Raw genomic sequence first — 57,671 nt, 5'->3', positions numbered from 1 at the left:
CTGCTTGTTGCTGTTTTGCAGCCAAATCGGCAAGATTCATCACGCAATAAAGCGACTCTACACGAGCGATAACCTCAGTTGGAAAATCTCGATAAAAATACTTGGTTCTAAAATCGTATCGTTCCGGTCGGTACACCATTCCCAGCAGTTCAACTAAGGGCTGAAGCGTGTAGCTGTGGTAGTTGGATATTGCTGATACCAAATATCCGCGATTTATCTCTTTTTTTACAATAACTTGGAAAAAAGCAAAGGTCTTTCTTAAAGTTGCCAATCGTTCTTGCATTTTTGAGAAATGTTCACTTCGATTTAAAGAAGGCTGCACTAAAAGATTGGCTTTATCAAATCCAATTACTAATTCTCCATGTCGCTCCACCTCTACAAAATGGTTAGGATGACTTTGCTGCAAAACAACAAAATCAATAAACAAAAAGGGACTTGCTTCTTCCAACTGATAAAAGCATTGAGAATGACCATGCCATGTAGGTTCAGGAACTCTCCACTTCAATCGAATCTTAGAGATTGTATTGAGAGATTCTTCAAGGATGTCGAAGGTCTCTTCAACGCGATCGTCTTCAACAATTACCTGAATGTCGATATCCGACCACTCATCGGTAGACCCGTGTGCTGCTGAACCTCCTTGCCATAAAGCTAAAACAAAATCTTTTGGCTCTAAGGTAGCAAGGATTGCTTCTATAATTTTTTGCCTCATTGTTGGGCTATCCACTCTTAAAGTTCAATGACTAAATCCACAATATGGTAAATAAATCAACTCAAAAAATACAAAATGCTGAAGTCTCTAGTTCCCCCCTTTTTAACCGGAGCGATCGGAGCCGAAGGTGACGATGAGGAGGGTTAGGGGGGATCGAGCCAAGACAGTTTTAGATTTAATTAGGTTGACCTACTTGGATGCGATCGCTCTACGATATCTTGTGAAACTTTACCTGTAACCCAGAACGTGGGTGCAGTGTCGGTATCGGGCTAAGAGTCAAATTCTGTCCTGGCAGTAACTCCCAGGTGTAATGACGCAGCAGATGCGCCGCAAAAATCTTCATTTCCATCTGGGCAAACGCAATTCCCAAACAAATGCGAGGGCCACCGCCAAACCCCACTAAGCTAAACTCTTGTTTTTTATGTTCCGCTCGTTCCGGACTAAAACGGTCTGGGTCAAATCGCTCTGGCTCGGTGTAGACTCGGCTATCTTTATGAGTGCTGTTAATCCGGTAGAGAGCCTGCCATCCCTTCGGCACATAGTAGCCATTAAATTCAAACTCCTGCACCACGCCGCGAAATCCACCAGCAATAGGAGGATACAGGCGCTCTACTTCCCGCAGCACCTGTTCTAGATAAGTCATTTGTTTCAACTGTTCTAAACTCAAGCCACCATTTGCCGCCAGTGCTTGCTGTTCGGCACGAGCACGCGCTAACACATTGGGGTGTTGCGCCAAAGCCATGCACATTAAGGTGAGCATGGATGTGGTCGTTTCATGACCTGCAAACAACATGAGTAGTGCTTGGACTTTAATTTCTTCCAAGCTCAAACCATTGCCTTCTTCGTCGCGACTCTGCACCAGCAATCCTAAGGCATCCTGTGCGGGTTCTTGCTGGCGTCTAATAATCGCTTGTTCAATGTGAGCCAAGAGTTGGTCTCGCGCTTTAAGTGCCTTACCGTAGGTAGTCCAACTCCAACGTAGCGGCACAGAAAATAAACCCGTCGTTAGTTCCGTAAACCATTGCGATAAACGCGCCGTGAGCGGCCCCGGTTCACTACCCATCAGCAAAGTGCTGGCAATATCAAACGTCATTTGTTTGAGTTCATCAAACCAGGTAAATGTACCCAGACTCTCCCATTTCTCCAGATAGTTTTGGACAATGCCTTCCATTGAAGTGAGGTAATTTGCTAAGGCTGGGCCGTGAAAAGCTGGCATCAACAGCTTGCGATTCCTGCGATGTTCCTCACCTTCTTGCAGAAACAACGACTCACCCAGCAGTTCTTTGAACGTATTAGGCCAACCTTCGCGCCAAGAAAACCGATGCATATCGCTGGATAAAATAAAGCGATTCGCTTCTGAACCGACCATAACGACAGTGGGACGCCCCAAAATCTGGGTCTTGAAAATCGGCCCATATTTTTGATGCCGCTTGTCAGCGAATTCTGGGTCGGATAGAAAGCTCAAGGTTTCGCCAATGAAGGGTAGACCGAAGCTACCTGGAGGCAAAGGACGGGAGGCAATAGCATCATTAGTAGCCATGAAACACAACTAAGCAATTACAGAAACGAATAACTACTTCTATCATTGTCAGAAACGCGGTTTTTCAGGGGAACTGAATTTTTCGATGTAAAGGCAATTCTTCTGAGAGAGGTGTGCGATAACCCTTATGGGATGCTGACGCTCTTAATGTGAATGTCACTGAAATAAGCCCTGAACTAAAGTACTCCTGCGGAGAACGCTGCGCGAACGGCGTCAGAGCTAAAACCCGTTAAAACGGGTTGAAAAGCTTATTCAGTAAGCTTTAGCTTACTTGAGCTTTGAGCCTGAAATTTATTTCAAGGCTCTTAACGTCAGTGCCATTTCTCTTAATATGGCGATCGCTATGCATCACGCTAACGCCTAAGAGGTACACTTGACCAAAAATAATGGGATTCAAGCTGCGTAACTATTGCTCCGCTGTCCTTCCAGGACGGCTTTTCTTCATGATATGATGTTGCCGTAGAAGTTGTTCTACGTCAAATGATTGTCCTAGAGTTCAAGGCTAAGGGAAAAACAACTCAATACAATGCGATAGATGAGGCGATAAGAACGGCTCAATTTGTCCGCAACAAGTGCATTCGTTTCTGGATGGACAACACAGGTGTAGGGCAGAAAGAGTTGTATCGCTACAACACGCTACTGAGAGCTGATTTTCCATTTGTAAACGCATTGAACTCCCATGCTTGCCAAGTTGCTGTTGAGTGGGCGTATACCTCAATTGCTCGGTTCTACGAGAATTGCAGGAAGTCCGTTCCCGGAAAGAAAGGGTACCCAAGATTCAAGAAGAATTGTAGAACAGTCGAGTACAAAACTTCTGGCTGGAAGCTTTCTGAGGATAGACGCTCAATCAATTTCATTGACAAGAAAGGTATTGGCAAGCTCAAACTAAAAGGGACATGGGACTTACACTTCTACCCATTAGACCAGATAAAACGGGTTAGGTTAGTACGTCGTGCTGATGGCTACTATGTTCAGTTTCTGGTGAGGATCGAAATTGAAAAAGTGGACATTGAGCCGACAGGTAGGATTGTTGGACTGGATGTAGGGTTGAAAGAGTTCTACACAGACTCCAATGGTCATACTGAACCTAACCCCAAGTTTTATCGAACTGGGGAGAAGCGGTTGAAGTTTCGACAACGCCGTGTTTCTCGTAAAAATATTGGCTCTGCCAACCGAAAAAAAGCCATTAACAGACTAGGGCGAGTACACCTCAAAATAAGTAGGCAACGTGAAGAACATGCCAAGAGAGTGGCACGTTGCGTAATCCAGTCTAACGATTTGGTAGCCTATGAAGATTTGAGGATTAAGAACTTAGTTAAAAATCACTGTCTTGCCAAGTCTATTAATGATGCTTCTTGGTATCAATTCAGAAAATGGCTAGAGTATTTCGGAGTTAAGCTCGGCAAGATAACTGTTGCAGTTAATCCTGCCTACACATCCCAAGAATGCTCTAACTGTGGCAGCGTAGTTAAAAAGTCTCTGTCCATGAGAACTCATGTTTGCCAATGTGGGTTCGTGCTAGATAGAGATTGGAATGCTGCTATTAATATCCTGAAATTAGCCTTGAGTACCACAGGGCATGTGGGAACTTGGGTCAAAGACCCGAACGCTTCGGGAGATTCGACCTCTACTCTGGCTGGAGCAATCCTGTTAGAGCAAGTTGGGTCTATGAACGAAGAATCCCCGCCCTTCTAGGGCGAGGAGTGTCAACCAGAGATTCTCATCGGTTGTGAGTGCTAGTGACAGACGAAGAACTGCTCGACGTTATTGAAAAAGCAGCCAAGGATAGGGTAACCTCCCTTAACCTGTCAGACAAGAAACTGACGACGCTGCCAAAAGAAATCGGTATTCTCACCCATCTAACAGCGCTAGACCTCTACAACAACCAATTGACGACACTGCCAACACAAATCGGTAATCTGACCCATCTGACCCAACTCTACCTTGGCAGTAATCAGCTGACGACCCTGCCAGCAGAAATCGGGAATCTCACCCATTTGACCCAACTCTACCTCGATAACAATCATCAATTAACAGCGCTGCCTAAGGAAATTCTTCAACTCACCCATCTGACACTGCTATCTCTCAGCAATCATCAATTAACAGCGCTGCCTAAGGAAATTCTTCAGCTTACCAATCTGACTGTGCTGTTTCTCAACAACAACCAACTCACGCTGCTGCCGCCCGAAATTGGGAATCTCGTCAATCTGAGAGTACTCAATCTCAACAGTAATCAACTGACAGTGCTGCCCAAAGAAATCGGAAATCTCACCCATCTGATACAGCTTTTCCTCAGCGACAATCAGCTAACGGTACTGCCAAAAGAAATCGGAAATTTCCCCCATCTGATACAGCTTCACCTCCGTAATAACCAACTGAAAGCGATCCCCAAAGAAGTCTCTAATCTCACCAACCTGACAGCGCTATCCCTCAGCGATAATCCACTGACTTCGCCACTTAAAGAGATTGTCCAGCAAGGAGCGCAGGCAATTTTGGCCTATCTTCGAGAGCAATTCTAGGATAGTCAACGGCAGTGGAACTCGCACATCAAGAACCCTATTAATCTTATATAATTTTGATCTTGGGGTCGATATGAAGTTTACTTTTTTTCCGGGCGGCTAGCCTTTCCCATCCACTGTAACCATAGCTGGCTTCTAGTTTTTCCTTGACCATATCTAAGGTAAAAAGAAATTTTTCCGCCTGCTCTTGACAATATTCAGCTTCATAGACGCGAATTCCATGAATTAATTTATTCCGCATCTTGGCTAAAGTACAAATTTGTTGCCATTCCTGATTGCCAATGACTTCAACCAGTGTTCTCTGATGGGGTTCATAAATTAACCATTGTTCTTTCAGCGCCGTCAATCCTCTCGCTAAACTCATTAATTGTTCAGCTGACTTACTGGTAAAACCAGCAGAGACAATGATTTGTCGTAGGGTACGCCTCAACATTTTTTCCGCAGTAAATACGGCTGTAACCAAGGCTTCAGAACAATATCCATCTCGGATTAATGATTTTATTCGTTTCTTGGCTTCGTCATACCCTAGAGTTACTGGATACATTTTGCTCGCTGGATAAACAGGTAGTTACATTGTTACCTGAACCCCTAAAAAAAGACCCCAGAAGGGTACACTGGGGTTCAGCAAGCTTATGCTTTTTCTCTGCCTATGAGCTATCTTGATCAAAATACCAGCATCCACACTCAACTCTTATCTCCTCAGAGATGGGCATTTGTGTGAAGGCAGATTGTATACACAAACACCATTTGTCCTTTTCGACCTCGCCCCGTTAAGGATAAACTTGCCAAATTTTGATGGATTGGTCAAGACTGCCACTGATGAGGGTCTTCCCATCGGGACTGAAGCTGAGAGAATCAACTACACTCAGGTGAGCCTGTAGAGTCCGCAGGAGTTTTCCCGTTTCTAGATTCCAAATCTTAATGGTTCCTGCCTTGGAATCCCAACTGCTACTGGCAAAGGTTTTCCCATCGGGACTGATTGCCACTTTATCAACCGGATTCGGTGGATTAAACGTATGTATCAGTTTTCCGGTATGCACATTCCAAGTGGCGATCGCTCCCTGTTCCCCCCTTGTGATACCACTCACCACCGTTTGACCATCGGGACTAATGCTAATGGAATCTAAAGCACCAATTTGTCCCTCTAAAGTGCGGATCAAGTCTCCAGTACGCCGATTCCATAGGGTGATACTTCCGTCAAACCCAGTACTAGCAAGCGTCTGTCCATCTTGACTAAAAACAAGAGCATCAACACCCGATGCTTGTGTATCCAGAGTACGTATCAGTTTTCCAGTTTGCAAGTCCCAAAGCTTGATGCTTTCATTCGCACTACTGGCGAGGGTTTGTCCATCGGGACTGATTGCCACAAACTTTCCATCCTCTGCGGATTTCGGGATGGTGCGGAGCAGTTTGCCGGTGCCCAGGTCCCAAAGCTGAATACTGCCTTGCTCTCCAGAGCTGCGCGATTGATCGGTACTATGATTAGTTGTGCTCGCAATCAGAATCTGGCTATCGGGACTGAGGGCAACTGACCAAACGGGGTACTGAGTATCCAAGGTGTAGCGCCGTTTTCCGGTCGGCAGATCCCAGACTGTAATTTTACTTTGCTGGTGGTCTTTGACCGCACGAGATGTTCCCGGTTCAGCCGAGGGAGAAACCTCCCACCAATCACTATCACTACCACTGACCAGGGTTTGACCATCTGGACTGATCGCTAGGGAAAGTACCGAGCCTGACTTAGAGATAGTATAGATGGGTTGAGCCATTTCTAAAAAGTCAGACCTGGGTGGCTCAGTGCCTGATAGGGTGTAGAGTGAATCTCCAGGAGAGAGCGTCGCCTCAGTCCAATGATTAGCTGCCAATCGAACCAAACTACTGGTTGCGAAAATCATCAACGTGACAAATCCCACTCTCAAAGCTGCTGCTTGCCGCAGGTTTCTCGGCGTCGTCGTAACCCATGAATCATGCTGATGAGCGACAGGCTGAATCGGAGCCTCTGATGCCACGTCAAACGGAAAAACGCACCGGGTTTGATCACAATAGTCCTCGAAAATGTCTGCATCCAACCAGGCTGGGGTTTGTAGGGGTGATGCCTTGGAAGCGTGAACCGCTTGCTCTGGAGTGGATTGAGGTTTCGAGGGGAAATGGGTTCTAGGAACACAAAAGGTTTGTTTGGCGCTTGGAGTCGGCACAAAGGTTAAGTCCTTGACGACTTCAGCGACTGATTGATAGCGTCGCTTGGTTGCACTTCGCAGTAATTTGTCCAAAACCCTCGCTAAAGGAGGACTCACCGGACTGAGCAAGAAATCTCGCCAAACCCAGGTATCCTCACTGCTATCAAATAAATCAAAGGGCGGAATCTGGGTGAGCAGATGAATGCAAGTGACGCCTAAGCTGTAGAGATCGCTAGCAAAAACCGCTTTACCTCTAATTTGTTCGGGAGCGGTATACTCCGCACTACCAATGGAAGTCCCTGTCTTCAATAAGGCGGTTCCTGTTGCGAATTTGGCGGCACCAAAATCGACCAGAACCAGTTGACTTTTTCGGCGATGAGTGAGTGTTACTCCCCGTTGGGTTCCCAGAGTTGGGGAAATGCGGCGAATGATATTGGCGGGTTTAATGTCTCGGTGGATGACCTGATGCTCATGGACAAATTTGAGGATGGGTAGCAAACTGGTGAGCAATTCCCGAATCTGGCTTTCGTTGAAAGCGCCTTCCTCTGCGAGTTCTTGAGCCAGATTTTGCCCCTCGATACATTCTTGTACTAAGTATTGCTGTCCTTTTTGTTCAAAATAAGCTAGCAGTGTGGGAATTTGGGGATGTTTGCCGAGTTCCTTTAATCGCTTAGCTTCCTGGCGAAATAATTCTGCGGCTTTCTGGGCATGATCCGTACCGGGTTGTTGGGGGAAAAACTGCTTAATCACACAGCGTGGTTTAGAGGGTTTACCTCCATCCACGGCCAGAAAGGTTCTGCCAAAGCCACCTTGACCAATCAGCTTTAGGGCTTGATAGCGCTTTTGGAGCAACAAGGTTGACCCGCAATTTCGGCATAACTGGATGCCATTGGGATTTTGGGGCTTCGAGCAGCTTGGATTCAGGCAATAGCTCATAACTGGCAAGCGATTAGCAGAATGAATCTATGGTAAGTCTTCCCCATAATTCCTCGGTTATGGGGCAGGATCAGCCTTGCGGCATAATTTATTAATTGCTTTTCTGCGATGAAAATACTTAGCGCCTGAAGTTTATATCAAATTCTGGGGCAAATCCAATAAGTCAAGCGATTCAATGGCTTCAAGATGAGGATGCTATTTCTTGATCAACGACGTGAGCCTCTCCACTGCCTTAGCATACTGAGGATCAGCCATTGTACCTGCTGAACGCGATCGAATCATGGCTTGTTGTTGAGCTGGTGTCAGATTAACCACGATATCGGGGGCAATTCCTGATTGGCCAATATCTCGTTCTTTCGGAGTCCGCCACTTCGCAATTGTTACAGCCAAACCTGATCCATCCTCAAGTCCTCGCACCGACTGGATCGAGTTATAGCCAACGGTTTTGGTACCCACTAAAATGGCTCGCTGATTATCCTGCAATGCCCCAGATAAAATTTCACTGCCGCTAGCTGTCCCCTCATTGACAAGAATAATAAGTGGCTTATCGGTGAGGGCGCGTCCGTTTGCTATCTCGCGGTCTAGCTCTCCCTGGCGGTTAAAGGTAGAGACAATAGTACCCTCTTGCAGCCACATCCGGGCTATCTCAATGATGGAGAATAATAATCCACCTGGATTGGTACGCAAATCTAAAATATAGCCACCAACCTTCTGCCCTTCTAAATCTTTAATCGCTGTTCGCATTTCCGCAGCCGCACCGGCACTGAACTGATTGAGACGAATGTAGCCAATTTTGCCCACTTGGGTTGTCTCGCTGCGGTAGCGCACTGGGCGCACTTCAACTTGCTCTCTGGCAATCCTAAACTCCTGCTCTTGTTGACCTCGCCGTACTGTTAGGGCGACGGTTGTTCCCGGTTTCCCCCTAAGGCGGTTGTAAGCGTCAACCGTACTCATTCCTTGAGTACTTGCACCATTAATTTTGACCAGTACATCCCCCGGTAAAATCCCCGCTTTGAAGGTTGAAGATTCTTCAATGGGAGTGATAACCACCAGTTTCTTGGTTGTTTGATCTTGAATCAACGGAAGTCCTACCCCGGCTGAACCGCTGGTGGTGTCAACTTGCAGCGCTTTGAACTCCTGAGGATCGTAGAACCGAGTAAAGGTGTCGCCTAACTGAGCGAGCATCTCCCGAATCGCTTTATAGGCTTCCTCTTTAGAGGCATAGGAACGATTTAGATACTGCTGGCGCACAGCTTTCCAGTCCTTGCCGTTGAAGGTAGTATCGATATACTGCCGCTCAACGATTTGCCAGACTTCATCCACCAGCTCTTTTGAACTCTCCGCTGCTCCCATAGCTGGACTTGGTTGGGACTGTGCCCAGCTTGGAGTTAGATAAGTGTCAAAGCCTGCGATCGCCACTGCTGTTAATGCGATCGCAGTTGTCCCCACTAAAAACTTGCGTTTCATCGCAGTTTTAGCCATTTGCTCTCTTGCCCCAGTCATCTTTCTTATATACTTATCACCCTTCTTTTGAACATTTGTGCAAGTTGTAGGATGCGAGCTTCGACAGCGTAACGCATCAAAGTTTTACAGGTTAGTGCGTTACGGCCGGAGCCTAACACACCCTACGTCTGTGATTCAATCGCCTCCTACCCCCCCTCCACCTGACTCCGAATCAACCGTTGCACACTCACTAACGCCCGATTCAACTCATACCCTTTCCGCTCAGAATGATTCAAATACGCCTGTTGTTCCTCCTCAATCATCAACACATCCTGACGCACCAATCCATCCAGTAACTTTTGTGCCGAACCAAACAAACTATCTTTCACAAACCGACGAAACCATACGGGTAACTTGTGCAAACGCCAGAAGGCATTTAACGAAGTAAAGTGAATCAAATAAGCACGAGTTTCTGTCTTACTCACCGGGCAAAATAAACAGTAAATCTTAAAATCCTTTCCTAAGGTAGAAACCCAATGGGGATACACATAACTCACATCCAAAGGTTCCGGATGGAGGCGTCGCAAGGCTGGGAAAAACAACTGAGAAATTGACCAAATTTTGTCTATTCTGTAATAACTTTGTGCCTGATAATGGGCATCCACCCGATTATCTTTTTCTTCGATATCTTCTAACACGGCATCCGTCCAAGCTTGCCAGTCCTGATGCAAATGCCCGTGATACATATCCATCAGGTTCTCAATTAGATAGGAATAGTGGGCTTTACATTCAATCACCGAAACAGTCGCAATGTAGTTGAGATGTTCCCATTCGGGTACACCCATTGGCTCTATGGAAGATGAGTGCAATGTCTCTACGTCGCCCGGAAACAGCCAGATAAAACCATCTTGTTCCTGAACGGGATAAGCGCGAATTTTACAGTTCGGTAGTTTCTGATTGGCGGCTAAATAGGGAACGGCAGCACACTCACCACTTGACTTAAATTGCCATCCGTGGTATTGACATTCTAATCGTTCGCCTATAACTCGACCATGACTGAGTTTAACTTGCCGATGAGGACAGCGGTCTTCTAGGGCATGGACTCCACCCATATCATCTCGATAAAGGACAATCGGCTGATTCCACAGAGTGACAGCGAAAGGCTGGGTGTTAACCTCACTGCTCTTGGCAACAACATACCAATGATTAGGGTTAATTCCCAACTGACGAATATCAAGGCGCTGGTTGGTGAGACAGGGAGATTGCATGATGTTAGCTTGCAGGCAAAATTAGCTGTGGATTCTCGCGGGTTAGAGACTGGAGTCTCTAACCCATCTTTCATGTTGAATCACGAGTTAATAATCATTAATTATAAGGAATGGAGGTCAAACCCCTCAGTAAGCAACCGTTGGAGAGGTTTGAACTCGCTGGAGGTTTAAGGCATTTAGTTATTATGTCTACAATTATGACAAGTATACTTTTTAGCAGATGTACTAAGATACAAGCAGGAAGTAATCCAGCTGATGAATAAACTAAATCTTAATCTAAAAGTTTATGAATAGTGAAAGCTCAAGTTCTAATCAAGATAACCCTTCTAATCTGGCTCCAATCAAAGAGTTGAACGAGAGAAAAATATGGGATATGGAGCAAGACATGGAACTCTTGCAAGAACATGTAAAAAGCTTGAAGCAAGAGTTGGCTGATGCGTATGAGTATACAAATAAATGCCTTCAGGAATTGGAGTTTGCAAAGCAAGAACTGGAATGGATGAATCAGGAAATCTCTAATCTGATTAACTCAAAGAAGCTCCCAATGGATGAGGCTAAGCTTTTGGCAAGCCGTATGCTCAAAGCAAAAAGATTTGTCGGAAGCAGAATTTATAAGTTTAAGGCTGAGTTTAGTAACATTAGGGCTGAGTCTCATCAGATGATCGCTCATTCTATTCAGCTTAGGGCTGAGTCTAAGCAGATTACAGTTCAGTCTTATAAAATTCAAGCTCGAGCTCGTGAGATTAGGGAGCATTCTTATGAAGTTAGGGTACAGTTGTGTAAAAAGCGAGTTTTCCAGGAACTGTTAAAATGCAAAATCGGTTCGCGATTGCCCTAAAGGGCAATCGCGAACAAAAGGAGTTTTAGTTGGCTCCATTGGGTAATGGCTAGTGGGGATAAGTTCCATCTATTCGCCATTAGCAACACAGTAGAAGCTAAATTTTCAAGATACCTTCCGGATTCACTGAAAACAGCGATCGCCTCTTTAACCCCTCTCGCTGCAAAATCTGATTCGCTGCCAGTAACCCACTACTAATCGCCCGTTCCATCAAGCCACAAGGAAACGGCATCTTCACCCAATCCCCGGCAAAAATCAGATTGGAAATATCGGTGGAAGTTTCGGGACGCTGGGCATAACTTCCGGGTGGATAGCCAGAGAAATTCTTCTGATTCACCAGTTCTCGATGTAGCATCGTCGCCTGTTTCAGAAAGGGGACAATTTCATAAAGTTCCTGTTCAAATGTCGTCAGCAAAGCTTGCTGATTCGGGAATTGTTTTTCTTTGTAGCAGTAAGCATGTAACTCCACCACACTGCCCCCCGTTTTCTCGTGCCAAGCGATAAATTGGTCTTGAATTCGGTGATACAGCGTGATGCTATCGGTGAGTTGATAGCCCGATAACGAAGTAAAATTACTGTGTTCCCAGTCAAAGTCGCGGTCAAACCAGAAACGGGCAACGGCAAATGGGTCTGCGATCGCTAATTTCTCCACCTGAGTTTGTACCTGTGGATTCACCTCACCTTCGCACCGCTTAAATAGCTGCTGGACTCCAGGTACATCGGTGGCAAACACATAATAATCAGCCTGAATTGTCTCTCCAGAGGTTTGTAGGGGCAATGCCTGTGTCGCCCCTACCAGTTGCACCTGATCTTCAGTGCGTTGAGTAATTTGGAAACGAGGTAAATCCCGTTGAGCCGGCCCTGCCAAGACTCGCCCCTCCTTGTCATAGAGTGCGCCGTGACAAGGACAAAGAAACTTCCCATCCGCTTGGTGCTGCACGGTACAGCCTTGGTGAGTACAGGTGAGAGAAATGGCTTCATCGCTTCCCGGTACGGCGGCAAAAACGGCATCCCCCGCCCCGTAATAGTCCAGCACTCCTGACTCTTTTTCGGGCGATGCATACGTCGCCCCTACGACTGACTCGGAGTTCCCCACGCTACGCTGAACCCAAAAGGGAACATCATTTTGCACACTTCCCTGCTGATAGCTGAGAGATTCAATTTGATTGCGTTGGCAGTTAATCCGGCTTACGCTTGCTTCTGTGACAATCTTGCCGCCCCGTTGCTGAATCGCTCGACGGATGGGTTGCACTAAACTCGTACCCATATCTTGCCTGGTGCCATTAAAAGCCAGTCCCTCTGGATTGCCAAAAAAGTAGAAGTGGAAAAACTGCATGAGTTCTCCCACACTCAAGACATCTGGGGCGTTCAGGCTAGATTTGGCAAAGGGTAAAAAGTATAAATCATAAAGTCCTTGGGGGAAATCGGGCTGAATCCATTGAGCCACAGATAGGGAATCCAGGCGCTCAAAACTCTCTGGAATCTGAAACCCTCCAATTTCCCGGAACACTTTCCAGTGTTGCAGTTTGGTGAGATTAATCCCCCAGCGTAGCCAATTGGGAGATGCGATCGCTAAATCTACCACATTCCAGGGAAACGCTGAATGGTTGGGTTTAAACACCTCTGGCTGGTATTTCCCATCGCGAAAAACCACCGCATAAGACTCTAACGAGACAAAATTATCACGAATTTTGAGTTCTTCAACCAGGCTGTTGAGGTTGTAATATTGCGGGAAAAAGCCATGAAACCCATGCTCCATCATGAAGGTTTCCTCCCCTACCTGGATCGGCCAACTGGCAATTTTTCCTCCCAATTGAGGCGACTTTTCCAACAGCGTGACACTAAATCCGCGTTGACTCAGTTCATAGGCACAAGCGAGTCCCGCGAGTCCTGCCCCCACCACAACCACTGTTTTGGGTTGGCTCAAATGGCGGGGTAAATCCAGGGTGTCTTGCTGAAAAACTGTAGGCTGAGGCTTCGAGAAACGAGAGTATCCCAGAACACTACCTACAGCACCAACACTGAGTAATTTGAGTGCCGTCCGTCGAGAGACTGAAGGAAAGTTCTGTGCGCTGTCTTCCTCGTGGTTAGGGGGAAGTGACGGGGGTGATGATAGAGGAGAATTGGATGATTGACTCATGCGATCGTAAGCGTATCCTGACAGAATGAAATATTGGCGCGAAACACTGGCGGTAGCCCAGCGAATCTTGATTGAATTGGGGCGACGACGCCGCAGCCTGATTTTTTGGAGTATTTTCCCGATCTCTGTCCTCTTGCTAAACGGGTTCATTTTGGCAGAACGAGCAAAGCTGTCCAGCGCTAAAGCCTTTGAAAGTGCTGCTCCTTCTACCTTAGTGGGTGCTGCTTTGTTTTTCAGTTGCCTGGGTGGCAGTGTCGCAACAGTGGTTGCTGAACGAGAACAGCAAACGCTTAAGCGCTTATTTATCTCCCCCTTGAGTGGAACGTCCTATTTTCTAGGTATTTTTTTCGCCCACAGTTGTATTGGTATCGGTCAAGCCCTGCTGGTGTATACCTTGTCGGCTTTTTGGGGCGCTAAATTTCAAGGTTCTGTGCTGCTGGGGGTCTTGATTATCTTACTCAGTATTATTTCCTATGTGGGTGTAGGATTTATTCTCGGTACACAGTTTGCACGGCGGACGGAGGATGTCAATGCTTTAGTTGCCGCTTTCGGGGTACCCCTGTTGATTTTAGGGGGAGCTTTTCTGCCAGCTTCTTTATTTCCGAAAAAATTGTTGGATATCGCCAAATTTAACCCTATTTATCATATGAATGAAGCTTTGCTAAATGTCTGGGCTAATGGCAAGGATTTAGCAGATATTCAAGAGCATTTTTGGTTTTTGTGTGTGTTTTCCCTGCTGATGATGGCCGGAGGATGGCTTTCTTATCAACGGATGTTGCGGGTTGAGCGCAGGCTTTGAAGGCTCCTGCTCTTAAAACCAACCCGTCTTGAGAGATACTTCTCAAGAGCGAGAAAAACTTCTTAAAAACGGTTATAGTTCACTATGAAGATCAATGATTTTCAGGTATAACAACGTACAAATGATAGCTACTTCAACTATAACTATAAAAAACTTTACTTAAGATGAATCTCGATGAATTGGCTCCAAAAATAGAACATTGGTTCTCTCGTGTGACTGATCTGCTGCAAGAAAGGGATGTAGTAAGCGATACCCCATCTCTACCACCTCACGAGCTGCGACAATTCCTGAGAGAGGCTTGCGAGGAACTTCACATTGCTTTAGAAGAACTGTCGGTTGCCCAAAGCGAGCTACTCCAGCAAAATCAAGAATTGATATTAACTCGTGAGGCTGTGGAAGTTCAACGCCAGCGCTACGTTGAACTGTTTGAGTTGGCTCCTGATGGTTATTTAGTCACGGATGTGAATGGGAAAATTCAGGAAGCCAACTTTGCTGCCGCCTCGATGCTCAACATTGAGCCACGATTTCTGGTGGGCAAACCCCTGAGTGTCTTTATTGCTCAGCCAGAACGGCAGCGTTTTTATGCTCTTTTGATTCAGCTCGCTCAGGTAGACCGAGTACAGGAGTGGGAAGTAACTCTCCAGCCCCGCCAGGATAAAGTGATGAAGGCCGCGTTAACGGTCACGCCTGTGCGCGAACCGGGAGGCAAGGTGAGCGCCCTACGCTGGTTACTCCGGGATATCACCGAGCGCCAGCGGATGGAGGAACAACAAAGGTTACTCATTCGTGAGCAGGCGGCTCGTGAAGCGGCTGAGGCACAAGCTGAACAATCTGCCTTCCTGGCTGAGGCGAGTCGTTTGTTAGCGTCGTGTCTCGACTACTCCACCACCCTGAACCGGATGGCTCAATTAGCCGTGCCTCGTCTGGCAGATTGGTGTTTTATTGATTGCGCTGAAAACAACCCAGCCTTGTTCAATCAGCCGGTTGTGGCGGCAACCGATGCCGAGCAGAAAGCCCGAATTCTGCAACGCCGAGTAAACGAGCGGCTTCCCTTCGAGGCGGATTATGGCATAACCAGGGTGTTAGAAACTGGGGAACCCAAACTGATTAGCGACATTCCCGATGCATTCCTCATCTCCATTGCACAGGATGCGGCACATCTGGAACTGCTGCGTCAGTTTAATGCTAAATCTTACATGATCGTACCCCTGATCGCCCGTGAGCGAACGCTGGGCACGATGGTCTTTGTTTCGTCAAAACCCGAACGCCGCTACAGTCGGGGCGATCTGATGATGGCGGTGGAACTGGCGCAACGGTGCGCGATCGCCATGGACAATGCGCGGCTTTATCAGGAAGCTCTGCAAGCCAATCGCATCAAGGATGAGTTTCTATCGATCGTCTCCCACGAACTCCGCACACCCTTGAACGCCATCCTAGGTTGGGTGACTATCCTGCGGAACCGAACCGTGAACGTCGTGACAACGGCTAGAGCCTTAGAGACGATTGAGCGAAATGCCCAGTCCCAGAAAAAACTGATCGGCGATATTCTCGATATCTCGCGCATCATCCGAGGCAAGATTCGCATCAATACTTATCCAGTTCACCTGGACCATATCATCAGTGCCGTCATTGAGAATGTGCGCCCCACGGCGGATCTCAAGGAGATTCAGATTGAGTCGATGCTTGACCCCTCCGTGCCTTCAGTAATGGGCGATGCGGAACGCTTGCAGCAAATTGTCTGGAATTTGCTTTCCAATGCCATTAAGTTTACGCCTCAGGGAGGGCGGATCGAAGTTCGACTCGAACAGGGTAACAGCGAGTCTTGGGGTTGCCCCTACGCTCAGATCGTCGTCAGGGATACCGGTAAGGGGATTCCGCCTGACTTTCTGCCTTACGTGTTTGAGTACTTTCGCCAAGCTGATGGTACAACCACAAGAACCCATGGCGGACTCGGATTGGGTTTAGCGATCGTGCGTCAATTGGTAGAAATGCACAACGGCGTCGTTTATGCCACGAGTGAGGGGGAAGGCGAGGGAGCAACCTTTATCGTGCAGCTACCAATGATTCATTCCGAGCCAAAGCAGCCACCCCAGAAGTACAGAATCGTTCTGGATAACTTTCCAGCCCTCGATGGCTTGCGGGTGGTGGTGGTGGATAACTGTGCCGATACCCTAGAATTGATCGCTTTTATTCTCGAACAGTGCAAGGCGCAAGTCCGAACAGCGACATCGGTTGAGGAAGCGATTAATGCGATCGCACAATTAAAACCCGATATTCTCATTAGCGACATCGGTATGCCAGAGGAAGATAGCTACTCGCTGATTCGCCAAGTCAGAACCCTGGAAGTCGATCAGGGAAAGCCAATTCTCGCCGTTGCTTTAACCGCATTCGCGAGAGAGGAGGATCGGACTCGTACTCTCGATGCCGGTTTCCACATGCACCTACCTAAGCCCGTTGAACCGGCTGAGTTAGTTGCCGTTGTTGCCAACCTGGCAGAACGTAGCCAATCGATTGACGTTTAAGTCGAGTTATACAGGGTGCACCACCGAGAAGGGAAAGTTTTCATGAATCCTTTAGGACTGCCATAGCCCAATTAAATTGAAATGATATAACAGTTGTGCCCTAGTGTGGACTTGACATCGTGCTGAACATCGATAAATTATGCAAGTCTTACGGAGAGCGACAAGTTCTTCAAGATTTAACGCTGCATATCCAGCCTGGAGAAATTTATGGATTATTAGGGCCAAATGGGGCCGGAAAAACAACCACGATTAATATTATTTGTAATTTGTTGAGTGCCGATAGTGGAATCATTCAAATTCATGGCAAACCCGTATCCAAAACCACAAAACTTTGGGTTGGCGTCGCCCCTCAAGAAAATTTGCTGTATAAAACCCTGAGCTGTGAAGAAAACTTAAATTTTTACGCTCGAATCTACGGTTTAAAAACACCAGAACGTCGGCAACAAGTGGAGAAAAGTCTGGCAGCGGTTAATCTCTTAGATCGGGCAAAAAGTCCGATAGAAACCTTGAGTGGAGGGATGCAGCGACGGATGAATATTGCCGTTGCTTTAGTGCATCAACCCAAGTTGTTAATTTTAGATGAACCGACGACAGGTTTAGATATTGAGGCACGTTATGAGATTTGGGACTTGATTCGGCGTTTGAAAAGCCAGGGCATGACGATTCTGCTCACAACTCACTTATTAGATGAAGCGGAACGTCTTTGTCAGAGAATTGGCATTCTCAAGGGAGGGCGAATTGTAGCGGAGGGGAGTTTGCAGGAGTTACGACAACGGATTCTAGCGCAAGAAATGCTAGTGGTGCAAACCCCTCAGGAGGAACAAGCGATCGCCCGTGCTCAATCCTTTGGCTTCACTCACCGTCGTTATGGCAATGACCTCACTTTCTGGTTACCCGAACAATTGGAACTGAAAGAAATTATCGCCCGCTTTGATGGTATTCCCCTCGACTCCATTTCTCGCCAGCCCGTGCGATTGGAGCATATTTATGTAGAAGTGACTCAACAAAATTAGCGTTTTTTTGGGTAATTGAATGACCTAAGATGCATCTTCAATCCCCATCACCGAGTCTTCTAATGCTCTTTCAACTTCACCTAATTCTTTTTGAGTGGCTGGGTTAAGTTCCGTTGGTTGGTCTGAATTGGCACTAATTTCGTATTCATCAACAACTTCATTCACGGCGTCTTGATAGAGCGTTGATTCACTGGAAGAAGTGAAAATTTCAGGGTCTTGAGGCTTTGATTTATCCGGTTTCATTTTTAACTCCTTTGCTATAAATATTACTCCCAACCATCAGCATGAATATCTATCTAGAGTGCACTGTTGAGTTGAGTGATATATCCTTTTGAGAACGAAGATTGACCGACGAAAGTTTGAGTTGTCAGTGATATGTATCACCCATAAACGTACCGAGGAATTGCTACGTGAGGATGGGGAATAGGGGAGGGGGATTGGAGCTCATACGAGGATGGGGGAGGGGGAGTCGGAGAAACAGCGACAAAAAACTGGTGGGTGATTTCTGCCAGTCTGCACTAGTGAGATATTTATCTAATCTCGCCCTGTGGCAGCGAGAACCGTTGGGATTCTGTGCAAGGTAAACTGTTGAAACCAGCCTGTAACGTCCAGCCTTCTCTAGATTGATTGATATGCCTACGTTTTTATTGGAAGTTGGTACAGAAGAATTACCCGCGGATTTTGTCGATAGTGCGATCGCACAGTGGAAAGAGCGTATTCCTCAGTCTCTCAAGGAGCAATGCCTCACCCACGAGCCAATTGAATTCTACGGAACGCCCCGACGCTTAGGCGTATTGATTCCAGGGCTACTCGAACAGCAACCCGATCGCGAAGAAGAAGTAAAAGGCCCCCCCGCCAAAGCCGCGTTTAAGGATGGCAAACCCACCCAAGCCGCAGAAGGCTTTGCCCGCAAGCAGGGGGTAGAACTGGACGCCCTAGAGGTTAGAGATACCGATAAAGGGGAATTTGTCTTTGTTCTGAAGAAAATACCCGGTCGCGCTGCGACAGAGATTCTCACCGAACTCATTCCCCAGTGGATTTTCGGCTTAGAAGGTAGGCGGTTTATGCGCTGGGGTGATGGGGATTTGAGGTTTCCCCGCCCGATTCGCTGGTTAGTCACGCTGCTGGATGGGGACGTGCTGCCCATTGAACTGGAGAATGGAGCGGAGACGATCAAGAGCGATCGCATCTCCTACGGGCATCGAATTTTACACCCCCAATCCATCACCATTTCCCAAGCAACGGATTATGTTGAGTCTCTCCATTCTGCCTATGTCATGGTGGAACCTGGAAAACGACAGAACCTGATCAAAGAACAAGTGGAGTCAGCCGCGCAAAAACTGAGCGGTTATGCCCCAATCGACGAGGATTTGTGGGAAGAAGTCACCAACTTGGTGGAATGGCCGACAGCCGTCGTCGGAAAAATTGAGCAAGAATTCTTAAGTTTGCCCTCGGAAGTGGTCACGACAGTTATGGTGACTCATCAACGCTATTTCCCTGTTTTTACCGACGAAGAAGAAGGGAAACTACTGCCTTATTTCATTACGATTTCTAACGGAGACTCGAATAAATCTGACATCATTGCCGCCGGAAATGAACGGGTGATCAAAGCCCGGTTAGCCGATGGTCAGTATTTCTATAAAACTGACTTAGCTTCATCCCTTGAAAGCTACTTACCCAAGTTGGAAAAAGTGACGTTTCAAGATGAGTTAGGTTCGGTACGCGGTAAAGTGGAGCGAATTGAAAAAATTGCGGCTCAAATTGCCGACCAACTCGCTGTCTCAGAATCCGAACGTACTGATATTCTCCGGGCAGCGCTGTTGTGTAAAGCTGACCTCGTGACTCAAATGGTCTACGAATTTCCGGAATTACAAGGAGTAATGGGGCAAAAATATGCAACGGCTAGTGGAGAATCAGAAGCCGTAGCAACAGCAATTTTTGAGCATTATCTACCCAAGGGGGCAAGTGATGATTTACCCGATACTCGGACGGGTCAAGTGGTAGCTTTAGCTGACCGCCTTGATACATTAGTGAGTATCTTTGGATTGGGAATGATACCGACGGGTTCAAGCGACCCGTTCGCTCTGCGCCGTGCGGCAAATGCAGTCATTAACATTTCATTGTGGAAAGGTTTAGGCATTAATCTGCATCAATTGTTGCAGGATATATCAGCAGATTTTGTAGCTGCTTATCCAGATAAAAATTCTCCGGTAGAAACGTTACAAGAGTTTTTTATCCAACGTATCCGCACGCTCTTGCAAGAAGGAAACATATATCTCCAGGCATTTACTGCTACTCCTGAGAAGATAGCAAAAACTAGCTCAGGGATGATAGATCATATTGACTATGATTTGGTGAATGCGGTTTTAGGAGAGAATGACCCGGAATATACAGAGCGAGCCTTAAAAGATTTGTTGGATGTCCGCGATCGCGCCTTATTCCTCCAAGAAATCCGTAAGGACGGGAGGTTAGATGACATCTACGAAACGGTTAACCGTTCTTCTCGTCTCGCTACCCAAAAAGGAGATTTGGATACGCAACAACTCGACCCTATGGCTGTAGTAGATACAACATTGTTCCAAAAAAGTTCAGAGCAAGCTTTCTATGAGGCCATTGTTAATTTAGTGCCGCAAACGAAAGCCGCACAAGAACAGCGAAATTACGAACAACTGGTCAATGCTTTGGTAGAAAATGCACCTACGGTAAGCCGATTCTTTGATGGGGAGGATAGTGTGTTGGTGATGGTGGCGGCGAAAGAAAATCCGACAGAAGAGGAGTTAGCTATCCAACGGAATCGCTTGAATCTGTTGGGGTTACTGCGGAATCATGCGCGTGTGCTCGCTGACTTTGGCGCGATCGTGAAAAGTTAGTGTTCTTTTCTCCCTGGTAATTGGCAAGTTCCTAGTCTCCTGAGTACTATGGGGAATGCTAAACCAGGGATATCTGCCATTTAATTTATGCCCAACGCTCAGATAATTGGTCTGGGACGCTCCGGAATCGCTGCCGCACGTCTCCTTCAGCAGCAAGGCTGGCAAGTCACACTCAGCGATTCTGCTAGTGCAGAAAGCATCGCTTCACGGAACGGTTCCGAATCTCTGCAACAACAACAACAAAGCCTCGCGGCTGAGGGAATTACCGTTAAACTGGGTTATTCCTTAACCCTCGACGATGCAGACTTACCCCAACTCATTGTTGTTAGCCCTGGTGTGCCTTGGGATATCCCGGTATTAGTGGCAGCGAGAAGCAAAGGAATTGACACGATTGGAGAACTCGAACTCGCTTGGCGTCATCTCCAATCCTGTCCTTGGGTGGGTATCACTGGTACCAATGGTAAAACGACCACCACGGCTCTGATTGCTGCCATCTTTCAATCTGCCGGTTTCCATGCCCCCGCCTGCGGCAACATCGGCAATGCTGCGTGTGAACTGGCGTTAAACTCAGCCGTAGGGACGACAAATGAGTCGCCTCAACAGGAGTCTTCCATACAAAATTCACCCCCCCCATCCTCCTCACTAAAGCTCCGGCCTTATCAAGGGGGGGAGTTCAAAATCCAAAATCCCCCAGATTGGGTGATTGCAGAAATCAGTAGTTACCAAATTGAATCTTCACACGACCTAGCTCCCAAAATTGGTGTGTGGACGACGTTTACCCCCGACCACCTCAGTCGTCATAAAACATTAGACAATTACTACAATATCAAAGCGCAACTCCTGGGGCGATCGCAATTTCAAATCTTCAATGGCGATGACCCCTACCTGCATAAAATGGGTGTGGAACACTGGCCTGATGCTTATTGGACAAGTGTAAAAGGCAGAGAGTCTCTATTAGGCGACCCCAATCGGGGATTTTATATTCAAGAGGGTTGGGTTACTTCACAAAATGAGCCAATTGTCAAGGTAGATTCCTTGCGGATGGTGGGGGAACACAATCAGCAAAATTTGTTGATGGCTGTGGCGGCGGCACGGTTGGCAGGAATTGAAAAGGAAGCGATTCAAGAGGCTATCGCTAATTTCCCTGGCGTCCCTCATCGCCTGGAACACATCATCACTTGGCAGGGAATTGACTTTATTAATGATAGTAAAGCCACTAATTATGACGCGGCTCAAGTCGGATTATCTTCCGTGGCAAGTCCTACGATTTTAATTGCTGGGGGTGAAGCGAAAGCGGGTGACGATACAGGTTGGATTGAGACGATTCATGCCAAAGCGGCGGCTGTTTTACTCATTGGTGATGCAGCATCTGCCTTTGCTGAACGGTTGAAGCAATCGGGGTATGAGCATTACGAAATTGTGGAAACCATGACGAAGGCGGTACCGAGAGCGGCTCAATTGGCTCAAGACTATAATGCCCATGTTGTCCTGCTTTCACCGGCTTGTGCTAGTTTCGACCAATACCAAAGCTTTGAGCATCGAGGCGATGATTTCCGTCAACTCTGCCAGCGGTTGGTTGATTAGATGGGGTTTGGTTTTTAGCTGGAAGGGGAGACAATCAAAGCCTCTCTCAGCTAAAAAAATTATCCGCTTCCCTCTCCTTGTAGGAGAGCCTCCATTCCCACTATTGCCAAATCTCGATGTCAAGTACGAGGAAGAGTCCACAGTCCCTGATGTAGAAATGTTGCCGTTGGTGGTCGAGAGAGTAATTGCTCCTCAGTTCCCGCAGTATAGCTAAATTTTGCTGGGCGGGTCACCGTACAAATTCGTTACAGCCCTGACGGTGAATGGAATTGAGCGTGTTCCTGGAATAAAGCGCGAGCTTAGCACCATCGCCCCCGTTTTCCCGCAGCGGAATGACCAACCGGATTTTTCCCTACCCAGCGTTCATCCACTGGTTCTGACGCTAACTGATAACGACTATCGGAAGACAGTCGAATGGCACAGGAACGGTTATCCAAACTGGCATGAATCGTAAATATACTAAAAATTAGAACATCTCCGGCCTGGAACTCGGAAGAAAGCCAGCGTCCTCCATATCTATTACGCAAAGAGACTGGATTTTTAGAGAGTGCTCCATCCCACCACTTTTGACCGGATGCATACATTGACGCATTGTTTCTGTTCGTACAGTAACTATCCACATCTTTGCGTCCATAGCCGTTTTTAATGGTTTCAAGACGATGGGATTTTTCCAAAATCATCAGTCCCCCTAACTCCCAAGAAATATCACCGAGAGGAGTCCAAGCGGTGTAAACAAAGTCCGTTCCCCGTCCCATGTACACACTATCCCCATGAGGGTAAGTTCCTCGTCCTGGGGCGACGGCCCTCAACCAAGTGTAATCGTAATGTCGGACTTCTCCCCCTAAAAAAAGGTGAAAAAAATCCATCATCGCTCCCGAATAAAGTACTTCTTGAAGTGTTGGGCTTCGAGTCGCTAAATCAGGACGAAAACTCATTCTTAAGCCTGGTTTGGCAATGCAATCCTCAATCGGTGAATCAGCCCTAAGTGACCCTTCAGCCGCTAAGCAATCTGCTATTTCCCGACGAACTTGCCACACTTGTTGGGAATTGAGAAGAGATTTAATATACAAATAACCCTCTTCTTGCATTCTCAAACGCAGTGCATCCGGTTGTGAGAGTAAGCCTGATGAATCTTTTAAATAATCAAAAGCATTGGAGCAGCCATCAAGTTCGTGATCGAGAGAACGTAGGATAGTTTTAGCTTGGCTCATAAGCATCGCTACTTTTTTGAGAGCAGGTTTAATACCAATTAGGTTTGAGTTTGACACATATTCTCTAATTGCTCCCCCTTTAATAAGAGGGGTAGGGGGGTCAGGGATGACACGGAAAAAGCCAATTAGTATAAGATAGCTTTTCAGCTCAATTAGGGATAAACACCAGGAGTCCTTAAGATGTCCCGTTGAGCCTCCGTTAGTTCGGAATAATCATCAGGATTGTAGTAGTTCCGCAACCAAGCGGAGGGGTAAGGAGAATATTTGTAGAACAGGGTGCGGCGATCGCGCTGTCCTTTCCAAACCAGAGTACCGTGGGTTAGGGCTTCGGTGAAAATAATTGCCGTTCCCGCTTTGCCCCCTATCTCGTGTACGCAGGGATGAGGATGGTCTAAATCTTGCAACTCTGCTGGGAGGGGTAGGTTGCTCTTATGACTGCCTGGAATGCAACCGAATCCACCTTCTCCTGGATTCACATCTGTTAGATTGTAGGCAACGGCGGTTAAGCCGTTATACATCCGTCCATTTTTATACTGGTAATACTGGCAAGGGTCATAAGGAGTCCCACCCCCATGCAGATCACTACCAATGGGTCCAGGCCCTTGACGAATGATGTGTATGTAGTCGTGATCTAAGCGAAATTTGGGGCCAAGCAGGTCAAGCAGATAGGGACTAATCCGGGGGTTATCGATCAGGTTTTGAAAGGGGGTTCCCCAGCTCAGTAAGCGGTTGAAACGCAACCACAGCTTCCCTGGTTCATCAACTAAGGCAATTTGTTGGTCGATAATCTCATTCAGGGCGGCGAGTTGTGCACCACTCAAGGCGTCCTCCACGACCAGGAACCCTTGCAGATCGAATAGGTACTGTTCAATCTCGGTCACAATTATGATTCCTTTATGCCAGGGTACTGATGGTTAGCAATGTAACTTGTAGGAGGGGGTTGTCTTGCTGCAAAAGCTAATCACACAATGTAGTTAAGATGATTGTTACATGCTTTCGTAGGGGTGCAGATCTGCTTCGATTACACAGCTCAAAAGCTCGAATCTCTCCCCTGCTTATGTCAAACCTCTCTCTAGAAGCCCAAGCGCTGCGTCAGCGCATTTCACGCTATTTTGAGCCGACCCGCGAGGAACTTGATCGAATTCTCAAACTGGAGTTTCATTTTGTCCAGTTGTGGGATCTCGTGTTGCGATTGTATCCTTTGGATGCTCAAACTCAGGAAGCGATCGCTCACTTGGAAGAATCTAAAACCTGGGCAGGGCTATCGGTGAAGCGTGGTCAACAGACGGGGTATCAACCCTCAGACTACCCAGCTCAAAGTGATATTTTGGCAACAAATAGCGAATCGCTCGAGTCTGCCTTTGATATGGTACACAACACCATCTTGAGTCGTTGTAGGCCAAATCGTGAGATGGATTTAGCTCTTGCCCGATTGGATGATGCTAAGGCGGCGCTGAATCTGGGTGCGTCTGGCTGAATCTGAATGGGTGATTATTTATTAGTAAAAGTCTTTTGTATTAAGGCTTTTAGCTAATAACTCGTAAGTAATAACGACTCAATATTTGAGTGCCAATCAAGAGTATCAATCCAAGATTGTCATCTCTTTGCCATTGGGTTGTCATATTCATTGACTAGATTCGCTCATCAGCAAACAAGAGTGTCATGTGTTGCACCTCAAACCCTAACAATCGTTCTCTCTATAACAACTGAGAGAACTTTTTTTATAAGAAACTCCATTCACCAAAAAGAGTTTTACTCGCATTCTGGAGTTCTGAAAGCTGAACATCCGGCTGGGTACTGTACAGTTCTGAAACTTTGCGAGTCATGGCTGATGCTCGTTGCGCGATCGCGGCTGCCATATTCAACATCACAATTGAAGAGGCTGCATCGCCTGTGTGCAAACGCTGGCGCAAAACGTCAAATGGTATCGCCAGCGCCCGTACTTGTGTTAACGCCATAACATTGGCAGAATTCGGCTCACCACTGAAAAAGCTGATTTCTCCGAGTACCGTCGGTGCTGTGATGGTAGATAGCTCCTTCTCGCCAGTCGGAGTGTCGAGAAACACCCGAACATCTCCTTCTAGAACAAAGAAAATCTGGTTCCCTTGGGAGTTTTGTTGCACAATCCGTTGACCAGCAGGAATAGTTATTTTTTGACAGGCACTGACAAAGTTTTGTAATTGAGTCTGATTGAGATATTGAAATGCTCGGAACTGCTTGTAACTCATACAACTATCCCCGCCCTAGTTGAGACGGCGCTTAAAACCTATATTGTATTGTCGTCAAAAGTGGCGATCGCGCTGTGTACCGTATCCAAAGCAATCGTATAGCTGCGACACACATATGCTCAATGCCTGCGATTATCTTATTTTCATGAATGACCGGGAGTATCCGTTTGATTAGGAAGCGACGCAAATGTGACAAAAAAGCTGGAGTTGTAATCTCAACTCCAGCTTGGTGGATGCAGAGGAAAGGTTTAACTAACGACCGCTCTGATTAGTTGGTGTAGTGGTCGTGCCACGCTGTGCGTCACGCTGCATATAACCTTGTACATTACTCACCGCTCGTCTGGCATAGGGATTATTAGGACGTAACTGAAGCGCCTGCTGGAAGTAAGTCAAAGCCGTCGTGTAGTCTCTTTGCTGGGTTGCAGCGTACCCAGCTCTCATCAACTCAACGAAACTACCCGTTTGACCGGTTCCAGTTCCACCAGTACCCATTTGACCTGTTCCGGCTCCACCGGTTCCAGTTCCACCAGTACCCATTTGACCTGTTCCGGCTCCACCGGTTCCAGTTCCACCAGTACCCATTTGACCTGTACCGGTTTGACCTGTATTGGTTTGACCAGCACCGGTTTGACCTGTACCGGTTTGACCTGTATCGGTTTGACCAGCACCGGCTCCACCAGTACCGGTTTGACCTGTTCCGGCTCCACCAGCACCTGTGCCACCAACGCCCGTTTGACCAGCATCGGTTTGACCTGTTCCGGTTTGACCAGCACCCGTACCATCAGCACCCGTTTGACCCGTTCCGGTTTGACCTGTTCCGGCTCCACCAGCGCCGGTTTGACCAGCATCAGTTTGACCTGTTCCGGTTTGACCAGCACCCGTACCATCAGCGCCTGTTTGACCCGTTCCAGTTCCACCAGTACCCGTTTGACCCGTACCGGCTCCACCAGCGCCCGTTGTACCTGTTCCGGTTCCGCTAGTCCCGGACGTAGCCTGAGCTAATAATTGTCTACTTCCTTCACTCGATTCAGCATTGAGAGTGCGATTCTTAAGAGAGCCATCAAAGCTACTAGAGGTGAAATTGATCAGTGCTAATGCCGGAACACTGAGGAAAACACTAGCACTAGAAACCCCGATTAGTGCCACAAGCTTTTTGATTGATTTTTTGTGATTCTGTCTGCTCATTATTCTGTCCTTAGTATGAGGATCGAAAGATGATACTCTTTCAAATTTTGTTGCTCAAAAAGTTTTATTTTAGAGAAGCTAGCCAATTAAGAATTAAAGATATCTTGATGGAAGCTTCCTTTAAAAGTTAGCTCTGTTATTTTGTAAATTTGTATAGCTAAAGAGCGGTTTAATGTTAACTTATGCGGTATAGCTAGCTACTCAAGTAACTCGGCGAGATTGGATGGGAATGAAGTGCAGAAGGCGTTAGCGTAAACTTGCGACCTGTACCTATACCTATCGCTTACGTTTGCGCTATGTTGTACGCTTAGGCGTTACTAAGAGCGTGCGTCGCCGAATCAATGAGGGGCAAGATGAATGGCTTAAATCGCGCAAAATTTGGGCAGTTTTCAACTTTTTTGGACTGAGTTTATCTAGTATTCCCACCCCCTGAAATGACTAACGCTAGAGGCCACAATGTCGAACCCTCAACAAGTTGGCAGACTGATGGTGTCGCCGTTCATGCTTACCCGAATCTTCTGCAAGGGGTGGCACAAGCCACAAACCAACTGTTAACAACTGATGACTTGGCAACCGTCATCAACCAAACCTTAGCGATTTTAGGGCAAGTTACCCAAGTAGATCGAGTCTATATTTTTGAGATTCATCCCCACACAGAGACGAGTGAACCGGCGATGAGCCAATGGTGTGAATGGGTAGGGGAAACAGTGACGCCTGAAATTGACAATCCTCAGTTGCAAAACCTCGCCTTTGCCTCTATTGGTATGAGCCGTTGGTATGAGGCACTTTCTGGCGGCCACTCTTGTCATGGGTTAGTGCGAGACTTATCTGTGCTAGAACGGCAATTATTGGAATCGCAGGGGATTTTGTCGATTTTGGTTGTCCCCATACCCGTTAACGGTCATCTTTGGGGCTTCATTGGTTTTGATGACTGCCACTCGGAGCGCCAATGGTCACCCGATGAGTCCGCCGTTTTAATGACCATGGCTGCGATGATCGGTTCCTGCATCTCTCACCGGCAGACGGCAGACGCCCTGAAGCAGAGCCAGTTACGGTTGGAACAAATCACCGGTAACGTACCAGGAATGATTTTTCAGTTCCTGCAACGTCTCGATGGCTCTCGTTCCGTTCTTTATGCCAGTTCGGGTTGTCGAGAACTTTATGAGTTAGAACCAGAGGCGATTCAAGCCGACTTTCAGGTGCTTTCCAACTTAATCCATTCTGATGACCGCGAAGCTTATGAACGTTCGGTGGCGAATTCTGCGGCTAAGGGTGAGCCTTGGAATTGGGAAGGTCGGGTTGTGACGCCATCAGGCAAACTCAAGTGGGTTCAAGGGACTTCCCGCTTGGAGCAGCAGAGGAACGGCGATTTGCTTTGGGATGGCGTGTTGGTGGACATCACAGACCGTAAGCAGGCCGAGGAGGGTTTAAGGGCAAGCGAAGGACGTTTACAGAGTTTCTTTGATGCCACGTTTGAAGCGGTAATGATTCACGATCGCGGCGTGATTCTCGATGTTAACTCTGCCACCGAAGCACTGCTTGGCTACTCTAAAGCCGAACTCATTAATCAATCTGTATTGAAAATCACTGCTCCCTGTTCGCAGGCTATCATTCAAACCCGTTCAAATTTCCCCTGTGATGACCCCTTGGAAGTCGTAGGTCTCAAGAAAAATGGTACAACGTTTATCGCCGAGATTACCGCCAAAAGCATAAGTTATCAGGGGCGCATGGCTCGTGTGGTAGGAGTGCGCGACATTACTGTTCGCAAGCAAGCCGAAGATGCTCTACGCCAAAGTGAAGCGAGGAATCGTGCTCTGCTCCATGCCATTCCCGATTTAATTTTTCGCTTGAGTCGAGAGGGTATTTATTTAGATTGCCATGCGGAAAACGCCAATGATTTATTGGTACCTGCGAATGAATTAATTGGAAAAAAGGTAGAGGAGGTTTTACCCCCACCCCTAGCCCAGATGATTAGGCAGCTCATAGCGCAAGCCCTCTCGTGTCGAACCATCCAAACGTTAGAGTACCAGTTGCCAATTGATGGAACGTTGCGTTATTGGGAAGCGAGAATTGTCGTGTGTGGGGAAGACGAAGTTTTGGTCATTGTGCGCGACATCACGGATGGCAAGCGTGCCGAGGAAGAGCGCCTGCTGAGAGTTCAACGCGATCGCTTATTGGGAGAGATTGCTTTGCGGATTCGGCAATCCCTCGATCTGGAGCGAATTCTTCAGACCACTGTTGCAGAAGTTCGACAATTTTTAGAGTGCGATCGCGTATTTATTACTCACTTTGATCAACGATTGCAGGGTAATATTGCGGCTGAATCGGTGGCAGCTAATTGGGGTTCAGTTTTAGAAGTATTGCGGGGGAACTCAGCCTATATCAGAGAACTTAAAACACTGTTTGAATCCGATGAGCTTCAGATCATCGACGATACCACTGAGGCTGATCTTTCCCCCTTACGGACGCATTACTTTGTGCAATATCAAGTCAAAGCTTGCTTAGGGGTACCCATTATGCTCAGTGACAAAAAGGTGTTTGGGGTCTTGGTGGCTCACCAATGCGATCGCACCCGTCACTGGCAGCCCTTTGAAGTGGATTTACTCAAAGCCCTCTCAACCCAAGTGGCGATCGCTGTTCAGCAGTCTCAACTTTACGAACAAGTACAGGCGCTCAATACTAACTTAGAACACCAAGTCGAAGAGCGTACCCAAGAGCTGAAGCAGAAATACACCGAACTCCAAGAGCTACACCGACTCAAGGATATCTTTTTACACGCCGTGTCCCACGACTTGCGGACGCCGGTGCTGGGTTGGTTAATGGTACTCAATAACTTACTCAATGGTCAGGAATCAGAGGCGTTGAATGTTAGCAAGTCTCAGGCGTTGAAAGTTAGCAAATTGAAAATGGAAGGTGCGGATGAAACGCTTCAACCTTCAAGGCTGAGCCAACCCGAAAATATCCTAGTTTCTCGCTCTGTTTTAGAGCGGATGATTCAAAGTAGCGATCGCCAAATGCGTTTGATTAACTCCCTCTTAGAAGTTCATAGCAGCGAAGTGGCGGGCGTTGCTTTGCAGCGTGAACCCATACAACTGGATGAACTGGTGCGAATTTTGGTTGAAGATTTCGAGCCACTGTTGGCGAAAAATCAGGCAACTCTCATCAATCACATTCCTGCAAATTTACCGCTAATTAGTGCCGATGCCGCGCAGCTCAGGCGAGTGTTTGAAAATCTACTCAATAATGCCTTAAACCATAACCCACCTGGAATCAGGCTCATGCTAGATGCTCAGGTTAAGGAAGGAATCATTTGCTGTACCGTTGCGGATAATGGTGTTGGCATGAGTCAAGACATGTGCGATCACTTGTTCCAACTTTACTTCCGAGGCCAAGATGCAAAAAGTTTCTCTCAGGGACATCGTCCCTATACGGGTTTAGGTTTAGGGTTATATCTTTGTCGCCAAATTATTACAGCTCACGGCGGCGAAATAGGTGTTCAAAGTCGCCCAGAAGAGGGAACAACATTTTGGTTTACTCTATCCGTATTTGTGTAGTGATATCGCTGATTTTGTTACTTCAATATCCTAAGTTCTAAATAGCAAAAACCAAGAGTATTTTGGCTACTCTTGTTAAAGCGGGTTTATCCCTCTATTTCTATTGATGAATATCCGTTAGTACCCTACAGCAACTTCGCTAATAAAGGCATCAAAAGAGTCACAAAATAGTAAACTAAGGGGCCTGTAAAAACATAACTATCGGTTCGGTCTAAAATACCCCCATGACCTGGAATCAATTGTCCCGAATCCTTGACTCCAGCATCCCGTTTCATCATGGACTCGGTTAAATCTCCTAAAAGGCTAGCAATCCCCACAAGCGTGCCCAAAATAATACCGCTCAGTTGCCAAGTCGGCCAATGCAGATACCACGCCCCAGCCGTGGCGACGGCGATGCTACCCAAAAGACCAAAAATAGCGCCTTCAACGGTCTTTTTGGGACTGATATGAGACAGGCGGGTACGACCAAAGAACTTACCGAAAAAGTAAGCCCCAATATCAGCAGCCCAAATGCAGGCAAAAGCGAGTAAAGTGGCGGTTAACGCTTCAGGTAAAGCCGTTAAGTCAGTCCAAGAGGTAGGCCAGTATCCTTTTAAAGGGAGGTTCGTCGCACTCGCGACGGCATCCGCAGGCAGTGCTGACGCCTCAACCCAACCGACTCGTAGCCGCACCCAATAACTCGGCAAATAGCCGCCATAGAGTAAGCCCAAAATAGAGGAAGCAATATCCGCAATCGACGCCATCTTGGGCTGGAATAGCAGATAGAAACAGATAAACGTTCCTGCTAGGGGAAACAGCGCATCGGTGAGTGTGGGTGAAACAGCAGACGTAAACAGCAGCAGGAGACTGACAACGATGGTGATTTTGGCAGCCGGCGCAATCCCCTTGGCCTTAACCAGTTGAAAATATTCCAATAGACCCAGAGAGACGATGACGCAGAAGCCGAAGGTAAAGTACCATCCGCCAAGAATGATCATCCCCAAGGCTAGGGCGATCGCAATAATTCCACTAAAAATTCGAGACCAGGGCATAGAACGCTTCGGATAAAAGACAGTTGCCTGCAACTGTCGTTATGGAGAGGGGTCGGATAGAGCAGAGAAAATAACCATCTCTCACACCAAGAAATCACTCTGCTTTTGCTTAATGTAACGAATTGGCGCTAAACCGCCATCCGTCTACATCAGAAAGTAAGGCGCTTCAACTGGATTGGGGTGAGCTGAAAAAAGTTCACAAAACGTTTGCGCTTTTGAGACCCCAACTGTCTGATGTAGCGTAGCTTACTAATGCGCTCTAATCAAGCTTCTCACCACTGAGAATAAAAATCGGATTAACGGGTGCAAACGTTTGATGGGTGCCCCGTGTCTCCAATCGATTGACGGCAGATTGAACAACCTCAATGTTGCGTGCCTGTAACTGAGCAAACGCTTCGGAAATGCCATAAAGACTTTCTAGATTACTAGCTGTGGCGACGACTCGCCCGGAGGGGGGTAAGTAACGCCAGACTTCTTTGAGGATGTTCTTGATTTGACGCACCCCCCCAATACAAACCCGTTGAGGTGGCTGGGGAAGGTCTTTCAGGCATTCTGGGGCACTTCCTTCAATCACTTGGACATTTTGCACATCAAAACGCTCACAGTTGCGTCGAATCAGGTTCGCCACCTCCCCATCGCGTTCTATCGCCATAATCTTACCCTTGGGACACAGTAATCCCATTTCTACCGAAATGGTGCCCGTCCCCGCGCCGATATCCCACAACAAAGAGTTCGGTTGCATCCGTAGCGCCGAAATCAAGAGCAATCTCACCTCTCTCTGACTTAGAGGGATACCGGGTAACTGCTCAAATAAATCATCAGGAATGCCAGGGGTGACGTAAGGCCAAAGTGAGGAAGACATTTTTTATCATTCGTCATGCGTCATTCGTCATTGTCCTTTCCCGATTGACCCATCAGCCAGGTTAAAAACAGATTTATTTAACTTTGATGACTGACTACTTTCAGAGTCTTGAGGCTGGGATCGCTACAACCGGTGAGGGTACCCCCTAAAATCAGAACTTGTTGCAGGTATTCAATAGCTGCCGGATTAATCATTTCTCCTGGCATTAAGGCTGGGATACCGGGTGGGTAGGGACAAACCCACTCCGCACTCATCCGATCTAGGGTTTGCTCGACGGGCAGTGTTTCCGTTGGGGCAAAGAACGCTTCACGGGGAGAGAGCACCGGAGAAATGATAAACGATGAAGGATGAACAAACAACAATTCAGCCTTCCATTTTTGCAGTAAATCCTGCAAAGGGGCGACACATTTGGGGCAGTAGTTGTCTTGGCTGATGGTGCTAAAGGCTTGGACTAACTGCTGAATATCGGCTTCTGTATTACCCAAACTGATGATAAAGGTGAGATGTTCCAGTGTCGGCAACTCTGCCGTGACGCCGAGTTGTTGATAGAGAATTTCATCGGCTTCAAACCCACTCAATCCTAACTCAGAGACTTTGACAACCAGGCGTGTTCGATCAATGGCAAAAAATCCTGGACTGTTGACGGGTTCTAAAACGGATAATCGGGGAAGTTGGCTAATTTTACTTCTCGCCTCTTGGGCAAGGTACAAGGTTCGAGTCATTAGCTGTTCTCCTTGCAATGCCATTTGTTGCCGTGCGGCATCCAATGAGGCGAGGAGGAGATAGCTGGGACTGGTAGACTGTAGCAGTTGTAAGGATTTACTCAACCGCTCTCGATCAATTCGGTTCCCCTGAACATGCAGCATTGATGCCTGAGTCATCGCACCGAGAACTTTATGGGTGGATTGCACGGTTAAGTCAGCACCCACGGATAAAGCGGACGGAGGTAAGTCGGGATGGAAGGCAAAGTGAGGGCCGTGGGCTTCATCGACCAGTAAGGGGATGTTATGTTGATGAGTTAAGTGAGCGATCGCTTGTATATCCCCACAAACCCCCTGATACGTGGGATAGAGCATCATCACCGCTTTGACGTCCGGATATCGCTTGAGGGCAGTAGCCAGGGCTGTTGGGGTAATACTGTAAGCCAAACCCGTAATCGGATCGTAATCTGGATTGATGAAGATGGGGATCGCCCCCGAAAGTACCAAGCCCGCGATCGCGCATTGGTGGATATTGCGAGGCAGGATAATTTTATCGCCGCTATTACAGGTGGCTAAGATTGCCGCCATCACTCCAGCGGTGGAACCATTGACGAGAAACCACGTTTGGTCTGCCCCAAAAGCCTCTGCTGCCAAGGCTTGTGCCTCTTTGATCACCCCTTCAGGCGCAAATAAGTTATCCAAGTCGGGTAATTCTGGCAAATCTGCCGGAAACACAGACGCCCCCAACAAATCGGCGAGGGGTTGCGGGATGCCCTGCCCTCGTTTGTGTCCTGGCGCATAAAACGGAGCATGAGGCTTGTGAGCGAGCTCTTTTAGGGCTTGTAGTAAAGGGGCTTTTAATTGGTCTAGCATTTTATCACAAATTGGCAGTCTTGAGGGAAGCTGAGTTGCTTACTTTCCCATTTCAACGATTAAAGCAACAGCACCCCCATCAGACGCAACGTAGAGAGCCAATCACCAGGCAAGTTTCTCTATCCTGAAGGACAAGGGATTTTGGGAGAGCAGGTTTTTCCTGATCACCCCATCTTTCACCCTCTCCCCCTTACCTAGATAGCGAATGTGCAAAGCGATCGCCACGCGCTGTTCAAATATACAATCATCAGCCAGATGCTCGGAAGTAGTAGCTCATGTCTGAATTGAGTTTATCAATCGTAGATTGTAGCGAGACGTAACTATTTGGGGTGATGTAAGGTTGAGGATTTCCCTATACCTTGGTGGAGTCGAGATCTGGCATTACAACGATTATGATTTACCCCGCTCCAGAGCCACAAATTCCCAGTCCAGAACCCGCCCCCTTACCCTCCCCGAATCCCGCTCCATCGCCAGATCCCGCTCCCATCCCTGAACCCGTACCGAGTCCCATTCCTCAACCGGTTCCGGAGCCAGTACCAGAGCCTGTGCCTGCACCCATTCCCCAACCGGCGGTACCCCAACCTGTACCCGAAATCGTGCCGTCTCCCATTCCTCAAACTGTACCTGGGACGATTCCCCAAACCATTCCTGGCTTCCAATAAAATTAAGAGGGTTTAGTCTTCATCTAAATCTTTGATCTAACTCCTAATCAAACTGTCATGCTAAGAGCCGGAATTGTTGGACTGCCTAACGTGGGCAAATCCACTTTGTTTAATGCCTTGGTGGCTAATGCCAAGGCGGATGCTGCTAACTTCCCTTTTTGCACGATTGAGCCGAATGTCGGCGTCGTGGCAGTGCCGGATGAGCGGCTGCAAGTTCTGGCCAAAATTTCTAGCTCCGAGCAAATCGTGCCGACTCGTGTGGAGTTTGTCGATATTGCGGGTTTAGTCAAGGGTGCCAGTCAAGGCGAAGGGTTGGGTAACCAATTCTTAGCCAATATCCGGGAAGTGGATGCGATTGTCCATGTGGTGCGCTGCTTTGATGACGATGACATTATCCATGTTTCGGGTTCCGTTGACCCGGTGCGAGATATTGAAGTGATTAATTTGGAGTTGGCGTTATCTGATTTAGCGCAAGTTGATCGCCGCATTGATCGTACCCGCAAACAGGCTCGTACCAACAAAGATGCTCAGATTGAACTGGGTGCCTTGGAAAAGTTGAGTGCGGCGTTGAATGAAGGCAAACCAGCGAGGCAGGTGAGTTTAACCGAGGAAGAAGCGGAGTCGGTGAAAGTGTTGGGACTCCTGACAGCCAAGCCGGTGATTTACGCCGCTAATGTCTCCGAAGATGACTTGGCAAGTGGGAATGACTGGGTGGAGCAAGTACGGCAAGTGGCTGTGACTGATAATGCTCAAGTGGTGGTGGTTTCGGCTCAGGTGGAGTCCGAACTCGTTGAGTTACCGGAAGAGGAACGAGGGGATTTTCTCGCGTCTTTAGGGGTTGAAGAGGGTGGGTTGAAATCCCTCATTCGCGCTACTTATGAGCTTTTGGGGTTGCGGACTTTCTTAACAACTGGCCCGAAAGAAACTCGCGCTTGGACGATTCAGGCGGGAATGAAAGCACCTCAAGCCGCCGGGGCGATTCACACAGATTTTGAGCGGGGTTTTATTCGCGCTGAAACCGTTGCTTACAATGACCTTGTTGCTACTGGTTCGATGAATGGGGCGAAGGAGAAGGGTTTAGTTCGCAGTGAAGGGAAAGAGTATGTGGTGCAAGAAGGGGATGTAATGTTGTTCCGGTTTAATGTTTAGGAAAATTCAGCGTTTAATTGAATTTTGCTAACGCAATCGTGAGCGATTGTTCATATATGAGGCGGGGTTTGGGCACGATGATATCGTGCCCAAACAAACGGTTTGTTTGTAATCCGTTGAAGAGGGATTTGATTTGGCGATCGCATATCCTGTATGTAGCGCGATCGCACTTTTCTGTTGTTAATCGGAAAGGTGCGTCTAGCGGAGCTATTCTGTAAGCAATCGCTTCTGTTGCCTGTCAGGATATCGCTTCTGTTGCCTGTCAGGATAAGGAATGCAAAATGGCTTGAATTTGACGTTTAAGTTCTGGCAAATTATGCTCTACAGCAGACCACACAACGTCTAGGTCAATTTCAAAGTAATTGTGAGTCAAAATATTTCGCATCCCAATGATTTGCGACCAAGGCACATCAGGGTGCTGCTCTCTAGTATCTGGCGACAAGGCACGAGATGCTTCACCGATAATCTCAAGATGTCGGATAAACCAAGTTTGAATCAGTTCATCTTCCTCGAAACCCTGTCGCCCTTGAACAGCATAGCGCTCGATCCGTTCAATTGCTTCTAGAATGTCACACAGCTTTTCGCGATCATCTCTCACAATGAAATTGCCTCTCTTAACACCCGTTCCCGAATTCGCTCTCGCAATCCTTTTTCAGTGACGATATCGACTTTGCAATTGAGTAATTCTTGCAAGTCCATTAATAGTCCTCCCAAATCGAACAAGCTTCGTCCGGGTTCCATTTCGACTAGAAAATCTACATCGCTGCTTGCATCGGCTTCTCCCCGTGCCACTGAACCAAAAATCCGAACGTTGTAAGCTCCATATTGGGAAGCCGTTTGGAGAATGCGTTCTCTGTTGGCTTGTAAAAGCTCATAAATTGTCATGACTTGACCCTTTATTAGCGTCGTCTTGTAGCTAGTGTATGAGCAATTCAATTCTGCTCTATATTGATATCTCACTATCCTAAGTATGAAAGAGGCATCTGAGGAGAATCCAGCCGAAGAATTAGTCGCAATGGGAGTGCCGAAAGAGGATATTGTGCTGGGGCTTCATGTTCCTTACAAGCGGCAGTATACAGGCTATGGAGTAGCTTAGAGAAAGGCGATCTGCGCTTCGCAGCAGCGCTTCGCTATCGCACGTAGATATCCTAACTGTATGGGAGAAGCGATCGCATAGTCTGTATGTAGCGCGAGCGCATTTCGCCCCTCACCCTATCTCATTAATCCAGCTTTGAATAGCACTGAGTAAATTCGGCTGTTCGGATGGAAAGCCTTTCAAAGGTGGTTCAAGCGGTTGGTTAGTAATCCAAGCGATATGCAGCACATGGGTGAGTTTGCGGCAAAAGGTAATAAGTGCCTTCTTGGGTTCGCACTTGTCCAGAATCAAAGCCAAGTTTTGTTTTTGCAGTTGCTTTTTGAGTTGGAGAAGCGATCGCTCTAGTTGATAGGCGTTACTGACTTCTGGTGGAATTTCTGAATCATCGGGAAATACGAAGCGATAGATGCGGTTGGAGAGTGCTTGTGCGATCGCGCTTGTATCTGTCTCTCCTTCTAGTGCTTGCGCGTTGATGATAATGGGATAGGTTTTGTCAGTGGGTTGCAGTTGAGAGGTAATATTAGTGAATGAGTTTTCTAATGATTGAATTAAAGAAGGTTCACCGTGCCAAGCCCGATAAAAGTCTGGGTAAGTCATGTTTTGGGCACAGTGCCAGATGATACAGCAAGCCCAGTAGCGCTCAATGATGTAGCTAGACAGGAGGTTACTATCATTCAACTGATCAGGGGGTAGCTGTAAGCAATTTTTCAAGTCTGCCACTACTGAGAAGAGATTATCAAGGTGAATTTTCCTTTTATTTAGAACTCTGAGAACAAAATAAGGATTATAGTCTCCCTGACTGTTTTGCAGGAGTTTATTGAGAGTGTCAAGGGCTTGTTTGTTGTCCGGTTCAATTGCTATCAATTCATTAGCAGCGTCAAAACGGATGTCAATATCATCAAAATCTAGGAGTTTCGTTAAAGTATCGATGGCTTGTTTGTTGCTATGGTCAATTATTACCAAGTCGCTCACAGCCGTTATTAAGCCACTAGCAGCATGTACAGCGATTGAATTATTACTAGAGTTCAGCAGTTGCGTGAAAGCATCAATGGCTTCTAAGTTGCCTGGGTCGATTTTTATCAAGATATCGGCAGCATTGCTGCAAGCTTGCTCATCATTATTAAACCGTAGTGCATCACCCAGAAGTTCAATCGTATAATCTAGGCTATTTTTTTTCAAAATTGTAGCAGCTTTGAATGCGATATCTATATCTTTATCGTATAGAGATCTAATTAAAAATCCCCTGTTATCTTCTAAATAGCTAACGTTTAAATGTTCAGCCGCTTGTAGACGTACTTCTGCGGTAGAGTACTCATCGTCAAATATTTCCTTGAGAGCCTTAATTGCCTCTTTATTGTCAGGATCGATTTTTAATAGTACCGCAGCGAGTCTTACACGATCAACACTTCTCAGGCTATAGGGTAGTGGTTCTACATCGCATTGTTTCTTTAGTGAATTGATGAAGTTATTCTGTTGATTCAGTAGTCTCAAGCGTTCAGATTTATCTATACTAAATTGTAAGATAGCCTCGTGGTTTGCATTCAATATCTCATTCAACATTTCTAGGAAGCTCCACCGTTCTGATTCATCTACTCTAGAATGCAGCAGGTTATTTAACTCCTCTGCAACTTCCGAAACATCAGCATTGATTTCTATCAAGCTCTCAACAGCTTTAATGCGATTTGAAATCTTGTCTTCACTATGTATAAAATCAGACAGTGCATTTTTAACGGCTGAACTAGCAGTACCGACTTTTCCTAAAATTTCGAGAGCTATCTCAAGGCTTTTATTATCCTGATTAGCACATAGGATGTTAATTAAGCTGAGCAATTGTTTGATTAATAGGTTGCGTTCGCTCCCCGGCAAAATTTCTTTAGCTACCTTTGCAATCAGTGAGAGTGTTTGCTCTTGGGGTTCTTTCCAATTAAATGAGCTAAACGTCCAATTAACAATCTGTTTAACAATCTCATCAGCAAGGCTACATTTTTTAAATTCTGCAATTCCCGTAGCTGCTAATAAATAAGCTTGATAGCCGTAAAAATTCTCGCTTCCACAACCATCCTTATATTCTATCAACGCTTTGATAAAGGTTTCTTTTTGCTCCTCGGCGACATCCTTTCGTCCTAGCCATAGCAAAATTACCTCTTTCCACTGTGGTTCAAAAATGCGGTAGGTGTCTCTCACTGCTTTAGGGTTGCGGTTATCGTGTTCTCGCGGCAGAAAATAGTCCCAATGATCAACCGCCAGCGCCGCAAAGTATTCCTGGAACGTAGGATGAAAGAAAGCATAAACAGATTCATCCGTTTGGGCGTCTCGTTCTACCAAATTTAGCCAGCCCAGAACACAGGCTAAATTGAACACCGGTTTACCCATTTCCTGACGTGCCAGACTCTCCCTCAGCCGAAATCTAGCGCTGCTGTTAATTCCTGCTAGAGCTAATTTGCCTAGAGCTTGGTGCAATTCATTCTTTAATTCATTCTGGTTAATCAAATCTTTTGCATGAAGGTTTTGTTTCCACTCATAGAAATAGCAGATGAATCTCTCGTAAAGTACCGCCTTTGTTTCTGGCAATTCTCCCTGCTTATCCAGATAGAAAGTCTGACACAACAGCGCCAACATGAGCGGATTTTTCACCAATTCGCGGATTCGCTTTCGTCCCGTTTCCTTTAACTTCGCCTTTAGTTGTTCGCCTCGCTGCTGAATCGATCCCCCCTGTCCCTCCTTAGAAAGGGGGGTATTTTCTAGTCCCCCCTTTTGAAGGGGAGTTGAGGTATTTTCTAGCCCCCCCTTTGCAAGGGGGGGTTGGGGGGGATCTGCCTCTTGGCTAGCTACCTTAAACCACTCCTGAATAAACTTGTCAATTTGCTCATGTGCAAATTCCTGAGTGCGATAGGTGTCAAAGCCTGTCAGCATATTGTTAACGCTGGCATCCCAAACATTGAGCCGACAAGTCAGCACTACCCGCGCCTGTCCAAGCCAGCCTGTAAATTGTTTCTGGATTGTGGCTAATGCCTGAACGGGTGAATCTGCCCCCATCTCATCCACGCCATCTAATAGCAGCCACACCCCACCCTTACGGAACTGTTTGATTAGCTCATTCTCCATTGCTGGCGTGACAGCAACTTCAGAATTCACCAATCCTAGCGATTCAGGGAGCCACGTCTTGAGTAGATAATGCTCTATCGTTCTCCCCTGCAAACTTGCCAAGGTAATACAGATGGACAAGTCTTCCGTGTTGGACTGGATGAAAGATGCGATCGCACCCAACAAGGTAGTCTTCCCCGCACCCGGTTCCCCAACAATCGCAATGTTCTTGTTTTTCCTATCTTGCCTTTGCCCGATTACTTCTGTGAGAAACTCATCATGCTGATAGGTTTTGGCAATGACCTCTTGATTTAGCTGATATAGCTGATTTGGATCAACATTTTCACTCCGGCGTTGCTGCTGTTTTCGCTCCACCAATCCCAGAGGGACATGAACATTGACCTCAACACCCATCTCAGTTGCTTGCCGTCTAAGCCTCTGTTTGTCTTGCTGCTCCTTGAGCATCCTATGGCAAACTTCCGGCCAGTCAATATCGATTTCACTAGCAGCAGTTTTCTCTTGTGCCGCAGTTGAGAACGCTGGAAACCACTCGCTATGCTCAACAAGGTCAGTAGGTTTTAAGTCTAAAGCTTTTGCGATCGCTTCAATCGTCTTTCTTTGAGGATTCTTTCCTCGGAATAGACGATTAACGGTGTCAATACTTAAATAATCTGCCGCCTCAGCCAATTGTTCACGGCTGGTGTAGCTCTTTTCAGCCATTTTCTGCTCGATTAGGGCTAAACCTTCAGGCTTGATTGAAAATCCACGTTTGCGCGTTTCTCTCATAGGTAGGGAGTAGATTCCACTACGACAATCACCACCTTAATTAATCTAAAGCTGATTGAAAAGCGCAAATACACGGAGATAAATGAGTTAATATCTGCCCTTATTTTCCCTGTACTCTCCGGGTTTACCTCGATATTCTCGAATCATCGAGCGATGCAAAACGAGATGGACACGAAAAAACAACTTAGCCTGATAGTGGAGAGTGATCCCAATAAAAACAAAATCGGCACACTGAGAATCGCACCTAAACATAAAGACAGCAATCACGTACAACGCCGTCAGCAGCAACGAGCAATTAGTAATGCCATGATTCAAGTTGCTCTGATGTATGGGTGCAAGCACTACAACAAAGGGGCAGTAATTTATACACTGACTGACCGAATTTTGAGGCAGACTCCTTACTTTCGGTTTACCGATACTCTGAGAGGTCTTCGCGTAGTTTGTCAGAATCAACTGCCAGAATTCCAGCTTTTAACAGCTTATTGGCACGAAGAAACTAAACGCCGCGTTCGCAGCTAGCCCCATGCGTAACTCCCCCTTGTTAAGCCAGAGCTTTATTGAGGGGATTTAGGGGGTTCTCCCGGTATTTACACTTATTTCAAACCCCCCTCTAAGGTTTCGGAAACCGTGGCTGCCACCATGCATACCAAGAAAACCATACAGATTCCAAGAGAGAATATGCTTCTTCTGGTTGATTTTCCTCCAAAGGCACAGACAGCATATTCCACATACAACGGAAGTCTCGCAATTCTTGAAAACCCAGTAACCAAAGCAGTACACGACCCGGTTTTACATCATAAACATTCCGGTTTTCTCTAAATTGGTCAAACGTTACAGTACTACCACCACGTGGATTAATACAAGAGGTTAAATAAGCTGTTCCTTCCTTAGTGAATAGAGTATGAAAACCCACGCCTGACTTTTTATGAATGAGAATCGATGCGGTAGATTTTTCTGAGAAAATATGCTTTTTCAAAAAATCTTGAACATCCCCCGATGATTGAATAATATAATGCATATCAATAGTCAGGGTGAGGGGATTTTGTTGATATCGATAACGCCTACTCGCTAGAAAGGTCGGATCATCAGTGATTTTCAACGGTACACTATCCACCAACTGCCACTGAGGTAAGGTAATTGTACTGGGAAAAACAAAAGGAGTTACTCTTGATTGCTGGCTAGCAGGAAACAAAATTGACTTAATCAGAACGCACAAAACCCCAATAAAAAGAACCACCAGCAGCCAAATTCTAATCGTTTTCCATGAATTCATCAAAATTGACACGGCTGATATAACTTTTCAGAACAATGTCGTATTTTATCCTTCAGACTTTAGTTGGGCTTTGGCTGGCTTTCTTAGGATGAAAAACCAGCAGAACAACCCAAAAATGAATACCCCCATTAGAGGAAAGATTTGGGAGCCAGTTCCCAAGTGCCAATAATCAAAAGCTTCTGAATTTGAGTTTGCTACGAGTAGAGTTAAGATGGCAACCCGAATGCCATTAACAATAAAAGCAATAAACACAGCCAGAAATGGAATAAAAACTTTCTGTTTCCGATTGGTTTGGGGAAACATAAATAAGAAAAGCAAAGAGAGTCCCAGTAACTGAAGCATACCATTCACTCCACTACAGCCCGAAGCGACCTCTACTTTGGCGGTTGGCAGGGTGATAAAAACACCTTGGCGATAAACTGAAAATCCCAAACCACTAAGCAGAGAAGCAGAGAATTTGGCGGTTAACAGACTGAGATCTAAAAATCGATGTACCAAACCCTGTGGAATGCTAATAAAACCAAGGAGTAGCAGTTCTTGCCAATACTGTTTTAATCCTTTTGCACCCGATACCAATAAAGCCAAACTGAAGGCGGAAATAAAGGGTGAGAAGCGAAGAAAAATATCATTCCCCGGTACTAAAAAACTCTTGAGAAGTACTGAAGTCAGCAGTGATGCTCCCAAAAAGCTGGAGAAAATGCCACTTTCTGTACGGAGCTGATCTTTTTTATCCCAAACGAGAGAAGATACAGCTGCCCAAAAGACCAGACTTGTACTCAGTAGATCCAGATTGTTTGCCTTTAGGGTTAAAGTCAAGTGGAGTGCAATTAAACCAACGGCTATTCCAACTATCCAGAAGTTGAATCCTGGTAAAAGTTTGAGCTTGCTCAGTTGAGTCATATTAGGTTAGATGTTGGTAAGGCAATGGGTAATGGGTAATAGGTAATTGGAGAAAAGACATGAAGAGTGCTGTGAAAAAATCCCCTTTCCTTGTTTCCTGTTACTTTTTTCAGCATCTCTCTGGTCTTGATAGAAAAGCTGCTCAATTGCCGGGGACGTGATTTTGGATTAAGGTTCCATCCGCATCATAAACTTCCAAACGCATACGAGCGTTATCACTAATCGCTTCCAACGCTTCTCCTAAGGTTAAGATGTGATTGACAATACTGGATTGAGCATTAGAGTCACCTCTAACTTGGGCAGAGTTTGCAGTTTGTTTCACTAGCTTGGTGTAGGCGGGTGTTAGCCGAACTTTGATGATATTATTGATAATCCCGAAGTTGCAGACTTGAACTTTCCCCGTGCAAGTTTGTTTTAAATCATTGCGGGTTTGTTGTACTTTTAGAGCTAATTGCAACTTAAGTTTCGCTTGCTTGAGAGCGTTGGAGTAAGACTGTACGAGGGATTGTGTCTTGCTGTAGTAAAACGACTCTTTGGGAACCTGATTCATGTTGGTTAGAGCCTTGCGCCAGTGAACCACTGCAACTGACCACTGATTATCGAGCTGAGCATTTTTGGCGAGTTGAGCTAACTGGAGTCCTTGGTTATAAGCGTTAACAGCAAATTGCTCTTGAGTTTTCTTATCCTGCACACTTGACATTTTCGGCAAATACAGGGACGACAATTGCTGTGCCTGTTCGTAAGCGGTTGTCCCTTGAGGAATCTGCTTGAGGCGCTTCATCGCCGTTTGCCAAGTCCCATAAACCAGTTGCCAATTTTCCAACGACTGAGCCACTCCTTGACGCGCTTCGGCAATTAACGCCGCATCTTTCGCCTCTTGAAGACGCTGCTGAGAGTTTCGCTCTTTCACTAATCGCTGATTCGCCGCTGCTAAATTCTGCTTATATTCCTTAATTTTTTGCTGAGCCAAGGGTTGGAGATCGCTATTAGTCGGTAACTCTTCCAGACGTGCGATCGCCTCTCGCCACAAACCCTGAATTTCGACCCACCGCGCCGTTGGATGAGGCGGATTTTCACTTTTGTGAGCCGCCCTAGCTGCTGTCTGTAATGCCGTTACCATCTCCTCAACTCGTTTGGCCTGAGCTTGATATACCTTAAGCTGCTCTTGGGCTTTCCCGTAAGAACCCGACCAAAATGGAATGGATTGTAACATCCGAATCGCTTCCATTAATTGCTCTTGAGCTTCCAGAACCTCTTTCCCAGATAGGGGCTTTTGCAACCTGTTCAGGCTCGTCTGGCTCAATTCCTGAGCGTCTGAAAGGGCTTGACACTGTCCAACCACACAGGGACGAGTGAGCAGAAACAGGCTGGTCAAGAAAATGAACAAACTTAGGCCAGTCCCAGCGACGACCATCGGCAGCAGGGTTTTTTTAGACTTGCTGTTCCCTGGTGTGACAATTTCCTCAGGTGGCTCTTCCAGGAGGGAATTCTCTTCCTGAATCGGTTGATCCCAGGGGTGAGGGGATGTTGACTCGAATGGCGGAACCTCTGAGCTTTGGCTCGTTTCCGTTTCTACCTCATGACTATCCGTTGCCTCTTCTGGGAGAGAGTCGGATAAATCAGGGGTATCTAGTGTCTCTTCAACAGGTGTAGTGGTTGTGGTGGGAGAGACAGGCCGATCTATTTTGAACGAATAAAACGCATAAGGCGACTTCTGGCCTTCTACTCGCAAGTAAATTTTGACCGAGTGACTATCTGACCATTGCTGCTCCTGAATGGTTCGCTCAATCGAGCTAAATACTTGTTGTGAATCGGGTACCGTTGTCGCTGGATGTTGAGCCAGAACCACTAGCATCTCATCCTTAAGCCGACACTGAACCTGAACCGGGACAAACGGTAACAGGTCAGATTGGAAGCCTTCGTGTAAAAGATGCTCCAGAGTTTCTAAATTATTAGGTCGGGTCGCTGTTGTCATGTGACTACACCATTCTTCAGGTAGTTGCTTTTTTGGGGTGAGTTACCAACCCACAGCGACTCTTGATACCGAGTTGCATCCAAAGAGGTAACGTTCTCTCCCCCTATTTCTGCTAATTTCGCAAACGAGTATGGCTGAACCCACCCGTTTGATTAGGGATGGTTAGGGCTGTTGGATTAAAAATGATTCAGCCAGCTCATTGATTAACCCAATAGAACCTCAGCTTAAACGTTTAATTTTGCCATGTTCTTCTGGCAGATAGAGGCAAAAGACGAGTTTCCGCTGAAATTATAGACAAAAGGGGGCTACTGCTTTAAGTCCTGGTGATGCCTCCATAGATAAAGGGAATCGGTACCCATTAACAATGTCCTAAAAACTCAAAACTTATTATGACTCAGTCTCCCCCACTAGCCGAACAAGTTATTTTAATTACTGGCGCTTCCACCGGGATTGGTGCAGCTCTCGCCCGACGGTTAGCCCAGCAATTTTTGGGTATTCGCTTAGTCCTTGCCGCCCGCAATAAGGACAAGCTAGAAGCTGTAGCGACCGATTGTCAAAAAGTGGGTGCAGAAGTACTGGTTGTGCCAACTGACCTTGCTCAACTCGAACAGGTCAAAGCCCTACCTCAAAAAGTACTTGACCACTTTGGTCGAGTGGATGCCTTGGTGAATAATGCAGGTTACGGACACATGGGGCCGATGGAATTAATTTCACCGGAAGATGCCCAGAGGCAATTTGCGGTCAATTTTCATGCGCCGTTAATCTTGAGTCAGGCGTTCATCCCCACCCTGCGGGACCAGGGGGGTGGTCGAATTATCAATGTTTCATCCCTCGGCGGTCGGGTGGCGTTTCCGGCTGGGGGGATGTATAGCCCTTCTAAATTTGCTTTAGAAGCCTTGAGTGATGTCATGCGGATGGAGTTAGCGGCGTTCAACATTAAAGTCAGTGTGATTGAACCAGGCCCCGTCACCACAGACTTTTTTAGTGTGGCTGGCGATAAGGTCGATCTGAATATATCGGAGTCAGGACGAAAGCTCTATCGGGCAGCGATTGAGGGCATCAAAGACATTGAACAGCAAACGGCACGTCTGGCCTGGACTTCAGAACGGGTGGCAGATGTGATCATTCGGGCGTTAACCTCGCGCCACCCCCGTCCCCGCTACGTGGCGGCAACCGGGGGAAAGATGATGCTGTTTTTGATGAGAAAACTCCTACCGACTCCACTGGTAGACCTGTTCTGGAAACGCTTCTACAAAATTGACAAAGTTGAGAAAGAGTGGAAAAGTTTGGCTCAAAGGGTAAGGTAGAAAACCGACTGCAAGGTGGGAAATTGATAACTTGATCAAGGTTATGAGCTTTTGAGTAAAGAAGTCTGAAGCTTAAAGGATGAGAGATGAAGTGGAAATTTATCGGTATATGCCTCGCCCTAACTGGAGCTTAGCTCTCCGATGTGGAGGAATTTCCTACTTTATACTTAATGCTTCATACTACATACTTCAGCTTTCAGTTGACCTTTAATCAATACCCATTTATGGACTTATTAGAGTACCAAGCGAAAGAATTATTTCGCGAGATTGGCATCCCTGTTTTGCCGTCTCAACGCATCGACCATCCTGCCGACCTCAAGCGCTTAGAAATTCCTTATCCGGTTGTCCTCAAGTCTCAGGTGCCTACAGGAGGAAGGGGTAGAGCCGGTGGTATCCGCTTTGCGGAAAATACCATTGATGCGATCGCGGCAGCAAGAGCTATTTTCAACCTTCCTATTCTCGGTTGCTATCCCCAAGTCCTGCTTGCCGAATCCCGCTACGATGCCGACCGGGAATTGTTTCTCGCCGTCATCCTCGACTCTACTCTTGGGCGTCCTGTCCTCTTAGGGTCTTCCCAAGGAGGCATTGACGTAGAAGCCGTGATGCAGCACATGCAAAAGGTTGTAGTGGAGCAAGAATTCTCCTCCTTTTATGCGCGGCGTCTAGCCCTGAAAATGGGACTCCAAGGACACCTGATTGAGTCGGTCAGTGGGGTTATCCAAAACATGTACCAGCTATTTCTCGAAAAAGATTTGGACTTAGTGGAAATTAACCCCCTAGGCATTAGTTCCACGGGTGAGGTGATGGCCTTGGATGGCAAAATTGCGGCAAACGATAACGCTTTGGGGCGTCATGCCGAGTTAGCCACCTTGGCATCCATTATTCCCAATAGCTCCTCTCAGCGAGTGCCTAACCTCAACTGGACGGACACAGAAGGCAACATTGGGATTTTGTGTAACGATGCTTGTCTGGCGGCTGCGACCTTAGATTTGGTCTACCAAGAAAAGGGAAAACCTGCCAGTTGTCTGATTTTGGACGGGTATACCAGTTGGGACGTGCCAACTGCCTCCTCTCCCGTGCCACAACTGCAAAGTGCGCTCAAGCAAATTACAGAAGCCAAAGGGATTAAAGTTATCTTAGTCAACATTTTGGCCAGTGCTAGCGCCAGTGAACAAGTGGCTCAGGTCATTGCCAATTATCTGCTTTCTAAATTTGGGGAAGTGCCAGTACTCAAGGCCGTAGAGCAGCCAGAAAGACCGATGAGGATGACAGCTCCGACTCATCGTACTCAAAATAATGGCACTCATACGCTTTCTAAGCAATCTGTAGCTCTCAGCCAGATCCCTCACTTTGTCATCCGTATCGTGGGAGGACAAATTGACTCTGCTAAAGAGCATCTGGCCGCGATACCCATCCATTGGAGGGATAACTTGGATGAGGCAGTAGCCCAAGCGATTTCCTTGGCCAACTCCAAAGTGAGGCAGTCTTAACCCAAGCAAGATAAAGATTCACAATGTAGGGAGAGGAAGAAGACGGGGACATCCCTATCATTAAGCCCTGATTACGTTTTTCCCACAAATGATCACCGGCTTAAGATTAATCTGTATAAGGTTAGTATGCTGACTGTCTTGAGTCGGTTGATTTTCTTCCTCTCTTTTGTTGAAGTTATCCTCATCTGGGAAGAGTGGGCTGCTTTTGTTAAGCTCAATCCAGCAGCTACACCTCTTGGACCAGAAAGTATCTATGAACTTGACAAAAGAAAGCCAAACCCTGGAACAGGACAGTACACCATCGCTGAACTCTTACTACACCCTCCCCATGAAAGCTAATGGTACGAAGGTAGCGGCTGGGGTTGTTGAGACGCTCAATCCAGCACCTACACCACTTACACATCAAGTGACTATTAACTTGACGCCAAACAGCAAAGTCTTGGTTCAAGGCATTACACAGCCCTTAGGTTCCTACTACACGGCTCGCATGAAAGCCTATGGTACCAATGTCGTGGCTGGGGTGAGTGCTGGTCAGGGAGGGCAAGAACTTCATGGTATTCCTGTCTTTGACTTGGTAGAGCAGGTGCTGCCTCAGACGGGACCGATTGAGGCGACCATTATTTTTGTGGAATCCTACCGAGTTCTGGATGCTGCACTCGAAGCTATGGATGCAGAAATCCCGCTGATTATTTTGGTTACAGAGGGTGTTCCTCCCCTGGATATGGTTCGCCTCTTGCGGAAAGCCGAGGGCACGGGTACTTTAATTTTGGGGCCGAGTAGTTCGGGTATCATTGTGCCGGGAAAAGTATTGCTGGGTACTCAGGAGAGTGAATTTTATAGCCCCGGACCGGTTGGGTTGATTGCCCGTAGTGGTGCCCTCGCTTATGAAGTGGCTTTAGAGTTAACCCAGCGTCAACTAGGACAGTCCATAGCGGTTAATCTGGGTAGTGCAGCCATTGTTGGCTCTTCTTTTTCTCAATGGCTACAGATTTTAGCTATGGATAGAAGTACGGAAGTCATTGTTTTAGTGGATCAAACTGGTGGTTTGATCGATGACGCAACCGCTGAGTACATTGCCGAGACTATTGATAAACCCGTAATTGCTTACGTTGCGGGAAGCCATACACCCTTGGACAAACAAGTTAGTGATACAAGTGCCATTATTGCGGCTCAGCTATCAGGGCCAGTCACTAATGCTAGTACAGCCCAGCACAAAGTGGCAGCATTTAAGCAAGCGAATATCCCTGTGGCAGAGCGTCCTTCTCAGATTCCTGAGTTGGTCACAAAGGCACTCAAGAAAGGTTGAGTCGGTCGTATATAGGGGTTCTAAATGATTTGTGAAAATAATAAACCACATAGACGCAGAGAACACAGAGAACACCCAGAAAGAGAAGAGAGAGAACACAGAGTTTTACAATTTATTTAAACTGGCTATATTTTGATCGCTTTCTTAATTGACCGATCAATACCAAATACCCAGTTAGATAATATACATGAGTGCTTCTGACGAATGAACTCTATTCATGGCATTTGATATTCCTTCCCTGCTCCAGGGATATGCCCAAGGCTACTTCTTGATGGCAGATGAAACTGGCGAGTTAGGCTGGTACACCAGTCGCCACCGTGCGATCATTCCCCTGGATGACCGATTTCGTTACCCAACTTCATTGCGTCGTGTCCTTAATCAGGAGCGTTTTAGTATGGCGATTAATCGCGACTTTAAAGGTGTGGTTGCGGGTTGTGCGAATCGAGAATCTACCTGGATTTCTCCCCAACTGAAGGAGATTTATTGGTCACTTTATAAAGCCGGTTGGGCTTATAGCTTTGAAACTTGGCAAGATGATGAGTTGGCAGGAGGAATTTTAGGAATTGTGATAGGTGGAGCCTTCATTGGTGAATCTATGTTTTATCGGATTCCTGAAGGCTCCAAGGTCGCGCTAGTTAAGTTAGTGGAACAGTTGCGATCGCGAGGTTTTATCCTATTTGATGCTCAGATGATCAACCCTCACCTCGCTCGCTTCGGTGCTCAAACCCTGAGTGAACAGAACTATCAAGTTTTGTTACAGAAGGCATTGCAGCGCACATGTTTTTTGGATTGATAGAGGCATGGATCATGGCTCATCGAAGGTGCAATGCTCGTTTTGAGCCATCATCGAGGGCTTATTTTTTCGGGGTCAGCATAGAGGTAATTGGTTCAGGTGCGATCGCCTCTAAGTTAATCGATCGCAACAATTTAGCCCATTCTTCCTTCAGGGTGACATTGTTGGGTTTTTGACGACGTAGCTCAGCCAGAGTGGTTACAGCCTCGTGCCAAATGCCGCCCTTGGCATAGAGGAGAGCCTTCTGCTGGGGTGTGGCTTTGTCTAACTCCCGTTGGAGTGAGGGATCAGGAGTCACCCGTTCTACCCAGCCTGAAACAAAAATCTTGGTCAGTTCTTCTTGCTCGCTAGAGGTCGATGATGGTCGATCACAAGCTATGGTGAGGAACCAGTTATACCGTTTGTTGACCACCAGGGGTGTCACGGTATCAGGAAGCTTGAAACCGACTACACCGGGCGCAATTGCCGACTCGGATAAGAAAGTTTGATAAATAATGTTGTCCCGATCATCCTTCAGGATAAACTCAACGGGACGTTCAGATGTGATGGAATAAGGAACATAAAACCAGAAAGTTGGATGGGAGACGACGGTTAAACCCAAAACGGCTCCGGCGGGAGTGCTGGCAAGAATTGGGTGTTGACTCTTATCCGAAGTGGCTGAAATAATCGGCACCAAAGCTGTAAGAGGCTTGCTGGCAACTGGACACCTTGCATTCGTCCCACGCGTCGCCCCACCTGTCCGTTGACCGGGTGCAGGCGCACCTCGGTCTTTGGGTTGCTGGTTTTGAGATAGATTCTGGGAACGCGTACTTCCACCTAGGCGAGAATCACCCTGGGCTGTACCTTGTTGAACCCGTTGTTTTTCAATCTGAGCCAGTTGTAGTCTAAGGGAAGAGAGTGGAGTTGTCTCAACCCGAATAGGCGTTACTGTCGAGACGACCGGGGTCGATGGGGTTTGGACAGGAATGGCAAGGCTTTGTCGAGGAAGACTAGCATACGCCCCGGCAACGGTGAGAGCGAATGCCCAAGGGGCAGCAGCCCATCTGAGCGCTAAGCTTTTCTGTCGTTCGGATGATGTTTTGTGAATCATAATGAATCAATAAAGTGTAGAAGGTAGGCGTCGGGGTGACAAGTGGCCTTAAACAAAGAGACTGTCACTAGTAGATACTAAAACCAGGGCTGCCGGGACAAGAGCCACCCAATCGCCCTCCGTGAAAGCTCAAAATAATTAGTTTGTAACAGCGTAGTCCGATAAGAAGACTGAGATTAATCAGAGGCTTATTTATTAGGAGTAAGCATTGAGGTAATCGGTTCCGGAGCGATCGCGCCTAAATCAATCAATTGCATTAATTCTTGCCACTGCTGTTGCAGGGTGGCATTGTTGGGATTCTGGCGATGCAGTTGGGCAAGAGTGGTTACAGCCTCGTGCCAGACGCCGGCTTGGGTATAAAGAACAGCCTTCTGTTGGGGGGAGGCTTGTTTTAACTCCTGTTGGAGTTTGGGTTCAAGGGCAACCCGTTGTACCCAGCCCTCCACAGACCTAAAATCGCTACGCTCATTCGCATCGCAAAAAATCGTCAAGTACCACTTATAGCGCTTGTTGACCGCCAGGGGTGGCACCGTTTCAGGAATCTGGAAGCCCATTACTCCAGGCGCGGTGCCCGACTCCGATAGCAAGGTTCTGTAGAGTTCCGTACCTTGATCATCCTTCAGGATGAACTCAACAGGGCGTGTAGATGTCATGGAATAGGGAACATAAAACCACAAAGTGGGATGCTCAGCAAACGTTAAGCCCAATACAGAGTCAGTCGAAGGAGTTGGGATAATAGGCACCAAAGCGGTAAGGCTCTTGCTGGCTCTTGGACAAGTCCCCCGGCTGGCTCCACCCACTCGTTTACCGGGTGCGGGTGCACCTCGGTCTTTGAGCAGTGGTGTGGTTTTAAAGGGCGTTGCTGCGCTGCGACTGGCCAGTTGTCCCGGTGTCTGGGCAAGTTGGAGCCGGACGAAGGAGGGTTGGGTTGTCGCGGCAGACGGGGCTTTTGAAACAACGGATAGAGCCGATGGGGTTGGTGCAGCGGTCGCCTGGGTGGGTAGTGGAAGATGGCTATACACTCCGACAACAATCAAACCCAGGGTTAGGGTTTTGGGTAGTTGAGATAACTTGTTGTAAATCATGATGCATGAATCAGGTGTAGAAGGTTACTTTCGGGCTTGCCAGGTGGTGTAAGCTAAAACACCGCCACTGGTCGATACCAAAACCAGAGCTGCCGGAACGAGAGGAATCCACCCTCCCAGCAGGAACAGTACATAGCTAAGCCCGTACAAAATGACAATCGCACCCATCACCACCACCCAGCGCTGCCCTGTGAAAAAGCGCCAAGAAATTAGACCACCGACCAGCGACCATCCCCAAATCCACAGGGCATCTCCCCATCCAGGCCAAACCCACAAAAGCGGTCGCCCATCGAGAACAGCACTGAGAATCTGACTCACTTGCTGGGCATGAACGACGACACCTGGAATTCTTTGACCGTAAGGTGTGAGAAAAAAATCCTTAGCGCTGGGCGCTGTAACACCAATGAGAATAATTCGGTTTTTGACGGAGTCAGGATCGAGCTGACCGTTCAGAACCTGGGTGACGCTGACTTGTCCGACAAAATCCTCGCTCGAGCGGTAGAAGCGATAATTGAGCAGCACTTGGTGACCCCAGGCGTCGGTGCCTTGGTAGCCACTGCTATGAGGTTCCAAGGGCTTAAACACAACTTTGCCCAGTTTTAATAGCCCCTCTGGCGTAATTTGACGCGAGATGCCCTGTGTTTCTAGGTAGCGGAATGCTAACTGGGTGCTGAGGGTGTAGTAGGGCTTGCAAGCTGAGGCCGGAGATGGGGTCATCGCCAGAAGATGACGACGGACAATGCCACCGGAATCGATCGCCACATCACTTAAGCCCAGGTTGCCCTTAGGGACTTCTGGCGGCGGTTCAATCGCCGGGTCGCTAGGGTCTGTACTGGCTTCGCACACAGCAATGAAGCGTTGACTTTCTCTGAGATATTTGGCTAACTCTGGGTACTTGGCTTCTACTTTAAAATCGCGATAAATATCTAAGCCAATGACTCTGGGTTGATAGGATTCGAGTTTCGCTAACAGTCGGGCTAACGTGCGATCGGATAGTGACCCACGCCGGAACTCATTTCCCTGAGCTTTAATATCGTCTTCCGTGACAGTGACGACCAAAAGGCGCGAATCAGGGGGTTCGGCGGGTCTGATTTGCATCATCCAGTCGAACGCTTGCAATTCTAACGGTTGCAGGAGTCCCTTGTGTCGAATTCCCAGGAACAGGGAGGTGATTCCCACACTGATGAGTAACACAGTCCGCAGACTACACCGCAATTTGGGCAGAGGTAGAGGACGGAGTGGCGGGGGTGGAAGCGGGGGTGGAGGCGGCTTGTCATCCACCTTATACAAATCTCGCCAAGTCGGTGGCACAACGGCAGGATTTTTTTGACAAATTAGCGGTAACCAAGTCGCACAAGGAAATTGATCTTCCCATCCCTGCAAGCGTTCTCTGGCCTCGCGCACGGCGAGATAGAATGATTTACCTCTAGAATAGGCATCTAAAAAATACTTTAAAAATTCTTGGGAGATGCGGTCAGGCACTGGCTCCCGCATGACAATGACTTGCGGAATATTCAAATCGACTAAATCTTTGGCTAATCCCAAGCCATCACAAGAATTGAAAATTGCAATTTTTAAGCCTCGTTCTACGGCTTTTTTAACAGCAAATTTTAACTGATCAAAGGTTAAGCTATCGGTTTGATTGAGATATATTCGACCCGTTTCGCCATTACAATGACTGGAACTATGTCCCGCAAAAAAGAGAATATCCCAGTCTTGATTCCAAAGTTCTTCACTGAATTCGTGGCGTTGTGGTTCTACCAAAAAGCGGACTTCTGCATTGGGTAACTGTTCGAGTAAGAGCCGATCTGCTTGGATATTAATGTCTTTACTATTACCCAGAATGGCTAAGATTCTGACTTGAGTATGGGAGGTTAGGCTTGTTTCGTGGGGAGGAAAGCCAAGTGGACTTAGGGCAATTTCAGCTTTGGGGTAGCGATCGCAAAAATCCCACAGATGCCAGGGGAGTCGCTTTAACCAAATATCGTTCGTTTGAATAATCAGCCGGATTTCATCAGACGGCATTAATTGTTCGAGTAATTTTTCTCGGATGGGGCGAAACGGTTCCGAGTAGAGCCAATTGTTGAGGCGATCGCGTAAAATTTGGGCAGCACTACAGCAACTTTCAATGGTGGAAAAGTGAGTGCGTTGGGCAGCAGGGGCTTCGAGTCGGGAACGTCCTCCCAAATGGCGATAAGTGGTAGACCAAGTTTTATAGGATTGAGGAATTTCCGGGATCGGTGGCAGCTTACCGATGATTTCCAAACAGGGGGGACTTTCATCCTCTCCAATTTGTAAGGTGACAGGAAATCCCTGTTCAAAGCTACCATCCCCTAGCTTTAGGACGACTAACTTACCCATGACGGCTTCTCCAGATCGAAGTTAAGGGCATTGCCTCGGCAATCAAGATGACTCTGTGGTTCGCTCCTAGAAGTTCTATTTCCAATCATTGTTGGGTTATGCACTTCCCAGTAGCTTGGAACTTACTCAAGGAGGTTTACGGATTGTCTAACCCTTAACAAACATTCATGAATTCCAGTTTTATCTAGTTCTGGTCAGAAGTATTACTGGCTCATTGGCGAGATGTTAAGAAGGAGAGAAGAGAGAAATCTGGGCTTTCACATATACCAAAAAGAACCGCATTAGGGGTGAAAGGTGGATTAGGGCTTCTGTTGGCAGCAACTTGCTGTCCCAGAGAAAGGAGGGCAGACAGTTGAGCCTGATCCCACTCAAACCACAAAGTCTTCTGTAACACTGGCATCACCGAGAGCTACTTTAACGCTAAAGGGTTCCCCAGGGAGACCACTAAACTGGAGCTGTATATAATTATCAGCGCTTCTGGCTTGGGCTTCCAGAAAAATTAACCCAGATTCATCGAGTACGGTGAGTTGTAAGAAGGGGGGTAGATAGATTTGCCCACCACTGGGATGAAGCTGAAGCAGGATATGGGTTTTGCGTTCGGATTCCGATTGGATTTTAACCACTAACGCCACCGGGTAACCCGCTAACTGCATTCCTAAGTCGATAAGTTTAGCGCGACTGATGCCTTCATCAGAGACAGCGAGTTCATCCATAACTGAGTCCGGAGCACTGCGGAAATTAAAGGCAAATTCAGGTTCAGTGGGAGCGAATAGTGATTCAACGGTTTGCCAACCTTGCTCGAAAACATTGGTTAACCATTGGTTCAGATTCACGCGTGTCCTCGCAACTGTAGGAATCTGCTGGGGTTCATCTAGCGGATTTAGGACATCGATTAAATCGTCGATCGCTTGTAGCTGCCTAATGGGTAATTCTTCGCTAGTAACAGTTTGAGTAAAACCCAACACGGTTGCCTCCAGTGAGAGTTCATCGATTTCAACAACGATATAACCCACCCGGTCTAACCAAACTTCTGGGGGAATATAGCAGCTAGATTGACCACTTTTATGAGGGCGACATTCCAGGCGACCGATGCCTGTGACTTCTAAGTCAGCGACATCCGCACACAGGCGCAACACGGGATTCCAACTGTCGCTCGCTTCTAGGTTGGTTGGTATGCCAATCATCTGTAAGTAATCATTAACCGCACACACCGCTAGAGTGTTGAGCCGAACCTGCTCAGCTTTTTGGGGTGTGGGTTGTTCATTGGCAAACTGTTGTGCAGTACGAAGTGCTGTCTGAGTGATAGGTAGTGATAAGGACAAGTCGTCTAGCTCGTGGGTGGGGTATGTCATGGGATTATTCCTTAGTGTTAGTAAATTTTTGGGGTTACGTACAGCAGCCACAAGACGTAGATGCCCTTTTATTTACACCCCGTACTATAGATATCCCTCTGATTCACCAAATTTACGCAGCCGAGGTAGACATTGTCGCTGATAAAAACTGCTCAACGTCGAGACTGATAGATTAAATTCTGTGGCGAGATCTTTCCAACTGGTTTCTGGGGGCAAGCGCCGCAAGATTAAGACTTGGGCAGTGACATCTTTGCGGTTGGCAATGTGGATGTGCCTTAATTCTCCGTCTAAATCGTCTTCAACCCATTGTTTAACCTGTTCGAGTAGGGGAGGAACGTCGGGTTCAGAAGCAATATTTTCCAGGGGGTCAGGATTTTCGGTCGAGTCATCAGATTTTGGGGTCGCAATTTTTCTTTCCCGATCGCGATCATCTGTGTAAAAATCGTGGAGTCGTTTCTTCAGGTAAAAATTTAACCAGGTGACGATACTACCCCGATCCGGGTCATAAGCTCTGCCTGTCTTGCCTTCGCAGATGTTCTGGCAGAAATATACCCACGTCTGTTGCAAGGCGTCTGGATAGTAAGGAGTATTCTCTCGCCAAAGCTTGGGGCCAATCAGGCGAATAATCCTTGTTAAGTTTCTCTGACGCGCAGCACTTCCTGGTGGATGTTTACAGCCTTCTGTAACCAATGAGTCCAGCCGTTCCTCCCGTTCATTCATTGAGCGATCGCTCCTTAAGTTTTCCTACTGCCGATTGTGTTGAGAAGAGTGCCAATTCCAGTAAACGACTGAGTCTTCTTGATTGTTCCTGAATCTGGGGAAAGGGTCGATATTGATTGATCTTCACCAACACTTTTGTGGAAGTCTTTGATATTTCCTTAATCGTAAATGCTGGCCTGTAAACGTAGCTTCAATATTCTCCTCGATTTTGCTGTCTTCGTCTTAATCCAGACCACCCTGCTACATCCTACAAGAGTGTCCAGGAGTCTTCCTCTAGGAGTATCCGTTGTCGGTACCCTTCCCTGAGGGAGGCGTTAGACAAGGGCTACCCCTACTTCATTTTTCGCATATCCTGCAACGAACTCCAGAAAAAAGTACCCGTTTCGGGTACCTTGCCATCTTGGATCACAAGAGTAGGATGAGCCGATGAGACACTCATCGGTTAGAAGAGTTTGAGCTGAAGGGCTACGAATTTAATCGTGAAGTTTTGTAAAGACTTGCATAACTGCTGCCACAGGGTCAGACAAGTCATCAGAGGTTACCCAATGCCTGTGTCGCTAAAACCAATCTAACGAATCTTGCATAAGGTACCTCGGCAACAGAGATAAGTACAACAGACAGATAACCAAACTGGACTTGTGCAAAAAGTAGATGCTTACCGAAAAAGCAATGTTAGTAAGCTCTACCCTCTCATCAAAACCTTGTGGCAAATTAGGAGCAACTGATCATGGCTTGGTACTACTATTACGGCACAGCAGCAAGCGATTCCTTCGACTTAACGACGAATTACTATTACCCGTCGTACTATACCAATCTCTACGCACTGGGCTATGCTGGCAGCGATGCCCTATATGGTGGTGCGTACAATGACTATCTTGATGGTGGTGCTGGCAATGATGCTCTCTATGGTAGAGGTGGTGATGACTACATCGATGGTGGTGCTGGCAACGACTACATCGATGGCGGTACGGGCTATGACGCGATGTATGGTGGCACAGGCAACGACACCTATGTAGTAGATAGCGCTTATGACACGGTTTCCGAGTACGCCGGTGGAGGTACTAGTGATTGGGTCTATTCTTCCGTCAGCTACAGCCTAGGTAGCAATGTAGAAAATCTTTACGTGATGGGAACAGCCTACTCTGGTGTGGGCAACAGCCTCGACAACGTCATCTACGGCAATAGCTCGAGTAACTACCTCGATGGTGGTACGGGCAATGACGCGATGTATGGTGGCACAGG

The 57,671-nt window shown here is 47.1% G+C and carries 44 protein-coding genes and 1 pseudogene (1 of these 45 running past the window's edge); 19 read left to right on the top strand and 26 right to left on the bottom strand.

The window, feature by feature from the left end; all coding sequences use genetic code 11:
* Together NDI48_29185 and NDI48_29180 are read right to left on the bottom strand one after the other, a co-directional pair.
* Positions 1 to 709: the 5' portion of a nucleotidyltransferase domain-containing protein gene (locus NDI48_29185; GenBank protein ID MEP0835239.1), read on the bottom strand. Its footprint begins 65 nt before the window's first position; the window shows 709 of its 774 coding nt (coding positions 1-709); its start codon is at positions 707 to 709; its stop codon lies off the left edge, out of view.
* 208 nt (positions 710 to 917) lie between these two features.
* Entirely contained in the window at positions 918 to 2,249 is a 1,332-nt protein-coding gene (locus NDI48_29180) for a cytochrome P450 (GenBank protein ID MEP0835238.1), read from the bottom strand.
* Positions 2,250 to 2,729: 480 nt separating this feature from the next.
* On the opposite strand from NDI48_29180, the gene NDI48_29175 reads away from it, so the two are divergent.
* Both NDI48_29175 and NDI48_29170 read left to right on the top strand, forming a co-directional pair.
* Positions 2,730 to 3,944 (top strand): transposase, encoded by a 1,215-nt coding sequence (locus NDI48_29175; protein MEP0835237.1) that lies wholly within the window; start codon positions 2,730 to 2,732, stop codon positions 3,942 to 3,944.
* A 44-nt stretch (positions 3,945 to 3,988) separates the two neighbouring features.
* Complete coding sequence (locus NDI48_29170) at positions 3,989 to 4,768, top strand: leucine-rich repeat domain-containing protein (protein ID MEP0835236.1); 780 nt, start codon at positions 3,989 to 3,991, stop codon at positions 4,766 to 4,768.
* Positions 4,769 to 4,814: 46 nt separating this feature from the next.
* Here NDI48_29170 and NDI48_29165 read toward each other — a convergent pair whose 3' ends face one another.
* From NDI48_29165 to NDI48_29150, 4 genes are all read right to left on the bottom strand, one after another.
* Complete coding sequence (locus NDI48_29165; protein MEP0835235.1) at positions 4,815 to 5,312, bottom strand: hypothetical protein; 498 nt, start codon at positions 5,310 to 5,312, stop codon at positions 4,815 to 4,817.
* 226 nt (positions 5,313 to 5,538) lie between these two features.
* Complete coding sequence (locus NDI48_29160; protein ID MEP0835234.1) at positions 5,539 to 7,878, bottom strand: serine/threonine protein kinase; 2,340 nt, start codon at positions 7,876 to 7,878, stop codon at positions 5,539 to 5,541.
* Positions 7,879 to 8,073: 195 nt separating this feature from the next.
* Positions 8,074 to 9,381, bottom strand: coding sequence for a S41 family peptidase (locus tag NDI48_29155; GenBank protein ID MEP0835233.1), 1,308 nt, complete (start codon positions 9,379 to 9,381; stop codon positions 8,074 to 8,076).
* Between the two features lie 146 nt (positions 9,382 to 9,527).
* Positions 9,528 to 10,589 (bottom strand): aromatic ring-hydroxylating dioxygenase subunit alpha, encoded by a 1,062-nt coding sequence (locus NDI48_29150; protein ID MEP0835232.1) that lies wholly within the window; start codon positions 10,587 to 10,589, stop codon positions 9,528 to 9,530.
* Positions 10,590 to 10,875: 286 nt separating this feature from the next.
* Here NDI48_29150 and NDI48_29145 point away from each other — a divergent pair, with 286 nt between their 5' ends.
* On the top strand, positions 10,876 to 11,427 hold the full coding sequence (locus NDI48_29145; GenBank protein MEP0835231.1) for a hypothetical protein: 552 nt from the start codon (positions 10,876 to 10,878) through the stop codon (positions 11,425 to 11,427).
* Between the two features lie 97 nt (positions 11,428 to 11,524).
* On the opposite strand, the gene NDI48_29140 is transcribed toward NDI48_29145, so the two are convergent.
* Complete coding sequence (locus tag NDI48_29140) at positions 11,525 to 13,567, bottom strand: FAD-dependent oxidoreductase (GenBank protein ID MEP0835230.1); 2,043 nt, start codon at positions 13,565 to 13,567, stop codon at positions 11,525 to 11,527.
* Positions 13,568 to 13,592: 25 nt separating this feature from the next.
* On the opposite strand from NDI48_29140, the gene NDI48_29135 reads away from it, so the two are divergent.
* From NDI48_29135 to NDI48_29125, 3 genes are all read left to right on the top strand, one after another.
* Entirely contained in the window at positions 13,593 to 14,366 is a 774-nt protein-coding gene (locus tag NDI48_29135; GenBank protein MEP0835229.1) for an ABC transporter permease, read from the top strand.
* Positions 14,367 to 14,530: 164 nt separating this feature from the next.
* On the top strand, positions 14,531 to 16,888 hold the full coding sequence (locus NDI48_29130) for an ATP-binding protein (GenBank protein MEP0835228.1): 2,358 nt from the start codon (positions 14,531 to 14,533) through the stop codon (positions 16,886 to 16,888).
* Positions 16,889 to 17,007: 119 nt separating this feature from the next.
* Positions 17,008 to 17,901: an ABC transporter ATP-binding protein gene (locus NDI48_29125; protein MEP0835227.1), complete on the top strand. Its 894-nt coding sequence runs from the start codon at positions 17,008 to 17,010 to the stop codon at positions 17,899 to 17,901.
* Positions 17,902 to 17,925: 24 nt separating this feature from the next.
* Here NDI48_29125 and NDI48_29120 read toward each other — a convergent pair whose 3' ends face one another.
* On the bottom strand, positions 17,926 to 18,144 hold the full coding sequence (locus tag NDI48_29120) for a hypothetical protein (protein MEP0835226.1): 219 nt from the start codon (positions 18,142 to 18,144) through the stop codon (positions 17,926 to 17,928).
* A 389-nt stretch (positions 18,145 to 18,533) separates the two neighbouring features.
* On the opposite strand from NDI48_29120, the gene glyS reads away from it, so the two are divergent.
* Together glyS and murD are read left to right on the top strand one after the other, a co-directional pair.
* The gene (gene glyS, locus NDI48_29115) at positions 18,534 to 20,771 is read left to right on the top strand and encodes a glycine--tRNA ligase subunit beta (GenBank protein ID MEP0835225.1); all 2,238 of its coding nucleotides are present in this window, start codon (positions 18,534 to 18,536) and stop codon (positions 20,769 to 20,771) included.
* Positions 20,772 to 20,858: 87 nt separating this feature from the next.
* Positions 20,859 to 22,355: a UDP-N-acetylmuramoyl-L-alanine--D-glutamate ligase gene (gene murD, locus NDI48_29110; GenBank protein MEP0835224.1), complete on the top strand. Its 1,497-nt coding sequence runs from the start codon at positions 20,859 to 20,861 to the stop codon at positions 22,353 to 22,355.
* Positions 22,356 to 22,654: 299 nt separating this feature from the next.
* On the opposite strand, the gene NDI48_29105 is transcribed toward murD, so the two are convergent.
* A complete protein-coding gene (locus NDI48_29105) occupies positions 22,655 to 23,566 on the bottom strand; it encodes a phytanoyl-CoA dioxygenase family protein (protein ID MEP0835223.1) in 912 nt (303 codons plus the stop codon).
* Positions 23,567 to 23,718: 152 nt separating this feature from the next.
* Positions 23,719 to 24,447, bottom strand: coding sequence for a phytanoyl-CoA dioxygenase family protein (locus tag NDI48_29100; GenBank protein MEP0835222.1), 729 nt, complete (start codon positions 24,445 to 24,447; stop codon positions 23,719 to 23,721).
* A gap of 176 nt (positions 24,448 to 24,623) precedes the next feature.
* Here NDI48_29100 and NDI48_29095 point away from each other — a divergent pair, with 176 nt between their 5' ends.
* Entirely contained in the window at positions 24,624 to 25,043 is a 420-nt protein-coding gene (locus tag NDI48_29095; protein ID MEP0835221.1) for a hypothetical protein, read from the top strand.
* A gap of 244 nt (positions 25,044 to 25,287) precedes the next feature.
* Here the strand turns inward: NDI48_29095 and NDI48_29090 are convergent, their stop codons facing one another.
* The gene (locus NDI48_29090; GenBank protein MEP0835220.1) at positions 25,288 to 25,794 is read right to left on the bottom strand and encodes a cyclic nucleotide-binding domain-containing protein; all 507 of its coding nucleotides are present in this window, start codon (positions 25,792 to 25,794) and stop codon (positions 25,288 to 25,290) included.
* A 252-nt stretch (positions 25,795 to 26,046) separates the two neighbouring features.
* Entirely contained in the window at positions 26,047 to 26,979 is a 933-nt protein-coding gene (locus NDI48_29085; GenBank protein ID MEP0835219.1) for a tetratricopeptide repeat protein, read from the bottom strand.
* 434 nt (positions 26,980 to 27,413) lie between these two features.
* On the opposite strand from NDI48_29085, the gene NDI48_29080 reads away from it, so the two are divergent.
* Positions 27,414 to 30,533, top strand: a complete 3,120-nt coding sequence (locus NDI48_29080; protein ID MEP0835218.1) for a PAS domain S-box protein — start codon at positions 27,414 to 27,416, stop codon at positions 30,531 to 30,533.
* A 125-nt stretch (positions 30,534 to 30,658) separates the two neighbouring features.
* Here NDI48_29080 and NDI48_29075 read toward each other — a convergent pair whose 3' ends face one another.
* The 3 genes from NDI48_29075 to NDI48_29065 all read right to left on the bottom strand — a co-directional run bounded on the left by NDI48_29075 (position 30,659) and on the right by NDI48_29065 (position 34,000).
* A complete protein-coding gene (locus NDI48_29075; GenBank protein ID MEP0835217.1) occupies positions 30,659 to 31,564 on the bottom strand; it encodes a phosphatidate cytidylyltransferase in 906 nt (301 codons plus the stop codon).
* A gap of 259 nt (positions 31,565 to 31,823) precedes the next feature.
* On the bottom strand, positions 31,824 to 32,426 hold the full coding sequence (gene cbiT, locus NDI48_29070; GenBank protein ID MEP0835216.1) for a precorrin-6Y C5,15-methyltransferase subunit CbiT: 603 nt from the start codon (positions 32,424 to 32,426) through the stop codon (positions 31,824 to 31,826).
* Between the two features lie 77 nt (positions 32,427 to 32,503).
* Positions 32,504 to 34,000 carry an aminotransferase class I/II-fold pyridoxal phosphate-dependent enzyme gene (locus NDI48_29065; protein ID MEP0835215.1) on the bottom strand — a complete coding sequence of 499 codons (1,497 nt, stop codon included), beginning with the start codon at positions 33,998 to 34,000 and terminating at the stop codon, positions 32,504 to 32,506.
* A gap of 392 nt (positions 34,001 to 34,392) precedes the next feature.
* On the opposite strand from NDI48_29065, the gene NDI48_29060 reads away from it, so the two are divergent.
* Together NDI48_29060 and ychF are read left to right on the top strand one after the other, a co-directional pair.
* Entirely contained in the window at positions 34,393 to 34,662 is a 270-nt protein-coding gene (locus tag NDI48_29060) for a gamma-aminobutyric acid A receptor, epsilon-like protein (GenBank protein ID MEP0835214.1), read from the top strand.
* A gap of 57 nt (positions 34,663 to 34,719) precedes the next feature.
* Complete coding sequence (ychF, locus tag NDI48_29055; GenBank protein ID MEP0835213.1) at positions 34,720 to 35,811, top strand: redox-regulated ATPase YchF; 1,092 nt, start codon at positions 34,720 to 34,722, stop codon at positions 35,809 to 35,811.
* 262 nt (positions 35,812 to 36,073) lie between these two features.
* On the opposite strand, the gene NDI48_29050 is transcribed toward ychF, so the two are convergent.
* Positions 36,074 to 36,409 (bottom strand): DUF86 domain-containing protein, encoded by a 336-nt coding sequence (locus tag NDI48_29050; protein ID MEP0835212.1) that lies wholly within the window; start codon positions 36,407 to 36,409, stop codon positions 36,074 to 36,076.
* Positions 36,406 to 36,696, bottom strand: a complete 291-nt coding sequence (locus NDI48_29045; protein ID MEP0835211.1) for a nucleotidyltransferase family protein — start codon at positions 36,694 to 36,696, stop codon at positions 36,406 to 36,408. Before NDI48_29045 ends, NDI48_29050 begins: the two co-directional genes overlap by 4 nt.
* 97 nt (positions 36,697 to 36,793) lie before the next feature.
* Here NDI48_29045 and NDI48_29040 point away from each other — a divergent pair.
* A pseudogene (locus NDI48_29040) lies at positions 36,794 to 36,907 on the top strand (XisI protein).
* 111 nt (positions 36,908 to 37,018) lie between these two features.
* Here NDI48_29040 and NDI48_29035 read toward each other — a convergent pair.
* Positions 37,019 to 40,777 carry an NACHT domain-containing protein gene (locus tag NDI48_29035; protein MEP0835210.1) on the bottom strand — a complete coding sequence of 1,253 codons (3,759 nt, stop codon included), beginning with the start codon at positions 40,775 to 40,777 and terminating at the stop codon, positions 37,019 to 37,021.
* Between the two features lie 165 nt (positions 40,778 to 40,942).
* Between NDI48_29035 and NDI48_29030 the strand changes: the two genes are divergently transcribed.
* A complete protein-coding gene (locus NDI48_29030) occupies positions 40,943 to 41,296 on the top strand; it encodes a hypothetical protein (GenBank protein MEP0835209.1) in 354 nt (117 codons plus the stop codon).
* A gap of 91 nt (positions 41,297 to 41,387) precedes the next feature.
* Here NDI48_29030 and NDI48_29025 read toward each other — a convergent pair whose 3' ends face one another.
* From NDI48_29025 to NDI48_29015, 3 genes are all read right to left on the bottom strand, one after another.
* A complete protein-coding gene (locus NDI48_29025; protein MEP0835208.1) occupies positions 41,388 to 42,062 on the bottom strand; it encodes a cyanoexosortase A system-associated protein in 675 nt (224 codons plus the stop codon).
* Positions 42,063 to 42,095: 33 nt separating this feature from the next.
* Positions 42,096 to 42,950, bottom strand: a complete 855-nt coding sequence (gene crtA / locus NDI48_29020) for a cyanoexosortase A (protein MEP0835207.1) — start codon at positions 42,948 to 42,950, stop codon at positions 42,096 to 42,098.
* Positions 42,951 to 43,092: 142 nt separating this feature from the next.
* Positions 43,093 to 44,925, bottom strand: coding sequence for a hypothetical protein (locus NDI48_29015; protein MEP0835206.1), 1,833 nt, complete (start codon positions 44,923 to 44,925; stop codon positions 43,093 to 43,095).
* 389 nt (positions 44,926 to 45,314) lie between these two features.
* Here NDI48_29015 and NDI48_29010 point away from each other — a divergent pair, with 389 nt between their 5' ends.
* From NDI48_29010 to aat, 4 genes are all read left to right on the top strand, one after another.
* Positions 45,315 to 46,232, top strand: a complete 918-nt coding sequence (locus NDI48_29010; GenBank protein MEP0835205.1) for an SDR family oxidoreductase — start codon at positions 45,315 to 45,317, stop codon at positions 46,230 to 46,232.
* Positions 46,233 to 46,456: 224 nt separating this feature from the next.
* Positions 46,457 to 47,722, top strand: a complete 1,266-nt coding sequence (locus NDI48_29005) for an acetate--CoA ligase family protein (GenBank protein MEP0835204.1) — start codon at positions 46,457 to 46,459, stop codon at positions 47,720 to 47,722.
* A 412-nt stretch (positions 47,723 to 48,134) separates the two neighbouring features.
* Positions 48,135 to 49,028, top strand: coding sequence for a CoA-binding protein (locus NDI48_29000; protein MEP0835203.1), 894 nt, complete (start codon positions 48,135 to 48,137; stop codon positions 49,026 to 49,028).
* 217 nt (positions 49,029 to 49,245) lie between these two features.
* Positions 49,246 to 49,821, top strand: coding sequence for a leucyl/phenylalanyl-tRNA--protein transferase (aat, locus tag NDI48_28995; protein ID MEP0835202.1), 576 nt, complete (start codon positions 49,246 to 49,248; stop codon positions 49,819 to 49,821).
* Between the two features lie 61 nt (positions 49,822 to 49,882).
* On the opposite strand, the gene NDI48_28990 is transcribed toward aat, so the two are convergent.
* From NDI48_28990 to NDI48_28970, 5 genes are all read right to left on the bottom strand, one after another.
* Positions 49,883 to 50,911 (bottom strand): DUF928 domain-containing protein, encoded by a 1,029-nt coding sequence (locus NDI48_28990; GenBank protein MEP0835201.1) that lies wholly within the window; start codon positions 50,909 to 50,911, stop codon positions 49,883 to 49,885.
* Between the two features lie 188 nt (positions 50,912 to 51,099).
* Positions 51,100 to 51,996 (bottom strand): DUF928 domain-containing protein, encoded by an 897-nt coding sequence (locus NDI48_28985; protein MEP0835200.1) that lies wholly within the window; start codon positions 51,994 to 51,996, stop codon positions 51,100 to 51,102.
* Between the two features lie 24 nt (positions 51,997 to 52,020).
* Positions 52,021 to 54,357, bottom strand: coding sequence for a CHASE2 domain-containing protein (locus tag NDI48_28980; protein MEP0835199.1), 2,337 nt, complete (start codon positions 54,355 to 54,357; stop codon positions 52,021 to 52,023).
* Positions 54,358 to 54,725: 368 nt separating this feature from the next.
* The gene (locus tag NDI48_28975) at positions 54,726 to 55,709 is read right to left on the bottom strand and encodes a DUF1822 family protein (GenBank protein ID MEP0835198.1); all 984 of its coding nucleotides are present in this window, start codon (positions 55,707 to 55,709) and stop codon (positions 54,726 to 54,728) included.
* Between the two features lie 84 nt (positions 55,710 to 55,793).
* The gene (locus tag NDI48_28970) at positions 55,794 to 56,429 is read right to left on the bottom strand and encodes a sigma-70 family RNA polymerase sigma factor (protein ID MEP0835197.1); all 636 of its coding nucleotides are present in this window, start codon (positions 56,427 to 56,429) and stop codon (positions 55,794 to 55,796) included.
* Between the two features lie 727 nt (positions 56,430 to 57,156).
* Here NDI48_28970 and NDI48_28965 point away from each other — a divergent pair.
* Positions 57,157 to 57,671 (top strand): hypothetical protein (locus NDI48_28965; GenBank protein MEP0835196.1); only part of this gene is annotated, 515 nt, incomplete at its 3' end.

The sequence above is a fragment of the Microcoleus sp. AS-A8 genome (assembly GCA_039962225.1).
Lineage (GTDB): Bacteria > Cyanobacteriota > Cyanobacteriia > Cyanobacteriales > Coleofasciculaceae > Allocoleopsis.
The sequence above is the reverse complement of the archived record's forward strand: the minus strand, read 5'-3'. Positions and strand labels throughout refer to the sequence as shown.

Excerpts from the sequence above, each read along its gene's own strand:
- NDI48_29180 (MEP0835238.1), bottom strand. The coding sequence starts at position 2,249 with ATGGCTACTAATGATGCTATTGCCTCCCGTCCTTTGCCTCCAGGTAGC.
- NDI48_29175 (MEP0835237.1), top strand. The coding sequence starts at position 2,730 with ATGATTGTCCTAGAGTTCAAGGCTAAGGGAAAAACAACTCAATACAAT.
- NDI48_29165 (MEP0835235.1), bottom strand. The coding sequence starts at position 5,312 with ATGTATCCAGTAACTCTAGGGTATGACGAAGCCAAGAAACGAATAAAA.
- NDI48_29160 (MEP0835234.1), bottom strand. The coding sequence starts at position 7,878 with ATGAGCTATTGCCTGAATCCAAGCTGCTCGAAGCCCCAAAATCCCAAT.
- NDI48_29155 (MEP0835233.1), bottom strand. The coding sequence starts at position 9,381 with ATGACTGGGGCAAGAGAGCAAATGGCTAAAACTGCGATGAAACGCAAG.
- NDI48_29150 (MEP0835232.1), bottom strand. The coding sequence starts at position 10,589 with ATGCAATCTCCCTGTCTCACCAACCAGCGCCTTGATATTCGTCAGTTG.
- NDI48_29145 (MEP0835231.1), top strand. The coding sequence starts at position 10,876 with ATGAATAGTGAAAGCTCAAGTTCTAATCAAGATAACCCTTCTAATCTG.
- NDI48_29140 (MEP0835230.1), bottom strand. The coding sequence starts at position 13,567 with ATGAGTCAATCATCCAATTCTCCTCTATCATCACCCCCGTCACTTCCC.
- NDI48_29135 (MEP0835229.1), top strand. The coding sequence starts at position 13,593 with ATGAAATATTGGCGCGAAACACTGGCGGTAGCCCAGCGAATCTTGATT.
- NDI48_29130 (MEP0835228.1), top strand. The coding sequence starts at position 14,531 with ATGAATCTCGATGAATTGGCTCCAAAAATAGAACATTGGTTCTCTCGT.
- NDI48_29120 (MEP0835226.1), bottom strand. The coding sequence starts at position 18,144 with ATGAAACCGGATAAATCAAAGCCTCAAGACCCTGAAATTTTCACTTCT.
- glyS (MEP0835225.1), top strand. The coding sequence starts at position 18,534 with ATGCCTACGTTTTTATTGGAAGTTGGTACAGAAGAATTACCCGCGGAT.
- murD (MEP0835224.1), top strand. The coding sequence starts at position 20,859 with ATGCCCAACGCTCAGATAATTGGTCTGGGACGCTCCGGAATCGCTGCC.
- NDI48_29105 (MEP0835223.1), bottom strand. The coding sequence starts at position 23,566 with ATGAGCCAAGCTAAAACTATCCTACGTTCTCTCGATCACGAACTTGAT.
- NDI48_29095 (MEP0835221.1), top strand. The coding sequence starts at position 24,624 with ATGTCAAACCTCTCTCTAGAAGCCCAAGCGCTGCGTCAGCGCATTTCA.
- NDI48_29090 (MEP0835220.1), bottom strand. The coding sequence starts at position 25,794 with ATGAGTTACAAGCAGTTCCGAGCATTTCAATATCTCAATCAGACTCAA.
- NDI48_29085 (MEP0835219.1), bottom strand. The coding sequence starts at position 26,979 with ATGAGCAGACAGAATCACAAAAAATCAATCAAAAAGCTTGTGGCACTA.
- NDI48_29080 (MEP0835218.1), top strand. The coding sequence starts at position 27,414 with ATGACTAACGCTAGAGGCCACAATGTCGAACCCTCAACAAGTTGGCAG.
- NDI48_29075 (MEP0835217.1), bottom strand. The coding sequence starts at position 31,564 with ATGCCCTGGTCTCGAATTTTTAGTGGAATTATTGCGATCGCCCTAGCC.
- cbiT (MEP0835216.1), bottom strand. The coding sequence starts at position 32,426 with ATGTCTTCCTCACTTTGGCCTTACGTCACCCCTGGCATTCCTGATGAT.
- NDI48_29065 (MEP0835215.1), bottom strand. The coding sequence starts at position 34,000 with ATGCTAGACCAATTAAAAGCCCCTTTACTACAAGCCCTAAAAGAGCTC.
- NDI48_29060 (MEP0835214.1), top strand. The coding sequence starts at position 34,393 with ATGATTTACCCCGCTCCAGAGCCACAAATTCCCAGTCCAGAACCCGCC.
- ychF (MEP0835213.1), top strand. The coding sequence starts at position 34,720 with ATGCTAAGAGCCGGAATTGTTGGACTGCCTAACGTGGGCAAATCCACT.
- NDI48_29045 (MEP0835211.1), bottom strand. The coding sequence starts at position 36,696 with ATGACAATTTATGAGCTTTTACAAGCCAACAGAGAACGCATTCTCCAA.
- NDI48_29035 (MEP0835210.1), bottom strand. The coding sequence starts at position 40,777 with ATGAGAGAAACGCGCAAACGTGGATTTTCAATCAAGCCTGAAGGTTTA.
- NDI48_29030 (MEP0835209.1), top strand. The coding sequence starts at position 40,943 with ATGGACACGAAAAAACAACTTAGCCTGATAGTGGAGAGTGATCCCAAT.
- crtA (MEP0835207.1), bottom strand. The coding sequence starts at position 42,950 with ATGACTCAACTGAGCAAGCTCAAACTTTTACCAGGATTCAACTTCTGG.
- NDI48_29015 (MEP0835206.1), bottom strand. The coding sequence starts at position 44,925 with ATGACAACAGCGACCCGACCTAATAATTTAGAAACTCTGGAGCATCTT.
- NDI48_29010 (MEP0835205.1), top strand. The coding sequence starts at position 45,315 with ATGACTCAGTCTCCCCCACTAGCCGAACAAGTTATTTTAATTACTGGC.
- NDI48_29005 (MEP0835204.1), top strand. The coding sequence starts at position 46,457 with ATGGACTTATTAGAGTACCAAGCGAAAGAATTATTTCGCGAGATTGGC.
- aat (MEP0835202.1), top strand. The coding sequence starts at position 49,246 with ATGGCATTTGATATTCCTTCCCTGCTCCAGGGATATGCCCAAGGCTAC.
- NDI48_28990 (MEP0835201.1), bottom strand. The coding sequence starts at position 50,911 with ATGATTCACAAAACATCATCCGAACGACAGAAAAGCTTAGCGCTCAGA.
- NDI48_28985 (MEP0835200.1), bottom strand. The coding sequence starts at position 51,996 with ATGATTTACAACAAGTTATCTCAACTACCCAAAACCCTAACCCTGGGT.
- NDI48_28980 (MEP0835199.1), bottom strand. The coding sequence starts at position 54,357 with ATGGGTAAGTTAGTCGTCCTAAAGCTAGGGGATGGTAGCTTTGAACAG.
- NDI48_28975 (MEP0835198.1), bottom strand. The coding sequence starts at position 55,709 with ATGACATACCCCACCCACGAGCTAGACGACTTGTCCTTATCACTACCT.
- NDI48_28970 (MEP0835197.1), bottom strand. The coding sequence starts at position 56,429 with ATGAATGAACGGGAGGAACGGCTGGACTCATTGGTTACAGAAGGCTGT.